General features: G+C 40.4%; 47 protein-coding genes, 4 tRNA genes and 2 pseudogenes (2 of these 53 cut by a window edge). 19 read left to right on the top strand and 34 right to left on the bottom strand.

The features are described 5' to 3' along the window. Positions 1-746: the start of a DUF6174 domain-containing protein gene (locus ABJK37_RS07155; protein WP_348351532.1), read on the bottom strand. The gene continues 868 nt to the left of window position 1, outside the view; the window shows 746 of its 1,614 coding nt (coding positions 1-746); its start codon is at positions 744-746; its stop codon lies beyond the left edge, outside the window. A gap of 329 nt (positions 747-1,075) precedes the next feature. Then, positions 1,076-3,232: a catalase/peroxidase HPI gene (gene katG, locus ABJK37_RS07150; RefSeq protein WP_348351606.1), complete on the bottom strand. Its 2,157-nt coding sequence runs from the start codon at positions 3,230-3,232 to the stop codon at positions 1,076-1,078. A 334-nt stretch (positions 3,233-3,566) separates the two neighbouring features. On the opposite strand from katG, the gene ABJK37_RS07145 reads away from it, so the two are divergent. Continuing rightward, positions 3,567-4,340 (top strand): transporter substrate-binding domain-containing protein, encoded by a 774-nt coding sequence (locus ABJK37_RS07145; RefSeq protein ID WP_348351530.1) that lies wholly within the window; start codon positions 3,567-3,569, stop codon positions 4,338-4,340. Between the two features lie 27 nt (positions 4,341-4,367). Here the strand turns inward: ABJK37_RS07145 and ABJK37_RS07140 are convergent, their stop codons facing one another. Continuing rightward, entirely contained in the window at positions 4,368-4,598 is a 231-nt protein-coding gene (locus tag ABJK37_RS07140) for an HD domain-containing phosphohydrolase (protein WP_348351528.1), read from the bottom strand. A gap of 215 nt (positions 4,599-4,813) precedes the next feature. On the opposite strand from ABJK37_RS07140, the gene ABJK37_RS07135 reads away from it, so the two are divergent. The 3 genes from ABJK37_RS07135 (at position 4,814) to ABJK37_RS07125 (ending at position 7,580) form a co-directional block, all read left to right on the top strand. Next, positions 4,814-6,367: an esterase-like activity of phytase family protein gene (locus ABJK37_RS07135; protein WP_348351526.1), complete on the top strand. Its 1,554-nt coding sequence runs from the start codon at positions 4,814-4,816 to the stop codon at positions 6,365-6,367. 645 nt (positions 6,368-7,012) lie between these two features. Then, positions 7,013-7,276: a hypothetical protein gene (locus ABJK37_RS07130; protein ID WP_348351524.1), complete on the top strand. Its 264-nt coding sequence runs from the start codon at positions 7,013-7,015 to the stop codon at positions 7,274-7,276. Then, on the top strand, positions 7,260-7,580 hold the full coding sequence (locus tag ABJK37_RS07125; protein WP_348351522.1) for a hypothetical protein: 321 nt from the start codon (positions 7,260-7,262) through the stop codon (positions 7,578-7,580). Before ABJK37_RS07130 ends, ABJK37_RS07125 begins: the two co-directional genes overlap by 17 nt. Before the next feature lie 302 nt (positions 7,581-7,882). On the opposite strand, the gene ABJK37_RS07120 is transcribed toward ABJK37_RS07125, so the two are convergent. Continuing rightward, a complete protein-coding gene (locus ABJK37_RS07120; RefSeq protein WP_348351520.1) occupies positions 7,883-9,796 on the bottom strand; it encodes a tetratricopeptide repeat protein in 1,914 nt (637 codons plus the stop codon). Between the two features lie 276 nt (positions 9,797-10,072). Here ABJK37_RS07120 and ABJK37_RS07115 point away from each other — a divergent pair. Further along, a pseudogene (locus ABJK37_RS07115) lies at positions 10,073-11,270 on the top strand (IS3 family transposase). Between the two features lie 585 nt (positions 11,271-11,855). Here the strand turns inward: ABJK37_RS07115 and dsr1 are convergent. The 3 genes from dsr1 to ABJK37_RS07100 all read right to left on the bottom strand — a co-directional run bounded on the left by dsr1 (position 11,856) and on the right by ABJK37_RS07100 (position 16,810). Continuing rightward, on the bottom strand, positions 11,856-15,683 hold the full coding sequence (gene dsr1, locus ABJK37_RS07110) for an anti-phage defense-associated sirtuin Dsr1 (RefSeq protein ID WP_348351518.1): 3,828 nt from the start codon (positions 15,681-15,683) through the stop codon (positions 11,856-11,858). 52 nt (positions 15,684-15,735) lie between these two features. Beyond that, positions 15,736-16,233 carry a hypothetical protein gene (locus tag ABJK37_RS07105; RefSeq protein ID WP_348351516.1) on the bottom strand — a complete coding sequence of 166 codons (498 nt, stop codon included), beginning with the start codon at positions 16,231-16,233 and terminating at the stop codon, positions 15,736-15,738. 268 nt (positions 16,234-16,501) lie between these two features. After that, on the bottom strand, positions 16,502-16,810 hold the full coding sequence (locus ABJK37_RS07100) for a hypothetical protein (protein WP_348351514.1): 309 nt from the start codon (positions 16,808-16,810) through the stop codon (positions 16,502-16,504). A 209-nt stretch (positions 16,811-17,019) separates the two neighbouring features. Between ABJK37_RS07100 and ABJK37_RS07095 the strand changes: the two genes are divergently transcribed. After that, positions 17,020-17,193, top strand: coding sequence for a hypothetical protein (locus tag ABJK37_RS07095; protein WP_348351512.1), 174 nt, complete (start codon positions 17,020-17,022; stop codon positions 17,191-17,193). Between the two features lie 16 nt (positions 17,194-17,209). Then, the gene (locus ABJK37_RS07090; RefSeq protein ID WP_348351510.1) at positions 17,210-17,380 is read left to right on the top strand and encodes a hypothetical protein; all 171 of its coding nucleotides are present in this window, start codon (positions 17,210-17,212) and stop codon (positions 17,378-17,380) included. 162 nt (positions 17,381-17,542) lie between these two features. Here ABJK37_RS07090 and ABJK37_RS07085 read toward each other — a convergent pair whose 3' ends face one another. From ABJK37_RS07085 to pbp4b, 19 genes and pseudogenes are all read right to left on the bottom strand, one after another. Beyond that, a complete protein-coding gene (locus tag ABJK37_RS07085) occupies positions 17,543-18,184 on the bottom strand; it encodes a hypothetical protein (protein ID WP_348351508.1) in 642 nt (213 codons plus the stop codon). 116 nt (positions 18,185-18,300) lie between these two features. Further along, the gene (locus ABJK37_RS07080) at positions 18,301-18,708 is read right to left on the bottom strand and encodes a GIY-YIG nuclease family protein (RefSeq protein WP_348351506.1); all 408 of its coding nucleotides are present in this window, start codon (positions 18,706-18,708) and stop codon (positions 18,301-18,303) included. Between the two features lie 157 nt (positions 18,709-18,865). After that, positions 18,866-19,207 (bottom strand): hypothetical protein, encoded by a 342-nt coding sequence (locus tag ABJK37_RS07075; RefSeq protein ID WP_348351504.1) that lies wholly within the window; start codon positions 19,205-19,207, stop codon positions 18,866-18,868. A 993-nt stretch (positions 19,208-20,200) separates the two neighbouring features. Beyond that, positions 20,201-22,654, bottom strand: coding sequence for a phage/plasmid primase, P4 family (locus ABJK37_RS07070; RefSeq protein ID WP_348351502.1), 2,454 nt, complete (start codon positions 22,652-22,654; stop codon positions 20,201-20,203). A 73-nt stretch (positions 22,655-22,727) separates the two neighbouring features. Next, complete coding sequence (locus ABJK37_RS07065; protein ID WP_348351500.1) at positions 22,728-23,027, bottom strand: hypothetical protein; 300 nt, start codon at positions 23,025-23,027, stop codon at positions 22,728-22,730. Positions 23,028-23,036: 9 nt separating this feature from the next. Further along, positions 23,037-23,249, bottom strand: a complete 213-nt coding sequence (locus tag ABJK37_RS07060) for an AlpA family phage regulatory protein (RefSeq protein WP_348351498.1) — start codon at positions 23,247-23,249, stop codon at positions 23,037-23,039. A 111-nt stretch (positions 23,250-23,360) separates the two neighbouring features. Continuing rightward, the gene (locus tag ABJK37_RS07055) at positions 23,361-24,314 is read right to left on the bottom strand and encodes a hypothetical protein (protein WP_348351496.1); all 954 of its coding nucleotides are present in this window, start codon (positions 24,312-24,314) and stop codon (positions 23,361-23,363) included. Beyond that, a complete protein-coding gene (locus ABJK37_RS07050) occupies positions 24,314-25,579 on the bottom strand; it encodes an integrase arm-type DNA-binding domain-containing protein (RefSeq protein ID WP_348351495.1) in 1,266 nt (421 codons plus the stop codon). Before ABJK37_RS07050 ends, ABJK37_RS07055 begins: the two co-directional genes overlap by 1 nt. A gap of 160 nt (positions 25,580-25,739) precedes the next feature. After that, a tRNA-Leu gene (locus tag ABJK37_RS07045) sits at positions 25,740-25,826 on the bottom strand. Positions 25,827-25,872: 46 nt separating this feature from the next. Continuing rightward, positions 25,873-25,946, bottom strand: a tRNA-Cys gene (locus tag ABJK37_RS07040). 68 nt (positions 25,947-26,014) lie between these two features. Further along, positions 26,015-26,089, bottom strand: a tRNA-Gly gene (locus ABJK37_RS07035). Between the two features lie 204 nt (positions 26,090-26,293). Further along, on the bottom strand, positions 26,294-26,857 hold the full coding sequence (gene pgsA / locus ABJK37_RS07030) for a CDP-diacylglycerol--glycerol-3-phosphate 3-phosphatidyltransferase (protein WP_348351493.1): 564 nt from the start codon (positions 26,855-26,857) through the stop codon (positions 26,294-26,296). Between the two features lie 79 nt (positions 26,858-26,936). Continuing rightward, complete coding sequence (uvrC, locus tag ABJK37_RS07025; protein ID WP_348351491.1) at positions 26,937-28,769, bottom strand: excinuclease ABC subunit UvrC; 1,833 nt, start codon at positions 28,767-28,769, stop codon at positions 26,937-26,939. Between the two features lie 13 nt (positions 28,770-28,782). Continuing rightward, positions 28,783-29,427, bottom strand: coding sequence for a UvrY/SirA/GacA family response regulator transcription factor (uvrY, locus tag ABJK37_RS07020; RefSeq protein WP_348351489.1), 645 nt, complete (start codon positions 29,425-29,427; stop codon positions 28,783-28,785). A 553-nt stretch (positions 29,428-29,980) separates the two neighbouring features. Next, positions 29,981-31,204: a DUF1343 domain-containing protein gene (locus ABJK37_RS07015; RefSeq protein ID WP_348351487.1), complete on the bottom strand. Its 1,224-nt coding sequence runs from the start codon at positions 31,202-31,204 to the stop codon at positions 29,981-29,983. Between the two features lie 44 nt (positions 31,205-31,248). Beyond that, entirely contained in the window at positions 31,249-32,193 is a 945-nt protein-coding gene (gene murQ / locus ABJK37_RS07010; protein WP_348351604.1) for an N-acetylmuramic acid 6-phosphate etherase, read from the bottom strand. Positions 32,194-32,307: 114 nt separating this feature from the next. Next, a pseudogene (locus tag ABJK37_RS07005) lies at positions 32,308-33,093 on the bottom strand (BadF/BadG/BcrA/BcrD ATPase family protein); the annotation flags it as partial. Next, a complete protein-coding gene (locus ABJK37_RS07000) occupies positions 33,093-34,679 on the bottom strand; it encodes a sodium:solute symporter (RefSeq protein ID WP_348351485.1) in 1,587 nt (528 codons plus the stop codon). The gene ABJK37_RS07000 and the pseudogene ABJK37_RS07005, both read right to left, overlap by 1 nt. Before the next feature lie 215 nt (positions 34,680-34,894). Beyond that, positions 34,895-37,342, bottom strand: coding sequence for a penicillin binding protein PBP4B (gene pbp4b / locus ABJK37_RS06995; protein ID WP_348351483.1), 2,448 nt, complete (start codon positions 37,340-37,342; stop codon positions 34,895-34,897). Positions 37,343-37,757: 415 nt separating this feature from the next. Between pbp4b and ABJK37_RS06990 the strand changes: the two genes are divergently transcribed. After that, positions 37,758-40,772, top strand: coding sequence for a TonB-dependent receptor (locus ABJK37_RS06990; protein WP_348351481.1), 3,015 nt, complete (start codon positions 37,758-37,760; stop codon positions 40,770-40,772). Between the two features lie 111 nt (positions 40,773-40,883). Here ABJK37_RS06990 and ABJK37_RS06985 read toward each other — a convergent pair whose 3' ends face one another. Then, the gene (locus ABJK37_RS06985) at positions 40,884-41,933 is read right to left on the bottom strand and encodes an LD-carboxypeptidase (protein ID WP_348351479.1); all 1,050 of its coding nucleotides are present in this window, start codon (positions 41,931-41,933) and stop codon (positions 40,884-40,886) included. A gap of 182 nt (positions 41,934-42,115) precedes the next feature. Between ABJK37_RS06985 and ABJK37_RS06980 the strand changes: the two genes are divergently transcribed. The 3 genes from ABJK37_RS06980 (at position 42,116) to ABJK37_RS06970 (ending at position 46,150) form a co-directional block, all read left to right on the top strand. After that, a complete protein-coding gene (locus tag ABJK37_RS06980; RefSeq protein WP_348351477.1) occupies positions 42,116-43,981 on the top strand; it encodes a glycoside hydrolase family 3 N-terminal domain-containing protein in 1,866 nt (621 codons plus the stop codon). A 9-nt stretch (positions 43,982-43,990) separates the two neighbouring features. Further along, the gene (locus tag ABJK37_RS06975; RefSeq protein WP_348351475.1) at positions 43,991-45,190 is read left to right on the top strand and encodes a DUF5009 domain-containing protein; all 1,200 of its coding nucleotides are present in this window, start codon (positions 43,991-43,993) and stop codon (positions 45,188-45,190) included. 108 nt (positions 45,191-45,298) lie between these two features. Next, positions 45,299-46,150 (top strand): MurR/RpiR family transcriptional regulator, encoded by an 852-nt coding sequence (locus tag ABJK37_RS06970; protein ID WP_348351473.1) that lies wholly within the window; start codon positions 45,299-45,301, stop codon positions 46,148-46,150. On the opposite strand, the gene ABJK37_RS06965 is transcribed toward ABJK37_RS06970, so the two are convergent. The 6 genes from ABJK37_RS06965 to ABJK37_RS06940 form a co-directional block, all read right to left on the bottom strand. Continuing rightward, positions 46,147-46,917, bottom strand: coding sequence for a hypothetical protein (locus tag ABJK37_RS06965; RefSeq protein ID WP_348351472.1), 771 nt, complete (start codon positions 46,915-46,917; stop codon positions 46,147-46,149). The genes ABJK37_RS06970 and ABJK37_RS06965 overlap by 4 nt on opposite strands. Next, a complete protein-coding gene (locus ABJK37_RS06960; RefSeq protein ID WP_348351470.1) occupies positions 46,914-48,023 on the bottom strand; it encodes a dipeptide epimerase in 1,110 nt (369 codons plus the stop codon). Before ABJK37_RS06960 ends, ABJK37_RS06965 begins: the two co-directional genes overlap by 4 nt. A gap of 14 nt (positions 48,024-48,037) precedes the next feature. Further along, a complete protein-coding gene (locus tag ABJK37_RS06955) occupies positions 48,038-49,429 on the bottom strand; it encodes an SH3 domain-containing protein (RefSeq protein ID WP_348351468.1) in 1,392 nt (463 codons plus the stop codon). A gap of 82 nt (positions 49,430-49,511) precedes the next feature. Continuing rightward, complete coding sequence (locus ABJK37_RS06950) at positions 49,512-50,882, bottom strand: hypothetical protein (RefSeq protein WP_348351466.1); 1,371 nt, start codon at positions 50,880-50,882, stop codon at positions 49,512-49,514. Further along, positions 50,857-51,543 carry a M15 family metallopeptidase gene (locus ABJK37_RS06945; RefSeq protein ID WP_348351464.1) on the bottom strand — a complete coding sequence of 229 codons (687 nt, stop codon included), beginning with the start codon at positions 51,541-51,543 and terminating at the stop codon, positions 50,857-50,859. Before ABJK37_RS06945 ends, ABJK37_RS06950 begins: the two co-directional genes overlap by 26 nt. Before the next feature lie 388 nt (positions 51,544-51,931). Beyond that, positions 51,932-52,023: transfer RNA gene (locus ABJK37_RS06940), tRNA-Ser, on the bottom strand. 270 nt (positions 52,024-52,293) lie between these two features. On the opposite strand from ABJK37_RS06940, the gene ABJK37_RS06935 reads away from it, so the two are divergent. The 8 genes from ABJK37_RS06935 to ABJK37_RS06900 all read left to right on the top strand — a co-directional run bounded on the left by ABJK37_RS06935 (position 52,294) and on the right by ABJK37_RS06900 (position 56,292). Beyond that, a complete protein-coding gene (locus ABJK37_RS06935) occupies positions 52,294-52,962 on the top strand; it encodes a Bax inhibitor-1/YccA family protein (RefSeq protein ID WP_348351462.1) in 669 nt (222 codons plus the stop codon). Positions 52,963-53,046: 84 nt separating this feature from the next. Beyond that, a complete protein-coding gene (tusD, locus tag ABJK37_RS06930; RefSeq protein WP_348351460.1) occupies positions 53,047-53,436 on the top strand; it encodes a sulfurtransferase complex subunit TusD in 390 nt (129 codons plus the stop codon). Beyond that, positions 53,430-53,798: a sulfurtransferase complex subunit TusC gene (gene tusC, locus ABJK37_RS06925; RefSeq protein ID WP_348351602.1), complete on the top strand. Its 369-nt coding sequence runs from the start codon at positions 53,430-53,432 to the stop codon at positions 53,796-53,798. The genes tusD and tusC overlap by 7 nt, the downstream gene beginning before the upstream one ends. Further along, positions 53,798-54,082, top strand: coding sequence for a sulfurtransferase complex subunit TusB (gene tusB / locus ABJK37_RS06920; protein ID WP_348351458.1), 285 nt, complete (start codon positions 53,798-53,800; stop codon positions 54,080-54,082). The genes tusC and tusB overlap by 1 nt, the downstream gene beginning before the upstream one ends. Positions 54,083-54,087: 5 nt before the next feature. Continuing rightward, positions 54,088-54,426, top strand: coding sequence for a TusE/DsrC/DsvC family sulfur relay protein (locus ABJK37_RS06915; RefSeq protein WP_348351456.1), 339 nt, complete (start codon positions 54,088-54,090; stop codon positions 54,424-54,426). A 263-nt stretch (positions 54,427-54,689) separates the two neighbouring features. After that, a complete protein-coding gene (locus ABJK37_RS06910; protein ID WP_348351454.1) occupies positions 54,690-55,508 on the top strand; it encodes a DUF2971 domain-containing protein in 819 nt (272 codons plus the stop codon). A 222-nt stretch (positions 55,509-55,730) separates the two neighbouring features. After that, entirely contained in the window at positions 55,731-56,090 is a 360-nt protein-coding gene (locus ABJK37_RS06905; RefSeq protein WP_348351453.1) for a BrnT family toxin, read from the top strand. Continuing rightward, positions 56,083-56,292 (top strand): BrnA antitoxin family protein, encoded by a 210-nt coding sequence (locus tag ABJK37_RS06900; RefSeq protein WP_348351451.1) that lies wholly within the window; start codon positions 56,083-56,085, stop codon positions 56,290-56,292. Before ABJK37_RS06905 ends, ABJK37_RS06900 begins: the two co-directional genes overlap by 8 nt. Positions 56,293-56,719: 427 nt before the next feature. Here the strand turns inward: ABJK37_RS06900 and serS are convergent, their stop codons facing one another. After that, positions 56,720-57,671 carry the 3' portion of a serine--tRNA ligase gene (serS, locus tag ABJK37_RS06895; RefSeq protein ID WP_348351449.1) on the bottom strand. The gene runs 338 nt beyond the window's last position, so only the last 952 of its 1,290 coding nucleotides appear in the window; its start codon lies off the right edge, out of view — the gene reads right to left on this strand; its stop codon occupies positions 56,720-56,722.

The raw sequence follows: 57,671 nt of genomic DNA, 5'->3' as shown, positions 1-57,671 counted from the left end.
GTAGCAAAGTAACTTTGCTCTTGTTGCATAATATCTTCTGGCTCATTACAGGCCATCTCTGTACTAACAATATTAGAAATAGAGATATTGCTACTCTTTTCATCTAGCACCAAATCAGCGCTGTAGTTATTGCAGCCGCCTAAACCACTTACTTGCATATTTTGCATATCAACCGAAAGTGTAATATTTGAACCATCGATAATGGGCCGTGGACCAGCAATAGTCGTGAAGGACTCTACCATCCACGTGACCTTTTCCAATGCCAAGAGAGAATCCTTAACTTCAAAATCTGAAAAGGTGATATGTAAACCACCATCAACAGCGAGCTGTTCAAGATCTATTTTCGCGGATTCAGGATAACCAAACTCTTCATTGTAAGTAACATCAATCGACACCTCGTCTGCAATCGCCTTTTCAATTAACGCAAATAAGTCATCGACGGTTTGAATTTCTTGCTGGACTTCGTTTGAAACAGCATCCTTTGAAGCTACGTAAAATGCAGATAACACTACATCATCTGATACGCTGATTTCGATTTGTGATGACACCTCAGCTGAGCATTCACAAAAGCGTTGACTTTCAATGGTATAGAATTGCCCAGACTGGCTTTCCCACTTCGCCTTAGCACTTTGTAATAATTCCTGATCAGTTTCTGAAATACTGGTCACTTGTGCAACTTCTACCTTATCGCTAGAACCATTACACCCAGCAAGATTGGCAACAACGGCTAACACAATAGGGATCAAAATGAATTTCCTAAAAGACACCTTTGTATTAACTGAAAATCTAAAATGGAATATTTTTGCGAAATCAAATAAAAAAGTCATAGGGATTTGGTTTTGTTTTTAATTAGATGAGTAATATAGCCTAGCCTAAGCTATTTTTCTGTAATCATTTGTAATCCTAATGTTAAATTAGGGCTTATCAATCTGTATTAATAGATGACCAATAATACCAGTTGCGATTACAATTTTACGTCTTCTTAAAAAATACAAAGCGCCTCAATTGAAGCGCTTTTTAGTATTTAGCCGGTTTGTTCCCAAGCTAAGGTTTGAATCATTGAGTACTAAGGTATTTAGTCAGCAAGGTCAAAACGGTCGGCGTTCATCACTTTGTTCCAAGCTGATACGAAATCCTCAAGGAACTTTTCAGTCGAGTCACTACTGGCATACACTTCAGCTATTGAGCGCAAAATAGAATTTGAACCAAATAGTAAATCAACATCAGTTGCACTCCACTTAGCCGCTCCGGTCTTGCGATCATTGCCCTGATACGCATTTTTACCGGCTTTGCTCCATTTAGTGTTCATATCTAACAGATTGACAAAAAAATCATTGGTTAGGGTTTCAGGTTTGTCTGTAAACACTCCGTTGCTTATTCCGTTAGCATTAGCGTTTAATACTCTTAATCCGCCTATAAGAACCGTCATTTCGGGGGCTGTTAGGTTGAGTAATTGAGCACGATCAACCAACAAATCCCCTGGTTCGAAGTTTGTATTGCTTGCAATATAATTTCTAAATCCATCAGCAATTGGTTCGAGTACCGCGATAGAGTCAATATCTGTTTGCTCTTGAAGCGCATCGGTTCGTCCCGCTGAAAATGGAACCCTAATAATACTACCTGCGTCTTTCGCGGCTTTTTCAATTGCTGCTGCCCCGGCGAGCACAATAAGGTCTGCAAGTGACACTTTTTTACTACTAGAGCCGCTATTGAACTCAGCTTGGACGTTTTTAAGTGAAGTCAATACTAAAGCAAGTTGTGGTGGGTTATTGACGGCCCAATCTTTTTGCGGCGCCAAAGCAATGCGCGCACCGTTAGCTCCGCCACGCATATCACTGCCACGGAAAGTCGCAGCAGATGACCAAGCGGTGTTGACTAACTGATAAACAGACAATCCAGTTTCCAAAATTTTGGTTTTAAGCACAGCCACATCACTATCATCAATCAACTCGTGATCAACCGGTGGGATGGGATCTTGCCAAATCAAAGGCTCACTAGGCACTAACTTACCTAAACTACGAGAGAATGGCCCCATATCACGATGAGTTAACTTGTACCAAGCGCGAGAAAATGCCTCTGCAAATTCCTGTGGATTTTTATGAAAACGGCGAGAAATTTTTCCGTACTCAGGATCCATACGTAACGCCAAATCGCTGGTAAACATAATAGGCAAATGTTTTTTACTTTTATCGTGAGCATCTGGCACATTGGCTGCCGAAGGATCGGTTGGTATCCACTGTATCGCACCAGCAGGACTTTTAACCATATCCCAATCGTAGCCAAATAATATATCAAAGTAACTGTTATCCCATTGAGTAGGTGTGTTAGTCCAAGCACCTTCCAGACCGCTAGAAATAGTGTCGACACCGATACCGCTTTTATGGCTGCTAGTCCAACCAAAACCTTGCTCTTCGAGACTTGCACCTTCAGGTTCGGCTCCAACTAAGCCTGCATCACCTGCTCCGTGGGCTTTACCAAATGTGTGTCCACCTGCAATTAGCGCAACGGTTTCTTCGTCGTCCATAGCCATCCGAGCGAAGGTTTCACGAATATCTCGAGCCGAGCCTAAAACACTAGGTTCGCCATTTGGTCCTTCTGGATTAACATAAATCAAGCCCATCTGCACCGCAGCTAAGTTACCCTCTAACTCTCGGTCGTCTTTGTATCGTTCATCATTTAACCACTCCCCTTCAGGGCCCCAGTAAATATCTTCTTCAGGCTCCCAAATTTCAGTGCGGCCACCTGCAAACCCAAAAGTTTTTAGCCCCATGGATTCTAACGCTACGTTGCCGGTCAAAATGATCAAATCTGCCCAAGATAGTTTTCGGCCATATTTTTGCTTAATGGGCCATAGTAATCGCCGGGCCTTATCTAGATTAACATTGTCGGGCCAGCTATTGATTGGTGCAAAACGTTGATTACCTGTACCGGCCCCACCTCGCCCATCTCCTGTACGGTACGTTCCCGCACTGTGCCATGCCATTCGAATAAAAAACGGCCCGTAATGCCCATAGTCCGCTGGCCACCAATCTTGTGAGTCTGTCATTAATGCCTTTAGGTCATCAATAACCGCATCTAAATCTAGCTTTTTAAATTCTTGCGCATAATTGAATCCCCGCTCCATAGGACTGGATTCAGCAGTATTTTGATGTAGGACTTTGAGGTTCACTTGATTAGGCCACCAATGTTCATTCTTTAACGATTCAGATTTGTTTTTGCCGCCATGACCCATTACTGGGCATTTATCTATAGCACTCATGTTACGAAACTCCTGGTGATGTTATGTGCACGTCTTATTTCGACATACCTGCTTAAGTACCATTAAATGTAGCACCAAGAAACGACCTCGCTCTAATGAAGCTTATTGATTGGATTAATAGTTAAGATCTATTGATAGAGGTTTCGGGTGTCTTTTTGATCCTATTCTACCGCGCAAAACTATTACTTTAATTCAACTACTGCTAATGTAAGCAATACCTTCTGCAACTTTCACTAAATAACAACCAAGTTGTAAGGTTTGCCAAGAAAAAGAACAGATACATGAATATTTAGTAAAGGGAGTTAAAATGATATTTAGGTCGTTAATGTTGATGATTTTTTTCGCCACAACCTTTCCCCAAAGCCTAATGGCTAAAGACTTTGTTGCCCATTGCCGTAACTATCCGCCTGATTTATATTTTCAAAAAAATCAATGTTTAGGAGCAGTGCCCGACTTAGTGAATGATATTTTTGAAGAGCTTGGGCACAACATTTTTTGGGTAAAAGCTCCGTGGTTACGATCTTTAAAAGACGCAAAGGAAGGCAGAGTTGATATTCTAGTACGTCACTCCATGACACCTGAACGAGCGTCATTTTTATTACCAATCAAATATGAAGACCGAACTCGGCAGCTCTTATTTTTTAAGTCCCCCGCTCTACAATCTGACATCACTTCATATGAAGATTTACAAAAGGTAGTGGTAGGCGCGATACACGGCGTCTTTTACTCACCTCAATTTTCGGCTATGGATACAAGGAGAGTAATTTTCGTAGAGGAAACAGAACAATTGGTATCTATGCTTGCACTAAACCGTATTGACATAGCCGTAACGTCAGAATCCCATAATAGAGAGTCGTTTGATAGGCAGTTCGAAAAAAGCGACTTTACTGAAACTTTTTACAATCCTCACTACATCAGTATTCCTAAAAGCTCTCCAGCGATGGAATACTATGATGAGGTAGCCGACCTAATGGCAAAGTACCGTGAACTCAACAAAATAGAGCCGTATTTTGAAAAGCATAACTTAAAGCTGCAAAAATCAATTCCTGAGAATACGCATCACACATTGCGCGATAAGTAATGTTACGCAATCGATACGTTTTTATAGCTAGTCTATCTTGGTCAATAATTCGTTAGGTATGGCTGACTTACCTATATCATGGATTTGGCCAGCAATGCGGATCCCCTCAACATCAAAAGCACTCAACCCCAACTGTTGCTCAATCATACGGGCGATGACAGCAACATTATTTTGGTGATGGGCAGTATAATCATCGTTAACAGCCAAAATTGAAGAAATACTATTAATTAGTTGATACAAAAAAACGTCACGTTTCATACTATTTTCCCTAACTTTGTTTTTTTGCTAACTGAATAAAATCGATAAAAAAGCTTAAGTTACAATAGTCCGCATATCAAACTATTTGGACTCTCATGGTTTAAATTAGAACTGGCACTAGCCTATCCGCAATTAAAACCGTCATAAATACGTAATCGTTCTGTTACATACCATCACTAACATTTTGTGGTTTTAAATAAACACGAGAAAATAACATGTACAAAACAGGAATAATTTCGTTAAGCGTATTGCTACTTTTTACGGCTTGTTCTGGGGATGATGGCACTAATGGCGAAAATGGCAGCAATGGCCTTAATAGCTTAGTCAACCATCAAACCCTTGCGTTTGGCAGTAGCGACTGTTCATTTGGCGGACTCATGATTACATCTGGATTAGACGCCGACGCTGATGGCACTTTGGCCGATAACGAAATTGAAAACACAACCTACGATTGCGAAGCCAATACAGTTGGCACAGCAGGTTCTCGTTTACCTTATTCAGTTTTACGTAGTGATATAGAAGACGGTGCCAAGCCAGGTGCAAACTTTGAAATCCGCAATGGTGGTTACGGTTCAGATATGGTTAAACACCCTAGCAACGCCAACCAGTTTTATGCCTTAACCGACCGAGGCCCAAATGCCAGCTATACTGGCGACCTAGGCAAAGGTAAGGTTTTTCCTGTCGCTGACTATACCCCACGCATTGGCCTACTCGAAATTCAAGACAATGGCGATGTCAAAATTATTGAAGAAATTTTACTAAAGCGTCCAGACGGCACTTTAATCACTGGGTTACCTAATAGCTCGGCTTTAGGTGGAACAGGTGAAACGCCCTATTCGGTATTAGACGACGGCACAATTGAAGTATTGCGTGAAGACATGACGCAGGCATACGATGCAATCAACAACCCTATTTTACTTGATGATTATGGATTAGACGGCGAAGGCTTAGTCGCCTTATCAGACGGCACGTTTTGGGTCAGTGATGAATACGGGCCTCACATGGTTCACTTCGATATAGATGGAACTGAAATAGATCGTATCAACGCCTTTGCAAATGACGATCGCGTCACCTTTAACCTACCCGCTGAATTTACGAATCGCCGTGCCAACCGAGGCATGGAAGGTTTGGCAATTACGCCTGACGAAAAAACCCTTGTAGGTATTATGCAATCAACAATGTATAACCCAAGCAGTGCCGTTAAAGCGTTAGACATAGTACGTATCGTTACTGTAGATACAGAAACAGGCAGTGTTTCACAATACCTATACAAGCAAGAAAAAGCCCAAAACTCTCAATCCGGCATTTTTGCTCTAAGTGCCACTGAATTTGTGCTCATTGAACGTGATGGCGCTTTTTATGCGTCTAATACGGATGCGATGAAACACCTCTATAAAATTGACATTAGTGCCGCTACCGATATTGAAACCATCGCAGATACGGGTGCCTGGATCCAAGACGCAGACTTAGGTTTAACCAAAGACGGGCAAACCCTAGAAGAAGTAGTACTAAACGAAGGTTGGGATGGCTTAACTAACATCACACCCGTTACTAAAACATTAGTGAGTGATTTAGTGTCTGAAGTGCAATATCCTCACGACAAGTTAGAAGGCATGTGGCTGATTAACGAATCAACCATAGGTGTTATTAACGACGACGACTTTGCGACTTGGGCATCTGGTGGAGTGTTAGAGCAGAAATACTTGGATGCGGGTCAAACCGTAATTGATGCCAATACGCTCTACATTATTGAAAACCTAGACCTTTAGAGCACAAAACCTTAGATCAACCTATAGCGATATATTACCGGCTAGCCGCAATGTGTCGCTATGGTGTTGATTGAGCTGAGTCATTGACATATTTAGACACTAAGAAGATATTCATTATTTTGACGTTGACGCCTTGGTATACAAACTATCCCCATACCCCCTAGCGTCATCGCCATCTTTCCAAATCATTGCACAATCTTGAGGTAGATATACTTTCTATAGAATCAGGAGGTTGCAACAAGAACAGTACAATGGGAAAACGTGTATCCAATTTATTGTTAGCTTTGGCGATTTGCTATCCCACCAACTAATGATTGGGGTAAATAGACTGCGAATGATGATAAGCGAAGCGAGTAGCTTTGGAGTTAACGAAAACACCTAAAGAAGCTTTAAAAATATTTGAAGTATTAATGTGAACTAGAAAAATTTACATATTGCTTTCTCGATTTAATTCAATCAAGAAATGGTGCCAGGGCCGGACTCTACTATTAATATAAAGCCATATATTTCAATACGTTAAAAACACAATAACTAAAAATACCCCCAACGATACCCCCTAGTGAATTTCTCTCACCTTTACGACAAAACAAAAACAGGTATCGTTAAAGTCTCACAAACATAAGAAAAACGTATGGAAACATTTTCATGAATAAGATTATTTTTACTTTTTTTACCATTTTAATACTTAATGGCTGTGCCGCTACTTCTGATATAGGTGTTAAACCTAAACGTATATCGTCATCTATCAAAGCTAGTCAGTTCAATGAATACGCTTCAAAATATTTAGAGCGGCCAACTTGGGTTAGCTATGCTGAATATCAAACCATACCTAATAGATTATGCATTCAGTTTGAAGCTTATAATGCCCTAAAATCATCTAGATTGTTTTTTTATGCAAGATCGAGTTGAATCATATATAGCGCTAATTGATAGGTACTCTGACTGGGAAGCAAAAGCAACCAGTCGTGGTGATATATTGGAACAAAAGGAATTGGGATTCGTTGACGGCGTTGCCGGTGTAAAACTCAAGTTTTCATTTTACAGTGGAAGCTCAACTAATCACTATTTAATAATCGAAGAAGGCCTATTAGGCTCTTACAATTTCGCAATGGTATTTGATAAATCTAATATTCAGGAATTGAAAACATTATTTGAAGATTTTGTCGGAGGAAAAATCAAAGACCTTATATGTAGTAGCTCATATCTGATCTGACATTCTTGCTGAGAAGTTTCGATTTAACCTGACTGGCAGCAATGAGAGATCAGGAGACTGTCAGCTACTTTTACACCTATTTCAGCTATGAGCGAAAAGCAGATAATGATTAGCTCACCAGTTACGGGCCGCTAAAGACAATAACCGGACGCAAAGAACTTTGATTTAATCCTCTCACTATCTACCAGAAGCGATGGTTGTTTTACAACCAACTTATCCTTATAATTATGCGATAAAAAATAACGCTTTTCCTCGTCTATCCTCTGGTAACTACTTCTTTCATATCCACTTAAAAATTAAAATTATAGATCGAAAAAGTCATCGAAATTACCGTCATCAACGTCTTTTGTGTTTATATAAGTTCTAATTTTTTCTCGAACAAACTTTTGATCCATCGTCAGAGTGGATTGTTCTGCTCGTACTAACCATTTTAAGTGATCTACTAATCCATTCACCTCTGAAACCATTCCAAGATCTGCATAGCACAATAGTAAGTTCCAAGCGGAAATACATGAATCAGAGTCTTTCTCACCACTAGCTTTTATCCTAACTTTTAAATTTTCATAATGAAGATTTAATGCTCTTTCCATATAACCTAAATGCCTAAGTGCTTCGGCTAAATTATTTTTGGTTCTAACTACATGAAGGTGAGTCTCGGATAAATACTGTAGCTGTTGTCGCAATACCTCTTGTGTTTCTAAAAGAGCTTCTGTAGGTCTTTTAAGTGCAATTAGTAGTTCGGCTCTATTGTTTTTCGCTATTAGTATTTTAGACCTATATCCTCTGGTTTCTCCCATCATCTTGTATTGATCAATGGCTATATCAATAAGTCGTTTCGCCTCAGCAAAATCATTCAGTCGTCTATATACATGCGATAGATTTGTAAGAGTGTCTATACCGTCTAATTCCAAACTTCCATCTTTGTTTTGTAGATACAATAGCTTTTCAAGTAGAACTAGCGAGACTTCAAATTCACTTTTGTTTAGATAATAGATTGCTTTATTAAAGAGGACTTTTCTGTCTGCACCGAAACCCGTTTCGTATAGGACGTTCATCCCTTCATCAAGTGCTTTTGAGTTTACATTTTCAGTATCAGAACTAAAGGCTTTGATTGGGAAACCGCTGACAGATGTTATTGCATTAAGACCTATTAATGATTCAAGTCTATCTGATACTGCTTCGGGCCCAGAACACTCTAAAACTATTGAGCCATCTGATATTTCCTCAACTTGAATAGACCTGTCATCCAAATTTATTTTAAAAAGTTCTTCAAGTATTTTTGGTATTTGGCCAGTATCTTCGCTATAGCTTGCTTCTAGTGTTAATTTGAATTTTACTCGTTTGGGTGAGTATTTGGAGAACTTAAAAAGGTTTTGATCAGCTAATGCGCACAGGAAAGAGTACGAGTTTTGCATTGCAATTTTCCTTATTGAACCGTCCCCAAGTTCATCAAGCTCTTTTTTTCTTTCGTCACAAAAATCCGATACTCCTCTGATGATTAAGTTCGAAGGTACATTTTCAAAAACCGATTGCATTACGCCATACGATTCCATCTCAGTAACCAGATATTTTCTGTCGAGCTTTTTTAAATATTTTACAAACTTATCAGAAGCTATTACTGATGGTCCTGATGCGATATGACCCACATGAACTTTTGTGTTCGTAACTTCAATACCTCTTGTTTTTAAAAATACTCTATTTGACTCTGTACATTGCTTTTCCCAACGAGATTTTGATTCAGCTTGCCAGGATTCCATTGCAAGTGTGTGCGCTAGTTTAAAGTTCTTTGCATGTTTCTGTATTGCTTTTGATGTAGGAAAAGCTTCTTTACTCACCGACAGGCTAATATCACCACGTTTATTTTCTACAATTTTTGAATCTTGATGGTAGCCGTCTATCTGGGACCCAATCACTACGTCACAAATATTCACATCATTCGATAAGCCACCACTTATACCTATATTCACAAGGGTTTCCGGCTTAAATTTAGATATTAGCCTCTCACAACTTATTGCTGCTTTTTCTGGACCCATACCGCCAATAAGGACTGCTATGCATTGATATGAGCGACTACCCAATCCCATTTCAAATTCATAGTAATATTCTTCTTTTTCCTCATCCCAATGCGGTTTATATCCTAAGTTCGGTAGAATCTCTTCTAGTTCTTCTTCTAGAGCAACTACAAGAGCAATATCACACTGCAGTTTTCCATCCATGTTAATTCCCTTTTAATAAGTGCTGGTGTGAGCATTGCTGACTATCTTTAAAATCAATAGTAGAAAGAATGCGGAAAAAAAAACTCTGTTAAATCTTAACATCACCTTTTTTAAATCAATATATTTAACATTACAAGCACAAACTTTTTTCTTATGATATAAAAACTGACATAAAATTTTATAGTAATCATTTAGATTGAGTTTGTAGTGGCACACTTAATTTGGTCACCTAACTTTAGGTGTTGTGCTTAAAGCATAGCAAAATTAGGTGAAAAAATAAGCCAAAAGAAGAAAGGCAGATTCAGCCCCGAATTTAAATTAGAAACCGCGCAGTTGGTCGTCGATCAAGGATACACCCAAAAAGAAGCATCAGAAGCGATGAATGTTGGCTTTAGTACAGTCGGCCTTTGGGTCAAACAGCTTCGGCAAGAACGGCAGGGTAACCCTGGTAAGCATTCCCCAATGACACCAGAGCAAATTGAGATCAGAGAGCTGAAGAAGAAGTTAGAACGTGCCGAGCTAGAAAAGAACATATTAAAAAAGGCTACCGCTCTGTTAATGTCGGACTCCGTGAAACACTCTCGTTGATCGAGAAGCTGACTCAGAGCGATAAAGGCCGTTATTCGGTCAAAGTGGTGTTTGAGGTATTGGATGTCCACCGCAGCATCTATAGATATTGGCGACAGCGTGATAAACGCTTATCACCAGAAGCCGCCAGGCTACACAGATTGGTAAAAGAAGCCTATCGCTTGAGTGGTGGTTCCGCTGGGGCAAGAACGATTGCAGATATCGTGACGAACGATGAGTCTCATACAGTGAGCTTATCGCGATATCGAGCGACAAAGCTAATGAAGAAATTGGATTTAGTCAGTAGTCAGCTTTCACAGCATAGTTACAAGAAGGCAACACAAGTGCACGTAACCATTCCTAATTTATTAGATTGGCAATTCGCCGTAACGGCACCTAATCGGGTCTGGTGCGGCGATGTAAGTTATATATGGACAGGTAAAAGATGGACGTATCTGGCTGTAGTGATTGACTTGTTTGCACGCAAACCTATTGGTTGGCGATGAGTCATTCACCCAATAGTAATCTGACATGTTAGGCATTAGCAATGGCGTTTGAAAGCCGAGGAAAGCCTAAAGATGTTATGTTTCATAGCGACCAAGGGTGTCATTACACAAGCCGCCAATTTAGACAACTTATCTAGTGTTACCGCATAACACAAAGCATGAGTCGACGAGGAAATTGTTGGGATAACAGTCCTATGGAGCGATTATTTAGAAGCCTGAAAACAGAATAGATACCGACAACTGGTTACAAAAGTTTTATAGAAGCCAAACGTGGAATTAATGATTACATTATTGGCAACTACAGCGAAATTAGGCCTCATTCATACAATGGTGGACTGACTCCGAACGAGTCAGAAAAGAGGTGTTGGAATTACTATAAACCCGTGGCCAAAAACAGTTGATCACTACATTACACATTAAAAAAAGATACTTAAATAAAATATGTCATAGTAGTTATGTATTTACTATGCATGCAATGTAATCACAAAATCAAAACAAGCTTGAATCTTTTAAGTCGGTTGACCTACAGGCCTATTGCGTATCTCTTTTGCTTGTTTTTACTTGTACTCAGAAGAATAACACAGCGTAGGAAGAGTCGAAATTTGTTTGATTTAAGAACGCTTTCGCCCATGGAGGTAGTGACCTCCGCCACTATGAAGATTCTTCTTAGGTCGCAGCATTCGCTGCGATGACGGTGCTGTGTCGCTAACGTCCGGTAAACGTACTCAACTGCCGTTCAAACTTAACACTCAAATTTCCGCTTTTGGCACAAAGCTCTCATTCGGCTTCGAGCGAGAAAGGGACACACACAAAATTATCTGATGGTGTTGAATTAGGTCATTTTCGACCCAAATCGGACGAAAGAACTTAACGTGTTGAACTGTAATCTTGGTGACAAATGATACGTTTCAACGTACCTGAAACCACAGATCTCATCACGAATAATTTTACTTTGTTCTGACCCGATAGTTTTCTTATAACTATTATCACCTCCGGTGCATCCGGAAGTAATCGCGTAATATCTGGTATTGGGTATCTTTCGCAAGTTGTGGGGCGGCTTGCTCGATCTCGTCCAAACATTGAACTAACTTCTCCGACGGCCATTGCTGTTCAGCAATTAGTACACTTAGAAAATGCAAGGTATCTTTGGGAAATCTACTGCATAACCCGGACCCTTTTAGAAGATGAACTATATAGTGAGGCTGTTCTAATGGCTGCAGCCAGTCAAACACTGCATCCAATGCCACAGGGAATTCACCTCGAGCAGCAATCACCAAACGCGCTAGGGATGCGGAAATTTTTGGGGTGATGAATTCGCGTGACTTAGGCCAAATTTCTTGCCAGAAAGGTTTAACACGGTTTTTCCAATAATCCTCACGTTGCTCACCGGCCCCTTCTAACGCTTGCGATAAAGCTTGTGCGCACTTTTCAAGCCCCTCTGGTGGCAACGAACTAATTGCAGTGCGGAATTCATCTACGGTGTACCCCTCAGTTGGGCCTAATGCAACGTATGTTAGGAAGGTAGCGAGTTGCTGGCGATACTCCTGAAGATCTGCGTAGTGATTTACGCTGTCGAGTAGCTGCCGTTTCATTGCAGTCAATAATGGTTGATACAAGCGAGGCGACCATAGGAACCCTTCCCAAACGGCCTTTGCCTCAGTGAGATTGTCCCAACTGAAAAGCGGTAGCAAATATTGCTCTGTCCAGTTCCGATCTGCGCGGAATAGAGCAATTAATCTCGATCCAAGAATAACACGGCCATGACGGAATCGGCCAATCCGCACATTACAAAGAGAAGTGAAGATAGATTTGATTTCTGTAGGAAGCAAATCGTTGTCATTCGGTTTTTTCTTAAACCACATATTGATGAGGGCTTGAGTAACATGTCCAACTGAATGATTGATGGCCTCCATGACAGGTTGTTCGCTCTGTTGGCCGTTATGCTTTATCTCTGTGCCAGTATTAATGTCTAACGCCAATACATGAGAGCATAGATTCAGTAGAATATCTTCATGTTGATCTATACCCTTCGATGCCTTTTCCAACCACCAAGAAACACTTTGAGTGATTTTTAGCATTACGGCATTAGGCATAGTCTGTATTAATGGCGCAGCATTTCGCCAAGCTTCTGATATCATGTCATCTTCAGCCCAAACCTGAAGGGCTTCTCGCCAGCGCTTAGTTGGCCACTCCCCTCTTTGAGCCAAATCATTTAACGCGCCAAAACTTTCAACAAAACAGGTGCGGCAAACATCACGCCACGTATCTTCATAGAATGTTTGTGTTTCGGATGCTGGTTTAGTAAGCCATTTCACCAACTCCTTTCGATTGCGCGGGGCAATATCTATATCTTTGTTGTCCTCGTAATCAGGATCACCTGTACCACTCATCCATTGCGAGAACTCATCTCTCTCGTTTTCCGCCAATTGAAACTGAGGGAATGTACTGGATAATTCCGCTAACCGCTTTTCTGCAAGTTCGCCAAGAACAATGCCAGATGAATTGAGTTTAGCAAGATGCAGCCAGATGGAGCGAGCTATCAAGTCCTGCCATTGATTAGAATCTAAATCATCTCGGTACATGTCCCGAGGCGGACCAGATAATATGGCTGCCTCCAGGCGTTCCTGGATTGTTCCATTCAACATCTGTCCCTTCAAAACGAAAAGTCGATAAACTTCTCGCCCAGTTTCAGTAGACCATAGCCACCAAGAACGCTCGGACAAAAGCCATTTCACCCATTGACTAGGTTTTATGTAGTTATCCTGGCTAGCTGCAAACAATGCCAGACGCTTGAAAGTTGGATACGGAAGATTGAACCAAGCTTGTGCGATATGTGTACCACGCCGATTGTCGATAGCATACAGTGCTAGCCAAGAATCACGGAGCAATTCAATCAAGCTTACCCAATCATGGTATCCACGGTTCTGCCAGTGATGGGAAATAGATGGTAAATCCCAGTACGACCTGTCGCTTTTATCATGGGCTTCTCCAATCTCTCTCAATAAATCCAGCGCATCACGCAATAGTTGCTGAAAATCATCCAACAAGAGAGGTAGAATTGATGTCCACTCAGGATCTGCCATGTCTTGCAATGTTGAATACACCTGGTCAGCGGCCAAAACAAGTTCCCAGTTTACTAATTGCCCAATACGTGAGGGTTTATCATCTCTACTCGAGTCATCATAATCCCAGCGAAACGGTTTTTTCAATACCACTTTGGGGTTTAGTAACTCGCGCAGTCCCAGCCGCAGAGTGGTAGTAAATCCCTCTCGCTTTAACCGTCTTTGCCAATCATAGAGGTCGAAATTTTGCCATGGCGATTTAACTCGGTTACTCAGTAAAAGCCTCCAAAGCGTTTTCATCAATGGACTAGGAATAGCCATTGGGGCTTGTGCTCGTATTTCGTCAAGCTCGGAAGTGTTACCCTCTTGCTCCAATGTGTAAAAACGATCTAATTCTCTCTCAATTAGCGCCACCCAGCGATGGTGTAACTGCCCACCGCGCTCCCCAATCCATACGATAAGTTTTGGGTCATTTAGGTGTCGCGTAAGCCAGCGAGCCAATTGAAACATGACCTCATCCCATTGGCTATCGGTAGCGCCACCAGAAATCAACTGCATCAGAGGCGCACGATCATAAGGAGCAGGACGGCGAACTAGACTAAAGCGTAGTTTGGCGTCAGCTTCATCATGCGGAGGCACACCAAATCGCTCCAAATCGTGGCGTTCGAAACACTCAAGGGCAAATGAGTCTAACAGCCAATCTAATGAGGGCACTGGATTGAAGTCTGCAAAGCGTTTTGCGGGCAATCCATATTTATCTGACAAAGCCCACAACATTCGGCCGACAAAATCGTCCTGCTGGGTACTTGCCTGAGGCTTAGTTAGGGCATGTTTGACGACAATTGCCTCTTTACCTTGTACTCCATCGTGATAAGTTTCAGCCCAAGCCTCTAGGGTTTTGTGTAAAGCAGAATGGTTGTCAGTGCCAGCAGGCACTTCATAGAGAATTGGCCTAACGCCTTTAGCTTCCCATTTAATCGTCTTTCGCTGTTCCTGACCAGACTCGCATTCGCCCATTGCCCATGCTTGCGGCGTCACTTCGCCGAGCATACGATCTGCCGCCAATGCATCCATCATATAGCGAAGAACCGGGTCATTAATGCTGTAGCCTATGAAGCAGACTACATAGTTGCGAAACAACTCACTAACAAAGCGTGCCGCCCAGCGTTCTGTGAGATAGGCCAAACCAAAATCACCGCTGGTGACAACCAAGCGGTTCAGCGAGGTTTCGTCTTCCTTCACAGGTAGCAGGCCATGTAAATGCACAAGTCCGTTCCAGCGACTATTCTTGGGAATCGGTAACATCGGGGCTGCATAGGATTGGAACATCTGCCCTGTACGTTTTGCCGCTACATGAAAGGTGCGATCGAAGTTGGTTGTTACCATTCGCAACACGCCATCTCGACTACTAGCAAGGCGCAATAATGCTGTTTGCGTATCAGTGGCACCTTTTCGACGGAGCTTTGGTTTAAGAATTTTGGATAATGCTCGGCGAACTGTTAACCGTTGACCTGGTATACGACGCTCTAGTAGATCAAGCGTCGCGTCAAACTGACCTCGGTCAAACGCTTCTTGTTCAATGTCAGAAAATGAAGTCCCGCATTCGCGATAGACTTGTTCTACCAAGCCTTTAAAGCCAGGAAGTCCCGCAGGGTAAGAGATTCCGGCTCCACAGAAAAACACTACTCGGCCTTCCTCATGCGCTTGCACGAGTGTATCGGGAATATCTGGGCCATTGGTTATGAATTGCATTCCTTCTGTTCCCTACCTACCAATCTGATTAAGCATGAAAAGTAGCTGTAACCTAAACAACATTTAGCCGTATTTTAGTCTTTTCATTTTCAGTGTGTTCATTTTTGAGAACGGCTACAAATATGCTGATTTGATGGCCTAGGTCTATACAACCGGCCGATCCAGGGCTATCACCACCATGGATAAACATGTTGTAACGTCCTGTACTCTCGCGCTGAGCTAAACTTTGTCTTATTGGGATTCTAAATTCCCCCCAAGCAGACATATGCAACATTACTCCATTCCATACGCAGCCAAACACCTTTCCCTTAAGTGCTAGCGCTAGCATCACTGTTGGTTTAGAAAAACCTCTAGGTGTCCAATCGTCCCCAAAGGACATTTTATGAATCTCAGAACTGTATATCCAATAAGTCCCTTTAGGTATTGGTTCAGAACTCTGATTACCAGATACCGCCTTAAACACTTCACTTTTACCACCAAATTTCTTTACATTATCTAATTTTAGAGATGATCCATTAAAAGTAATGGAAAGGTGTGAATTGGACTCCATGAGATTCCTCCAGATTAGGATATATTCTTAACGACCAAATAGCATGCCCGTCTTTAGTGCCGAATTAGTTATTCTACGAACGTCCTACATAGGTTTGAACTAATGAGGTGAACGTCCTCTATGGAAAGATCACCGATTATTTAACTTACCGCTATTAAACGTTAACTGCTAACGATTGGCAAGGGACAGACCGCAAGGTTTGGTCTGCAGAAAGCAGGGAGAGAATGGTTTTACAAGACTTTTTATAGACTAGACAATTTAAAATTATCTAATCCAAAAGAGAAACAACGTTCCCTTCTTTGAATTTATAATTATCCACCACACCAAAGCCAAGATTGATGGGCTTTTCGTCTTGAATAACTAAATACACGCCGTTTATTTCAACGTGGCCCAATAACCAATCATGTTGTTTGCCTTCAACCCATTTACAAGCTAAACCATCACCAGACGTGTATGCCTCGACATGTGTGATAACACACCCTTTTAAAGGCTTTGATTCGCTTAACTGTTTGAAACCAAGAAAAGGCATAGCATGAATATTGTCACCTTCTATCGTTGATACAGTAGCCCCACACATTGCCTTAGAGCCTCCAAGAATATTGGGAGATAGAATGAATCGCTTATAATTATAAACTCGACGGATCGCTGGCAAAAACACTCACAATACAACTGTACATTTATACAGTCATATTAATCTAATATCTTGGATTTTGCAGCTAAAAAGATTTGGTAAATTTAGAACAAGTGAACTACTTTTAGAGTTCAATCTATTCAAGGATGATGATCATGTCACAGTACATTCCACCCATCGCATTAGTAAAAACATGGCTTCAGTTAATTAATTTCAGCGTAGAAAAAGAAGTTAGAGCACATTCCAAAAGAATGATTAATAGAAACTTCGGCAGTGTTGATTTAGCCATTACTTACATTGAGCAAAACCAACAACAAAAAACCGGTTAGTAAATTAGTTATAGCTATGAATAAGCAAGAACCGCCTAAAGTATTAGTTGAAACTTGGTTGCAACTACTCACGCAAAATGAAGATATAGAATTAAAAGAGCATGGTAAAAACATGTTGACTGGAGCGTTCGAGAATATGCAAAACGTTACTAACTATGTGAAGAAGCATCACATAAAAATTGGATAAGGTATGGGCTGGTTAAAAGACTAGGATCTTGCCAAACAGTACCTTGGACCCAGTATAATTTCACGCTGTCATGTAAGGTATTATGAGAAAGTCTTAGCTTTAGTAGACTACCGCCAGCTAAGGGGCGAAGTTCGCAGCACTTTGTCCGACTTGAGCGCTTTGTTATGCGCGGCCTATATACGGAGATATGTCGATGACATTTACTGAACCCTTATAGAGATTGTAATAATCTCGTGTGATCTTGATACCGGAGCCATATTTATCTAATATCTTTTTTTGAATCACTGGTTGTTTGGATAGTACGCTAGATAAGGCTCTACCCCCATTTAAGAACTTCAGAGGATAATGAGTGCCGACAACATAAAGGTTCTTAGACTTATCCGTATCGTACTCCGCAAGTTCAAAAAAGTCTTTAAATATTCCGTTCTGTCTTATCGACTCCGCGCCACCTTTCCAATCGATAAACTTAAACTCGGCTACTTGTAGGTTCGTTTCTAGATCAAACTTACGACCAGTATTACCAGCACCTAAAGATACACTCTGTACAATTTCCTCAGGTTTCAAAATATCCTTAAGAGCATGCAATATTCCAGAGGCATGAATAATTACATTGATCTCTCCTGCTACCTTTTTTACAGCGAGTGCCGAATCTATGAAGCTATCCGTAATATTATTTTCGGCACAGTAATTTAACGACTTATCAGAATTAGCCCCTACTATTCCTTCTTCCAAGATTGATAGGCTCTCTGTAAGCGAGGCCCCTTGAAATTTACTTATGGCTTTAATTGCACTATCAATGCTCATAACTATCCTTGCACAAAACGCCTCATTAAGAAGCCAAAAAATTGTTGGATATAATGTTGAGAAACAAAAACGGCCAACTGTTTTTTTCCTTCAAAAATGACTTGTTATGTGTAATTTCATCCAAGTTTAGATTGCTCTATTATTAATTCTAACTCTGCAATTCTTTGCTCTAGCTCAAGTATTTTTTTGTTTCTTGGTGGTGTTATAGTTTCATAAACCTCTAAAACTCCGTTTAAGCTTATATTAAAAGTCTCAATTCCTGTTTTTCGGTCTCCAGGACGTAAGTTATCAACTTTTCCTCTCCAAAGTCCTTGCTCTTTTAGGCGGGATTTAATCATACGCTCTGTTTCACGGGCACATCGATCATCATCAAGCTCAATAGTATGAACAATTTTCCAATCAGAAAAACCGCAATAACCTATTTTCATCATGACATCTAGTCGTTCATTGACATCATCGGCTTTACCAATTTTAACAACATTTCCTTCAGACTCAGGCTTAAAAACATAAACAAATGCGGACATAATAAACTCCTGCTCCGGAATTACACATAACGCGGCCAGAATCTGCAGCTTTGTAGTTGATTTTTTATGGCAGGCTTTTTCGCCACAAAATAAGCAACGGAAAAACTGTCATGTTACTGGCCTTGTTAGCCACAAGCAGACCTATCTAACAAGCCAATTATTCGTCAGACATTCTTTCCCATTGTCGCTGATGGTCACTTTGTTCATTTCGACAATCTTCACACATCAAGCAATCACTATCGAAATTTTGATCATACGCATCAAGAAGCTCGCGTCCATCGAGCACAACTTTACACTCATTGAAATGACCGCCAGGGTCTGTTAACCCAGAACAACGTACAAACAAAAATGAGGAAAGAACTCCTTTTTGCTTATCAGACAATGTATCGTAACCCTTATCCACTGCTAACTTGGCTATACCCTCGGCAATATCTATCTCGGCATTATCAAAAACACCCTTTTCTAACTCAGCTTTTAAAATCTGTTCTTCTATTCTCATACTCCCCCCTATACCTATTTTTGATATTAATTACGTTTACCTTTCAACTTACTATGTCTTAAAACTGCCTAACAGTTCTTATGTAGAAGTCTCAGTAACGCCCCAATGCCTACACATATTTAATTGCATTAATCTGCCACACAAACAATGAGTTAGAAAGGTTTTTGTGTGCATCTACTACCGTGCAACTCAGATATTTCTGAGAAGTCTCAGTAATATCCTCAAGTTACCTGATGTATTACTTAAACAAATATTTGTTTAGTTTAATGGGGTCTATGTGGTTTAAAGGATTGAATATGGCTGCACAGTGTATGCCGATTATTGACACACTGTTTTGAAGTTCGTCAAAACAAACAATATTAGGGTTTAGCAAAACAAGAGCTTTGTGCATCTTATTCGCATTAGTTGATTGGCAAAATTGACATATTGTGACAGCGATTCTACAACCAAGTTTTCATAAATAGAGTAAACCCGAGCCGGTTAACACCCTTAAATATCAGTTACTAAAAGTAAGTAACCTAACTTTTTCACTCTACATTTGATGTTTGATTAAATAGGTATGTAGTAAAAGTAGTGTTTTAAAAAAACAATATATTTCTAAAGTAAACACTAAGCCTATTCTCCTATAGAAAACATAGACTTAAAATTATTACTACTTACACTACTATTATCTCCCAGCTCTTAGGTTAAGTCTGAACCAATACTTTTAATTTTCGTAAAGTAATTTGGTCTATGATTAAATATATACAATAATTTATAAATGAAACTCCATGTCAAAATTTTCGTATATAAAGAGAGCACCAGCCGCGCAGTACCCTCAAGTCTACAATGCTAAAAGTAAGAACCTACCTTTTTCAGTCTACAGTTTGTTGTTTGATTAAATAGGTACGTAGTAAAAGTAGTGTTTTAAAAAAACAATATATTTCTAAAGTAAACACTAAGCCTATGATCCTATTGAGAACATAGACTTAAAATTATTACTACTTATACTACTCAAGAAAATAGTGGGTTACTAAGGCTAACGGCAGAATATGGAGGTTCAAAAGGTCTTACGTATAGTGTTTTGTATACTGCGTTACCGTTATAGGGCGTAGCAACATGACCAAGCTCTTCCATGAAGCCAACAAAAACCTGATTAGAATAAGATCTTCTATTATTTGATTTGCACCAATTGACATAATACCTGTAAGCGAGCGACTTTCGTACGGGCATTATATTTTTCTGTTTTGTGGATCTATTGAGCAATTCGCAATCATCATCATTAAGCCAAGTTTTTACACTATTGCTATCATTTCGCCATTTCTCCATACATGTTTTATGTTCATCGGAAAAATATATCGAATTTCCAGATATGAGATAGCAGGCAATTCCTTCAAAGGCAAAAGCAAGGATGCTAGGCAATTCAGTTGCAATAATTCGACTGACTAAATTAGGGTCTTGTTCACTTTGAGGCGTAGAGTGTATAAAATTGATAATAAACCAACGTCGAAAAAACGCATCAGACTGGTCTTTAGTGCATGGGAAAAAGTTACTATTAAACCAATTTCCTGCTTCTGGTTTCACAGAAAATGGTTGACCATAAGGGTTTCTTGCGTTGATCGTATCCCCACCAATAATCGACTTAAAGTCTGCACTCGGTAAGGGTTTATCTTTATCCATCTCTGGCACTATATTTAGTAATTTACCTGCTAAGGATGCTTTACAGTAATCCTTATCCATATCAAACGGACTTACATGTGTTATGTAATCATTGGGGATCAATGATTGAAAGATTTTTAGAAACGTTGATTTTCCAGACCCTCCAACACCAAAAAGTAAACACGCAATTTGATGGTCATTTTGGAGACCGAGCAAAGCCAATCCAAGCATGATTTTTAATGAGAATATTTGCTGCTGATAACTTACACCAAATGCTCTCTCAAGCAACCCGATGAATTCAGATGCAGATGATTTCTTATCAGGATTAAAATCTAACTTAAACCGTGCTCTATGTTCTGGTGATTTTTGCAAATTAATTAGCTGATTCTCCCTAATACAATGAAAACCAGAAGGCGTTTGAATACCTTTAGGTGCAGAATTAAAGAAACCGTTCACTTCAAGATTTTGGTAAACCATTTTAGCTATAGCTATATAATCACTGCGACGAGAGCATAGAGGTTCACTATCAAATCTTCTGCCTATTTTGTCAGCTAATGTATCGAGTGGTGAGGATTGCCATATACCTGAATCTTCATTGTATTGCCAAATCATCCCAAATTCCCCAATGGGCTTAACCCCTATAAACTCACTAATGACTTTGTCAGCTAATTGGCTATGTGTGAGGGGAGTCTTTTTTCTAGCATTTTTTACGGCGGAGCGTATGTCAGCCATTGGAACTTTAGTTTCAGATTTTAATGCTTCGTAGTGTCTATTCGCTGTTAGTGTATCGCAATTCGAAATGTGCAAAATTGCTTGATCAAATGCAACACTGTCGTCTCGATTATGTTTGAGAGCATTTAATGCCAGTTCAAAACTTGATAACTTCAGAACATAGCTACAATCTGCATGATCTATGAAAACAAGCTCAGCCTCATCGCAATGTGCAAAATGGCGAACAGTGCCAAAGGTTATCCCACCAGCATCCTTGATCGTTGAAACCTTATAGCAGATTTCTTCCCGCCCCTTATACGTATCACCTTTAGAACTCCATTCGTCTATTAGATTAATTGACTCTTGAGTCTGGCCAAACTTTGAAACAACTCCAAATATGACTTTCATCCAATCCTCGTAAGGAAGGTTCGGGTCAACAAATTCAAGTAAGGCCTTTGCCTTTTCAACTTCTAACTTATCACCACTCCACTTTTCCGCATGTTGGGTAGTTGTATTTGCCGATGTCGGAGGAGGCTCTTGGTTATGGCAGTACACTGCATCAACAAAGTTTTGATCGACATACCCTAAATCATCAATGCTGTTGATCGTACAATGTTTAATTGTGTAAGCAATTTCTCCATTTCTCTGACTTGGTGGCAACATAACGATAGATTTTCCGGTTTTTATATCTATTTTGTTGGGGTATTTCTTTCCGTCAAAACCACGCGTAGCCCCATTAATACCATCAGATATTCTAAAATAATGATGCTCACCATTTCGAGTAAGAACGACTAAATTAGGCGACACTTGATAATCCGATTCTAATTGATATAAGGCACTTATAGATTCAGGTGTATCAGCATCAAGGACAAAAAGTCCGTTATCGGTAATGGTTGCGATAGCAGTCGCTTTTGGAAATTTCTTCAACCAATCTAAAGAATGTAGAGGAGTTAGCTCATGGCGGAAATCTTTAAACTTGACTAAAGGTTTCTTTTTACCATTTGATATGCACGCTGGGATAATTGGAAACCCTGCATCTAACCAAAGTTTGGCGGCTTCGATTATATTTCCGTTTGTGTTTATTAAATTATTTAACATTATATATTTCTCAAAACCTCAACTCTCCTAGAGTCAAAATAGTATTAATTCCAGGAGAATTTGAGGTTTAATTCTAAATTTTTGAAGGGCGAGGTGACGGCTTTTTTAGAAAAAAGTCATGTAATTCAGGAATCGGAAGTATGAAATCAACTTTTCCAAATTCTTCATAGAGATAGATGACTTGTTCCACTTCAATTATATTGACCTTATTATCACCTAGACTTGCCAAAATTTGAGATATGCCAAGTGAATCATATTCACTAAACTTACAAACATCCCCATAAAGAACAAGGCTTATAGGTTCATTGTCAAAAATAACACGATGATGGTTAGGTAAGACTTTTTTTAACTGAATCATAGAATTTAATATCATGGCATCCCCCTACGCAATTTCTGAAAGATTGATTCGAGTCTCAACCCATCTATCAATGTCAGATACGTTCCAAGCTACTGAACGTTCTGAAATTGATATAGATTGTGGGAAATCACCCTGTTCCATGAGTCTGTATAGGGATGAAGAAGTAAGTCCTGTAATTGATAGGACTTCAGGTTTACGGATTAATCGGTTTTGTTGTGGATCTAGAATGTGTCTCATTTAATATTCCTCAAAGGTTATTGGCAACTGTTTGCTGCCCAAGGAATATATGACGTAGGTGCTTTTTTAAGAATGACGTCTGTGATTAACTTTTTTTTTAAATGTCCTTGACTAAAAAAATTGTTTTTTGAACCGATTAAAATCACTTTTAGCATCCGTCCAAGATCTAGTGTCACCAGTAGAAAATTTAGTTTTTTCAGCATTAAACATCCAATCATGAAAATCCTCGACACAAATTGGGATACGACCGAAAACAGCCTCACAATGAGAAAACAGTCTACGTTCGAAAATCAGATGTTCTTTATAACTATCAAAAGCTTTCGATGTAGCATCATATGCCATATTTAGTCGATAACTAGCATCATGCTTAGCGCGATTAACAACTTGATCATACTTGCTAAAGGGCGTATCACATAGAAACTCTTCGTCTTTAGCTTCACAACTATTTCCAGATTCACGATAATCCTCGCTTAAAGCAGTTATATAACCATTTAATAATTCAGATAAAGACGGTTGAAATTTTGCTATTACAGTTGAGTAAAAGTCTCTTTCACACTCGTTTTGCTCACAATAAAGTTTATATTTATCACTCATATTTTCTTGGCCTTTTCTGAATTGGGTCAACTCTGAAATTCGACGTTGTCCAATATCTGGACTTGTACTGACCATAGAAACTAACTCTGCCAAATTTGGATCATATAAACCTTTTTTTAAAGCACCCAAAAATTTCTTTGCCGCTTTAACCTGATATTCTTTGAGTTTTCTCTTCTCATTATCTTGAAGGTCTGCTTGCGGCCATTTCGCTATAGCAATTTTAAGGAACTCAAGTAGATGTGAATACTCTGAGCTCTTAACGAGATTCGGATTACAACCCTCCTCTACAAAGGACAACATAATGTTTACAAACTCGCTATCGTTCAAAACGTCTGCGAAATCATTGAAAAGAAGTCTATTCTTCTCTACGCTGTTAGAAATATTTCTGGTATACAACGAATATATTTCATCTTTAAGTGCATTTGGGAACTTAGAAGCTGCACCACAGAATAATGAATTTTTATCTTTCATTAACTCACCGCTCTAAACTTAGCTGGCACAATATCCCCATGTTCAACAGAATGCAGGTAATCTCCCCACCACTGCATCATTTTCCTTCGTTCGTCTAAGAACTCTGCCTTGTGTATATATGCCGCCCTAACCTTATTAGCTTCCTCATGTGCGAGCTGGCGTTCAATCGCATCTGCATTCCATAGACCTGATTCATTTAATGAGCTACTAGCCGTCGTCCTAAAGCCATGAGTAGTCACCTCTGTTTTTGTGTCATAGCCCATTCGTTGTAGTGCTCTATTGATTGTCACATCGCTCATACATTGCATAGTATTGTGATCACCTGGGAACAAATACAATGAGTGCCCTGACAATGTTTTAAGTTCTTTAAGTAACGCTAAGGAGTGAGAACAAAGAGGAACCACGTGAGGTTTTTTCATTTTCATGCGCTCCCCTGGTATATGCCAGAGACAATTATCAAAATCCAACTCTGACCATTCGGCTTTTCTCATTTCGGTATTTCGCACAAATGTCAGCAGCATAAATCGAATTGCCAATACTGTTATTTTTCTCGCCCTAGTTGAGTAGTTATTAAGCCTTTTATAAAATTGAGGGAGCTGGGCTGAATTAAGAGCTGGGTGGTGCTTAGCTTTGTGCACAGCAAGTACACCATTCATATCTGCCGCTGGATTGAATTGCGCTAGTTCTGTTTGCACCGCATACCTGAAAATTCTATTGAGATCCTGCTTAACACGACTCGCAACTTCAGGCTTATTTTGACTTTCAATATATCGAAGAATGGCGACTATATCTTTGGGGGTAATTTCATCTACCAAACGATTTTCTAATGCAGGATATATGTTTTTATGAATACGGGCTTCTAGCCTAATAAAGTGAGTGGGGCTCCATTTAGCCTCATTTATTTTAAGCCACTCTTCAGCTACGTTTTTAAATAACTTTTTATTAAGCAGTAATTCTTCAGACTTTTGTTCTTTTTCCAATTTTCTTGGGTGAATGCCCTGCTCTATTTGTTTTTTAGCAACATCCGTTTTCTCTCTGGCTTCCTTAAGCGACACTTCTGGGTAAACACCAAAAGACAATACATCCTCAATTCGCTTGTCTTCACCCTTGGGGATATATCGAAACTTTAACCGCCATAGTTTTGAGCCATTGGGCTTAACTAGCAAGAAAAGACCACGACCGTCTGGAAGGCGGTATTGTTTGTCTTTAGGCTTTGCAGCTTTAACAAGTCTGTCATTTAGTTTGTTTGTTTCATTCCGTGCCATTGGGGGTATCCAAGTCGACCAAACCAGCAATACCCCCTAAAATACCCCCTGCGCATTGGGATATCAAGGAACGTATGGAATGTGACGGAATCGCAAAAGCACCTTAAAGCCATATGAAATAAGGAGTTTGGGATATAATGGAACGTATGAAATAAATAAATGGTGCCCAGGGCCGGACTTGAACCGGCACGTCCTTACGAACGAGGGATTTTAAATCCCTTGTGTCTACCAATTTCACCACCCGGGCATCGAGAGGTACTTGTATTACTACAAGCTGGTATTGCTAACGTACATGGAGGCGGAACCCGGAGTCGAACCGAGATACACGGATTTGCAATCCGCTGCATAGCCATTCTGCCATTCCGCCATTCCGCTATATACGTGTTGTAAAATAATTATCTCTATTTTACACAAATTCTTCAATAAAAAAGAACTTGGAGCGGGAAACGAGATTCGAACTCGCGACCCCAACCTTGGCAAGGTTGTGCTCTACCACTGAGCTATTCCCGCACTTTTTACATCTTTAAGTTATTGCTAACTTGTTTCATATTTAAGTTGTCTTGCTAGTGTTTCGCCTGACTCCCTAAAACTGAGGCTGCATTCTACATTCAAAGTATTATGTGTCAACAATAAAAATTAGGTTTTTGAACTGACTGATTGAATTTTGACATAAACGCGCTAATTTTAATCAAAACCACAATAATTAACGTCGAACTACGCATTTTTTTGGTCGTCCCAAGCCGCTTTGGTGTAAACCAGCATTGACCAAAAAGACAGCACTGCCGCAAAATATAATAAAATATATCCCAAAGACACCCAATAAATTCTGATCCCCATAAAATATTCCATTTCTGACAACAAACCAATTAACGCTAACATTTGCGCCATGGTTTTCGCTTTACCCGCAAATGACACTTTAACAAGATCTTGTTTGCCTTGTTGACCCATCCATTCTCGAAGGGCGGAAATATAAATTTCCCGCGACATCAATAATATGGCAGGAACGGTTATCCAAATATCGTCATAACTATGGGTAATAAGTAACAATGCAGCGGCGACAATTAACTTGTCGGCTACTGGGTCCAAAAACGCGCCAAATGCAGTGGTTTGGTTCAACTTTCTAGCAAGGTAGCCGTCAAACCAATCGGTTATTGCAGCAAACCAGAAAACAAATGCTCCCGCTTGATGTGCCCATTTCCATTCTAAAAAATAGACAACGACAAATACGGGTATAAGCAACACTCTGACAATGGTAATGATATTAGGAATAGTCCACATTTAATCTTTGTATTTCCTGTAATCGGTTGAGGTTCTAAATCGAGACTATTAACCCACATGCTGCGGATTATTTCAAAGCTCAATTGTGAATATGATCGTAAATAGTCTCAGCTAACTCTTCGCTAATCCCTGGCACATTGGCAATTTCACCTTTACTTGCTTGCAATACACCATGTAATCCTCCCATATACTTCAGAAGACTCTGTCTTCGTTTTGCCCCAACTCCGGGAATAGACTGCAACTTAGAGGTGTTTTTCTCTTTTTTACGCCTTTGCCTGTGCCCTGCTATCGCAAATCGGTGCGCCTCATCACGAATATGTTGTATTAAATGTAGCGCTGCGCAGTCTGCTGCCATGGGAATAGTGGCTCGACTGCCTGCCATAATAAGGGTTTCTAAACCGGCCTTGCGACTAGTACCTTTAGCAACACCTATCAAAGTTGGCTTTTTTGCCTGTTTCCAATCATCGAAATAAGTCTCGGCTTGGGTGAGTTGCCCTTTACCACCGTCAATAAATAGAATATCTGGGATTTTACTAGGATCTTTCACATCTCGATAACGTCGCTCAAGTGCTTGCGCCATAGCAGCGTAGTCGTCCCCTGGGGTAATTCCCTCAATATTGTAGCGTCGGTAATCGGTTTTATAAGGCCCTTCCCTATTGAACACCACACATGATGCCACAGTTTGTTGTCCAGACGTGTGGCTGATATCAAAACACTCCATACGTTGTATAGGCTGGTCAAATTCCAAAATTTGTTCTAATTCGATATAGCGTGCAAATACCGACTTTTGGTGACTCTGTTTTGATTCTAAAGCGGTTTCAGCATTAGTGTTAGCTAGGTCAAGATAACGACGTTTTTCGTCGCGTACACCTTTATAAAATTGAATTTTACGACCCGCTTCTTTTGTTAACAATGCCTCAATAGCAGATTGTTCATCTAATTCACATGGGATCACTATTTGCTGTGGAATGATTTTATTGCCAGCAAGATAGAACTGTAAGATAAAAGATTGAAACACTTCTACATCACTTGACTCTGCGGGGACTTTGGGATGAAAACTTTTGCTTCCAAGTAGCTTATTGTCGCGTATAAACATGCCTTGAATACTGGCGATGCCATTGCGATACGCAAAACCAAACACGTCCATTTCTTGTTGATTACCACTGACCCACTGTTGCTCTTGCACCTTATTCAATGCACCAATTTGGTCACGGTAACGCGCCGCAGCTTCAAACCTAAGTTCGCTACTGGCTTGTTCCATTTTCGTGACCAAAGAGTCAATCACCTGTTTATTTTTGCCTTTTAAAAATAAACGCGCATATTGCACTTGTTGTGAATATTCCTCATCACTGACTAACCCCTCAACACAAGGTCCTGCACAGCGTTGTAATTGATATTGCAAACAAGGTCGAGTACGTGCTCGGTAATAGCTGTCTTCACATTGACGAATAGGAAACAAGCGCTGCATAGTGCTTAAACTCTCACGCACTGCCCAAGCACTGGGATAAGGCCCAAAGTACTCGCCTTTGAGTTTTTTGGGGCCACGGTGATTACTCAATCGAGGATGAACATGATCAGACAGAAATATAAACGGATAAGACTTATCATCCCTTAGTAATACGTTGTAACGGGGTTTGTATTTCTTTATGTAGTTGTTTTCAAGAATAAACGCTTCAGCTTCACTGTGAACTACAGTGACATCCATATTGCGGATTTGTTTGACCAGAGATCGTGTTTTAATACTGTCGAGGTTACTACGAAAATAACTCGCCACTCGTTTTTTAAGATTTTTGGCTTTGCCTACATAAATCACATCTTCGTTGTGATTATACATGCGGTAAACACCTGGCTGATTCGTCAGGTTTTTAAGAAAGGCTTGGTGATCAAATAATTCGTCTGAACTAATACTCATTACCGTAGGTTATTTACAAATGATCTGACGAAATTAGTTTGTTTCTTAACGCTAGATGGGTCAGTTCTACGTCAGTACTCACCTTGAGTTTTTCAAACATTCGATATCGATACGTATTCACGGTTTTAGCGCTGATATTCAGAGATACAGCAATATCTGGCACTTTGGCGCCTTTAGTTAACATTAAGGTAATTTCAAGCTCACGCTCTGACAATTGATCAAAAGGATTACTATCGTTTAAATTAAGCTGCCCTAAAGCAATCTGTTGAGCGATATCAGGGGACACATACTTTTGACCCGCTGCCACTTTATAGATGGCTTTGATCATTTCTTGTGGATCAGAGTCTTTAGTCAAATAACCGAACGCCCCCATTTGCATCACTTTCGCAGGAATAGGGTTTTCTTTGTGTACCGATAACACTATGACTCGGGTATTTTCAGAAAATCGTAGAATTTGTTTAGTGGCTTCCAAGCCCCCAATACCGGGCATGCTCATATCCATCAACACTATGTCTGGTGCATTATTGCGACAAAACTTAACCGCATCTTCACCATTAGTGGCCTCGCCCACAACATTAAAGTTATCTACGTCTTCTAAAATACGGCGAATACCGGTTCTGACTAATTCATGGTCATCAACTAATAACAATTTAATCAAGGTAAGATCTCTTTAATTCTAACGGTAAAAATGTGTACTGAGTCTATTCCAACCTTGGATCGTGTCAGCCAATCCTTGCCCAATATTATACGCATAACACGGTTTAATCTGGCATCGAATCACCCATCTATTTTGACAGTTAGCAATTGCCAAAGGTTTAGTGGGCTTGCCTCCACAACGACAGCTAACTGGCATCTCAGTGACGGTTTTTTCAATATCAGATTGTTTGGTTTTTCCTTTGAGCAGGAGCATATTTATATGTGAACAATACTATCTATAAACCAGAGCATAAAGGATTACATCGCAAAACCATACTGAAACTAGTGATATCTATCTTTGTTAGGCTAACTTTTAACCAGACAGACACTTAAAGAAATATAACCGAAGAGCAGTTTGAAAGGAGTTTTTGCGGATCTTATCTATTTTTAGCCGCAATTTAGACGAAAATAATCCCACATCAGCCATTATTCACAATAGTAGCTGTAAATCTATTGCGACCACAAACAGTCGCACTGTATTTGTTTATACGTTGAAGAAATTAGTTCGCCAAATATTACTTATATAACAAATACGGCGCCCTTTGCTGCTTAAAAGAGACTAAGTCTGCTTGCCAAGAATATTGAATGGTTTGCAGTGACTGACCTGCTAGCATGGCTTTTCTAAGCTTATCTGTACCACTTAACTTGTCCATAAATGACGCACGTTCAAAAAACGTTGTGTCTTGCTGTTTAAACGCCTGAAACCATTGATAAAAGACATTTAAATCAAAACCATGAATACTGGCAGTTCTAAGGTCTTGGCCAGTAACCTTAACACCTTGTAGTTTCGGATTGTTTGTTACACCACTAATAGGAATAGGCGTAAACTGAAAATGTCCAATATTGACGTTATCATGACCCACTACTTGAAATGGGAACGGTGTTCCCCTACCGATGCTTACAGGTGTCGCCTCAAATAAACACAGAGACGGGTACAGAGCGATGGCTTGGGCGTTAGGCAAGTTAGGGCTAGGTGCAATCGGTAATGTGTAGCTGTCTTTTCTTTCATAGTCATTCACCGGCACAACTGTTAATTCTAAGGCATAGTTAAAGTCGGGGCGTGTTGAATGGATACTCAACCAGCCTTCACCGAGGATCATCAGCGCTAATTCTCCCACCGTCATACCGTGACTAAGAGGAATGGGATGCATGCCTACAAATGAACGAAACGCTTCTTCAAGAATAGGACCATCGACATAGGCGATATTAGGATTGGGGCGATCTAGTACTAAAAATTCCACCGTGTTTTCTGAAGCAGCCTGCATCATATAATGCATCGAACTTATATAAGTATAAAAACGCACTCCCACATCTTGAATATCAAAAATAACCACATCGAGTTGCGACATGATTTCGTCTGTTGGTTTTTTATTTTTACCATAAATTGATACGATTTTAATTCCCGTCACCGGATCAACACTTGATTTCACAATCTCACCGGCACCGTGATTTCCACGAAAACCATGTTCTGGTGCAAAAATAGTTGTTACGTTGAAATTGTGCTTTCGTAAAAAATCAACAATATGCACCTGTCCAATAGTTGAGGTCTGATTAACCACCACACCAATTCGTTTACCCTTTAGCTGCGGGAAATATGCAGCAGTTTGGGCCGCTCCCACTTGAGATGCATCAATGGCTTTGGCGATAACATCGGTGCTTTGGGTTAAACACCAGAGTGTAATAACCAATAGAGCGGACTTAAGGGTGATAATTTTGGATGCTACACACTGTTGATTCATGTTCATACTCGTTTTTGAATATAGGTAAATTTATCGCAATCATTCTAGGTATTTAACGCTGCCACAGAACGACGCAGAAAACCGTCATTTTGTTGCAATATTTTTCGTCCTAGATGCGGATCAACACCCGTTAAAATATGCAAGATAGATAGCTTTACCATAAAATTAGTTTTCTTCAACGCTTGTTCGGCGGTATAGGCGTCAACCTGTGTTGCTTGCATCACTATACGAATTGCTCGCATATGTAATTTCTTATTACTAGCACTGACATCAACCATCAAATTTTCATAACTTTTACCTGAGCGGATCATACTGGCGGTAGTGATCATATTTAACACTAACTTTTGTGCAGTACCGGATTTCATTCGAGTAGAGCCTGTTAAAACCTCTGGGCCTACTACGGGGCAAATAGCAATGTCGGCATGTTTGTCTATCTCAGAACCTGGGTTACAACTCAAACTTACGGTTTTCGCCCCTAAGCTTTTGGCGTAGTCCAATGAACCAATCACATAGGGGGTGCGGCCACTTGCGGCAATACCCACTAATACATCTTTGGCTGAAAATTGAATGTGCTTAAGATCATCAATGCCCATTTGAGGATCATCTTCTGCTCCTTCAACCGCTTTAAAAATCGCTTTATTGCCACCTGCGATTAGCCCAACTACCTGTTCTGAAGGAATACTAAAGGTTGGTGGACATTCAACCGCATCTAAGATCCCTAACCGTCCACTGGTGCCAGCACCGATATAGACAAGCCGGCCACCAACCTTAAACGCTTCCACAACCACTTCAACGGCTTCACTAATGGGCTCAATACAATTTTCTATCGCTAAAGGGACTTTTCGGTCCTCATTATTAATTTGCCTAAGGATTTGTTTGCTGTCCATCAAATCAATATCCATGGTATCTGGATTACGCCCCTCAGATACCATACTATCCAATTGATTTAACAGAGAATAATCACTTTCTTTTGTAAATTGATTCGACAATCCGCTTTGCTCGTTGTCTGTTTTTGACTGTACTTTATCAATATTCTTTTTTGCCAATATGCAAGCGCCGTCTAGGGCAGTACCTGACGATAAAACACAATACTTGGCAATATCAGGCGACAAATACTTAAGTGTAGGCTGCGCTAAACCACCCAACAATACAACGGGAGATAATGAGTCTTTTCTCGTGCTTAAAATTAGCGATTCACATGCTTGGGCGTGTTTGTTGATAACATGCCTAGCCGCGTCACAGCTATCAGCCAAATTGAACACTATTGGGCACATTTCAGCAAACATTTTAGGAGACGCTTTACGCAACCAATTGGCTACATCCTCTGGTGTTTTACCTATATGCAATAACACCTGCTGCGATAACAGGCTGGTGGGTTTACCGTCATTATCATAATCATCTAATAGGCTTTGTACCGCTGAGAAACCTAATTGCGCCCCCCCACCGTGATCGCCAATAGGGAACCCCCAACCGCCATAATAAAACTCATTATAGTCGGCATCTAAACGCGCCCCTACCGACCCTGTACCAAGGGCGACAACAGAAACCGGAGCGGCGTGATTCGCTCCATATAAAGAAGTTTTCGCATCATTGCAAACGGTTAATGCCCCGAACGAGATTGGAATAACATGCTGTAGCTTTTCGGCTTGATGTTCAACGCCTCCGCCTGCCACTCCAATAACCACAGACACCTGTTCAGCCTTGCAGTCAAAAGCCGTCATCAGTTGCAACAAAATTGAGATAATGGTCTCGCTAGCAGACTCAAAGTCGTTGGTTAACGAAGACGGTCCACCTTTTACTTCAAACTGTTCGCCGTTTTGCAAATTTTCAATACGACCATAAGTTTTAGTACCGCCACCATCGACACCTATAATATATTGACAAGACATTATATGATCACCTTAGAGAGTTGCTGTTCATTTGATTTATTCTTCCCTGAAATACACACTAAAAATGAAATAAAGGTTCCAATACATAACTGCCAAGTAAAACCCAAATCAAAATGATGCTGTGCAGGCAAAACTGACTGAATAATATAAGGTTGAAAAATTAATGGGACACAAAAACCACATATTAATGCCCACAAAACCGTTTGTTGGTTGCCTCGTTTAGTGAATATAGCTGCTGCAAATACTCCCAACAGTCCACTATAAGAAAACACCATTACGCTTAAAGCAAACGCTAGCAAAGGCGTATCACTAAATTGTTGCCAAAAATAACAAAGAATGGCCATTGCCCCCAAGACGAATGCAACTGTAGCCATGGCAACTTGCCCTGCCCGCACAAAATGTTTGTCTGAATGGCGTTTTTTTCGTTTTAAAGTCCACGGGCGATAAATATCCTGCACTAATACTGAAGCCATTGAATTCAATCCTGAATTTAATGTTGAAAGCGCAGCGGCAATAACACCAATAGTCACAAAACCCCGGACTCCGGCTGGCATCTCATTAAGAACGTAGTACATAAAAATCGTAACTTTTTCACCCGAAAAAGTCTGATTAACCGCCCCAGCCTCACCGCCCAACATCAAATCAGGGCGCTGGTAAAACACATAAAGCAATAGACCAATGGCGATAAACAACAACATCACGGGGATCACTAACACCACTGACAACAACAAAGAGCGCCCACCTTCTTTGGCATTCTTACAGGTTAAAACGCGCTGGGTCATATCTTGGTCTAGACCAAAAGCGGCAATATTTAATAATACAAATCCAGTCAGTGCTGACCACATGTTAAATACACCCGCCGAACTAAAATCAAGGTCCCAATTAAATATGGTCAACTTAGACTTTTCATCCACACCTGGGTTATCTAGAACCGCCCAAATTTCCCCGAAATCAGCAGGAATTGAAACCAATAAGAAATAAATCACTAAAAATGCAGCGGTGACATAAACCACACATTGGATCACATCACTGTAAATAACGGTCCTGATGCCACCAATAACTGAATACCCAAGTCCTACAGCCACTAATATAGCGGTAGCGGAAATAACACTAGCAGCGGCAATATCACCGAACAAAATCATTGAAACTGCAATTGCAGCCATATACAGACGCGCACCACTGGCAAATATTCTGCCAAATAAATATAAACATCCAGCCTGTTTTTTGGCTGATTCACCAAATTGACTTTCTAGCAATTCATAAACAGTTGACACTTTGTTTTCATAAAATCGAGGGATAAAATAACGCATCACCAAAATAGCGGCGATAAATGCCCCAACATTGGTTGCCAAATAAGACAGGTCAGAGCGATAGCCTTGGTCTGGGCCGCCTAAAAAGGTAGCAGCGGATTGCGATGTAGCCAACACAGAAATAGCGACCAACCAAACTGGCATTTGGTTACCGCCTAAAAAGTAATCTTGCGTATTGGCAGACTTCTGACGATTGAAATACCAACCGGTAATCAAAAGTAACCCTACGTAACTTGCAAATACAATCCAATCAGCCAGAGCAAACTGTGCTCCCATAAACACTCGCCTTATTTAAAATTATTCTTAACAATGATGTCCAATGCCAAAATTTGCACCCCAATTAGAATATACAATTCACAAAAAGATGCAAATTAATAATAATTTATTTAATGAATAACTCTCGTTTACATCAATAAATATCAGGTTTTAGATGCTTAGTTATCCTCAAAATCAACCATCGATCCAAAGATAAAAAGCGCTTATTCCACTACTTATTTATTTAATACGGCTTCGTAAACCAAAGAAACCACACTGCCATATTTGCCCGTTTCGAATTTTTTACCCGAAAATTCATAATGTTTATCATCGCCCTCAATTTGAGAATGACGGGCATTAGTCAGCAGAATAATGGCTAGATCATGTTGCGGGTCAATTACCGTGACCGTGCCTGTCCAACCTGTATGCCCATACGCAGAAGGGCTTGCGTAAGGCCCAAAATGCCATTTTAGATTTCCGTTACTAGCGCGTCTCCAGCCTAAACCAAAGGTCCCATCCCCTTCATCGGGTTTGACAAAGAGATCTAATACTCCTTGTTTAACCACTTGTTTTTCACCGTATCCACCACGGTTTAACAATAATTGCGTCAAGACGCCTATTTCTTTAGCAGTAGAAAAAAGCCCAGCGTGCCCAGCAACGCCTCCTAAGGAATAAAAAGCCTTTTCATCATGTACTTCACCTTGTAGCACGTAAGTACGAATATTGTCATGCTCGACGCGCTTTCCGCGACTGGTTCCATGAATTTCAGTGGCAGCAAATTGTTGCTTACTAAAGCCTTTTTGCAGAGGATTAAACACAGTATGAGTTATACCAAGAGGTCGATAAATTTGCTGTTCAACATAGGTATCCAGCGATGTACCAGTAATGCGTTCAACTAACATTCCCAACAACATATAATCGGTGTCGCTATACATACGTTTAGCATTTCGTGCCGCAGTAAAAGGCACTTTGGTCAATAACAATCGTTTAGTACGTTCGGTATTTTGTGAGTAAAAGTTAGGGCCTAGATTATTGTCTTTGGTAAAAAAACGGACTTGCGGCGCATAGCCAGCGGTATGTGTCAGTAAGTCTTCTACCAAGCGTGTTTCACGGCCTTGTCCTCGGTATTCTGGTAAATAAAAACCAACCGGCTTAGTCACATCCAGTTTTTGTTCACTCATTAACTTCATTAAGGCTAAGTTAGTGGCAAACATCTTAGTGTTTGAAGCTAAATCAAATATTGTATCTGTGGTCATTGGCACAGCTTGTGTCAATAACGCTCCGCCATCGGCATATTTCCGGGCTACGCCATAGGCGCTATGTTTAAGAATTTTTCCATCCTTAATCACCATTAAAACCGCACCTGGAAAGCCTTGTTTAATATCTTCATTAATCAGCTCATCTACCTCAGAAAACCGCGTGGTATTTTTGGCGCTTGCATCTATCAATCTAGGGTAAGGGATCTTAATGTTAAGACTGCCATCTTCAGGCAAGATATTTTCAACTCTTAGGGTATTTTCACCGTTTCGAGTGCGACGTGACAAACTATATTGATAGCGTTGATAAGGTTTAAAGGGTTGCGTTATATTAAGTTTTTGACCATTGACAAAAATATCAGCTGACTCTGCATCAACATTATCAATGATGATCTCCCCCCTGCCCTTGTACGCTTTAAATAAGGCTCGGTCGTTGACCCACTGACGACTACTGCGGTCCACTTCTGGAAATACTTTATCTATCTGGCCATGACTCAAATTCACCACTGTATCAGGTTTAACAATTTTTTCTTTTTGGTACCGCGCCATTAACCCCTGCAGTTTATTTGGGAAATATTTGTCTACTAAAGCAAATAGCGCCGCAGCTGTTTTACTGTCGGGCTGACCGGTAACTGTCCATGGTAAAAAATGCATTTGAAATGCAGAAACAGTATCCAAAGTAGATTGATCAAGCTGCCCTGTTTCAGTAATACCATATCCGTATACACGCAGTGCTCGCTGCACCAGCGTCAAACTTGGTGGAGCGTCATTGAACATCTGCCAATAATGGTTAATCGTGTCGTTATCGTACCAAGCACCAATTCCAGCTTTATAGAGTTGATACCAGGGAAAACGCGGGCCGGGATCATTTTTTCGACTCGGTGCAATATCTGAATGCCCAACTATGCCAGTCGGACTAATATCAGGGTTACGCTCAAGAATCTGCTTGGATAATTCAATCAACAATTCAATTTGTTTAGGGTCATAATCGGGGAACAAACACAGCCTGTTCACACCATGTTCAGTCTTAGAAGTATTGCTAGTGGTTTTTGCTCGCTTACAAGTAGGGACGTTGACTATTTCAATGCCAATAGATTGATCATTGAGCTCTTCACGTCCTTGCCAAAAACTGCTTCCGGCATGCCACGCTCTTTCGTTCTCATCAACCAACTGCAAAATTTTTAATTTATCGTCAGGGTAAGACGTATCAAAACGTTCGGGAATTAAATAATGAGAGCTCAAGCCACCTTCATCGACCAAGGCGGTAACTGATTTTTCGTAATCGATGGCAGTGAAATGCATGACTAGGAATTTTACACGATGACTATAGTTGTGAGATTGCATTTGTTCAATCGGAAGCAAACTACAACTTAGCAATGAAGTCCCAAGACCAACATGTACCAATATTTTTTTCCAATGCCATTGCATAAACTCACCTTGATAATAATTAACAGTTTTGGTTTGTATTCTTGAATAATTTAACTTTGATTAAACTACCATTAACGAATAACTATCTTCTATACTCGTAACAAAATTAAATGAACCTAACGCAAATGATTCAAGGGTAAAACTCAAAAAATTTAGCGCCAATCGGACCAAAGCAAACAAAAACGGGGACTGTACGTTACTGTAATATTTGGAATTTTATAACACTACTACTAAAAAAGGTAAATTATTACAAAATATTGGAATAAAAAGAAAATTTTATTCTTGACGTGATAACCCATAATTTGGTAAACATTAGGTGTTCTGCTCGAAGTCATCAGTCTTACAAGAATGTTTGTACCAGAACTCTTAGTAGCAATGTCACTTATTATCAATAAATAAAAACAGGTGAGAATACATGTCAACACAACACAAAAATTTCATAAAACGGCACCTTCATCAGGCTGTCAGTAAAACACTAAGGACTCCGGTTGCTTCTATCTCAGCTCTGTTACTAACAGGGGCATTAATGAGTTCACCGGTTATGGCGCAACAAGCTGGTAGCATCAAAGGTCAAGTAAGCACTGAAGTAGCAGGAGTTTCTGTTGAAGGTGTAACAGTTACCGCCACCAGTAGTGTTATGCCGAAACCTCGTACCGCTATCACTAAAGCAAATGGTAGTTATACACTGCCAGCTTTGTTACCAGGTAAATACACAATAACCTTTACCTCGGCCGACGGTACAGTGCGCGAAACAACCACTGAAGTTTTCTTAGAACAAACCTCTAACGTGAGTATTACGCTAAACGATACTCCTGTAGATAATACTGAAGTCATTTATATCACTTCGTCTAAAATTATTCGTGAAGGTAATGCCTCTTTAACTAATTCGTTAGGCAAAGACGTCATTGAGAAAATACCTACCGGTCAAAACTATCGTGATTTATTAGCGGTTATCCCGGGTGTACAATATTCAGAATATGGCACGTTGGGACCATCAGCTGGTGGTTCGGGTCGTGATAACACTTACGGATTTGATGGAGTAGATTTATCATTGCCCATGTTTGGTAACTTGGCATCTGAGCCTTCTACCCATGATATCGGCAGTGTGACCATAGACCGAGGCGGTGCTAAAGCCACTAAATTCAACCGTGCTGGTGGTTTGGCTATTAACACCTTGTCTAAGTCTGGTACTAATGAGTTTCACGCCAACGTAAAATATCAAATACAGCCTAAAAGCCTTTATGCTGATAAAGACAATACCACTGGCGAAAGTTACGAAACCGATAAAACGTGGATCACCACAAGTATCAGTGGGCCCTTGATTAAAGATGAGCTATTTTTCTATGGGTCTTATTATCGCCCTGAAACAGAAACACCCAATAAAGAAAATGGCCGAGGGCCAGTCAAAGATTACAGCAGTGTGCGTGACGAATATTACGGAAAACTTACATGGGCTCCTACCGATGAACTATTACTTAACGCAAGTTTACGTACTTCTGAAAGAGTTGATAAAGGTGCATCTGTTGGTGCGTATGATGCTGATTCAACATCCTTAGGTAGTGTAACTGACCAAGATATCTTTACCTTTGATGGTTCTTACCTTATCAGCGACGAAACTGTTTTGAGCTTTCAATACAACACCTTTGAATATGATTCAGCTGGCGCGCCTGATAATTTAGTACCCGACGTGAGCCCACGTATTGGTGATTCTTTAGATTTAACACGACTTGATACATTAGGTTTATTTAATGTTCCTAAGTTCGATGAAGATAATCCAGATTATGACAACGCGGCGGCATTGCCACTTATCCAACAATATGGATATATAGGTGATGATGGCGAATTAGTAGCCGGTGGTTCAGTAGGCGTTGGCTCTACCATTAACAACCAAGACTGGAGTCGTACTAGTTTTGAAATTAAACTAGATCACGAAATGGAAATTGGTGACAGTTACCACAACATTCATGTTGGTGTGCAATGGAAAGAAGGTGAAGAAGTATTGTCACGTCTTTCTAATGGTTGGGGTAGCATCAGTTTTATTGGTGGAGAAACACCTGACAACTATGACGGTACCGTACCAGTTTATTATCAAGCAACCGTTCAACAAATGAGTTTAGAAACTGACTCAGGTAGTGTAGTGCCGCCTATCGTTTCTTCCTCTGAAAGCATTAACATTGAATTCAACGATGAAATTACTCATGGTGATTTTGTTTATAACTTAGGGGTCATGTTTAGTAACGATACTTTGTACGGACAAGGCTTAAAAGCTAACTCCAACAATGTCTCTGGTTACGAATTAGCGCCGGGTCATAAGTATGAAATGTATGAACTGGACTTTTTGGACATGATCCAACCTCGTTTAGGCTTCACTTGGAATTATGAAGAAGGCAGTACGGTTTTTGCAAACTTTGCAAGTTATAATCCAGAAGCGTCTTCACTGGCACGTGCGGCATCATGGGCGCGTAATACTCAGAAAACCATGCAAGTGTTTTTTGATCAAGACGGTAATTATCTGAGTGATTCGCCAGCTTCAGGCTCTTCGGGTAAGTTCTTCCAGGATGACTTAAAAGCAAGACGTACCGATGAAATCACTATTGGTTTAACCAAATCCATTTCTAACGAGTTATTGCTACGAACTCACGTAAGACAACGTAAAGCGTTTCATGCTTGGGAAGATGTGCCAAATAACCTTCGTTTGTTAGGTGATTACGAAAGTCCGTTTGGTGGTGTGCCTGACAAAGCCGCTGCAAATGGTTTATATATTGAAGATCTAGACGCTTATCGCGCTGAAGTAGGTGGCTCTTCTTATGTCATCGCTGAATTGGATGGTTCTGAAAACACTTATTATGAGTGGAGCATTGAAGGCGAATATGTGGGTGACAATACCTATCTAAATGTCTCTTATGTATGGAGCCATTACTACGGTAATTACGACCAAGATATCACTAGTACTAATTCTGACGGCAACCTGTTTATCGGCTCATCTAACTTAGGTGACGGTGCCGGTCGTATGTTGTGGGATGGTAAGTACGGTACGCTAAATGGTGATAAACCCCACGTGTTAAAAGCCTTGGGTTACTATACAACTGATTGGAATGCTGACATCGGCTTTAACTTTGTTTTCCAATCGGGTGATGTTTGGGAAGCATGGGATGGCTCTGTTTATGGCTACTCTAGCGATACTATTCGTTATGCTGAACATGCTGGTAGCCGCCGTGAATCTAGTCATTGGCAGGTTGATTTAAATTACGCACAAAGTTTTCAGCTAACGGATGATTTAAAATTAAATTTCAATGCTGAAATTTACAATGTCTTCGATAATCAAACGGGATATAACTACAACCCTATTGTTGGTAGCGATAACTTTGGTGAAGCACGTAGCCTAATCAATCCTCGAAGAGTGCAATTGTCGGTCAGTATTGATTACTAATGCTGATTTAGTCATTCAGCTATCAAATTGATAGCAATAAAAAATCCTCACAATTGTGAGGATTTTTTTTTGTAATAATAAAAGTGAAATGTGTCAGCCTAGATCACAGGATCACATACTTACTGGTGATTCTAACAATCTTAGGCTACCTAGATCAGCATTCAATTCAACCTTAACACCTACAGGTAAAATATTATTATCTCGCACATGACCAAACTGCCCCCCCATGAAGGCAGGAATACCTAATGGCTTAAAATAGTGCTCTAAAATTTGTAACAGCGTAAACCCCCCATAACCCTTTTCAGGATCACAGTCAGTACATTGCCCAAAGGCAACACCAGACAGTTCTTGAAGTTTTCCGGCCAACTGCAGGGTAGATAAATAACGGTCTATTCGATAAATAGATTCACCAACATCTTCCAAGAACAGTATTTTCCCCTGCATATCTGGCAAATAGGGAGTACCGACCATACTTGTTAATACCGTTAAATTGCCACCAATCAAGCGACCTTCAACGCTACCAGAGTTGATGACTTGAATACGGTTTCTGCGCTGGGTGAGAGCTTTGTCATCTCTCTTTTCGGGGTTTTTAATCGTAAACTTGCCTCCTTCAAAAATCATTTGACGCATTTGCTGCGCTTGATCTTGCCCCCAATAAGACACCCCAACAGGCCCATGAAAAGAAACCAATCCAGTACGTTGAAATAGACTATTTAGCAGTGTCGTAATATCGCTATAACCAAACAAAATTTTCGGATTTTGAGCAATTAAGTCGAAATCAAGAAAGGGCAAAATGCGATTACATCCCCACCCACCCCTTATTGCAAACAGGCCTTTGATGTTAGGATCGGCAAAAGCATTATTTATGTCAGCCGCCCTATCGGCGTCTTTGCCAGCAAAGTAACCATCTCGATCCAGCACATGCTTACCCACTTGCACTTTTAATCCCATGGCTTGAAAAGACTCCACTGCAATATCCAATTCTACTTTTTGATCTAAAGCACCAGCAGGCGCAACCAACACAATAGTGTCACCCGGTTTAAGTCGTTTCGGAAAAACAACCCCGTTTTCGTTACTGTTAAGGTCTTTTGCTGCTAAAAGTGATGATTGACTGAGTAACACGCCTAAACTCGAGGCTTTAACAAAGGTTCTGCGATCCATTTCTGGCTCCTACTATGTATTAAGATGTCTGGTTGCGAATAGTATAAATGACAACCAGCTCAGTAATAAATAATTCTTATTATTTTTTAAATTAGTAATAATCTAACTATCATTTTATATTGCAGTTAGGTACATTATTGCTATTAACTAACAGACATTAACTTTGTACTTAAGGATCTTAGATGGGGAATTTTTCACGAAAACATTGCTGGATATTGGGGCTTGTTTTCCTCACTGCTTCTTGTGCAACAGTTAAACCGCTTGATCCCAAGCTACAACAGTTAGTTGCGCAAAAATTAATGATTGATATTCGCTATTTTTGCGACGAAATAGCGGAAGGAAAACACTGCACTAACGCCGTGACTAAGCTACCAAAAGAATTATCAAACGTCATCGCAGATACTGGTGTCGGCGGCGTCATTTTATTTGCCGAAAATCTGCAAGATATCCCGCAGATGGTGGCATTGAATAAAGATCTTCAACAAGCCGCCACAGCAAAAGGTCATCCTAAGTTGTTGATTGCAGTCGATCAAGAAGGTGGCCGTGTGATGCGCTTGCCAAAACATCTAGGCACAGGTTTCAGTGGCAATATGGCCATTGGTTCCACAGCTGATAAACACGGCACATTTTTCGCAACACAATCTGGGGCGATAATTGGCAAAGAGCTGGCTGCGTTAGGCATAAACGTTAATTTTGCGCCAACGGTTGACGTCAACGTTAATCCAGAAAATCCGGTGATCAATGTGCGTTCATTTGGTGAATCGGCGCAACAAGTGGCTGAGTTAGGATTAGCGCAAGTAAACGCGATGCAAGCTCAAGGCGTAATAGCGGCAATGAAGCACTTCCCCGGACACGGTGATACCAGTGTTGATAGCCATACCGGACTTCCGCGTGTTGATCATGACATAGAAACCATTACCCAAGTTGACCTTAAACCCTTCCAACACGCTATTGACAATGGTGCGCCTGGAATGATCATGACCGCACATATTCAATATCCACAATTGGATGCCACTGAATTTAAAGCCAAAGACGGCAGTAGCACTATATTACCAGCCACTATGTCACGAAAAATACTCACTGAGCAGTTACGTCAAAAAATGGGGTTTAAAGGGGTGATTGTTACCGACGCTTTAAATATGGCTGGCATAGCGCACTATTTTGATCAAACTGAAGCAGTTATCCAAACGTTTAGCGCGGGTGCGGATATCGCGTTAATGCCTATGCCTATTAGATCTCCTAAAGATTTTAAAAAATTAAAACGTCTAATACGCGATGTGAGTTACGCCATACAATCAGGGCGTTTAAAGCAACGAGAAATGTCACAATCTGTGGCACGAATACAACAGTTGCGTAATGATTTTGATATTCAAAAGCTGATCCCTGATGATGTCAGTCAAGCCAGTGAGGTGGCCGCCAATATCTTAGGTAATAAAGCGCACCGTGATATTGAACAACAATTAGCGGACGCTGCGGTGGTCAGTATTAAAAATGACGGTGTGTTCCCGTTATCGGATAAAGTTAAGAACATTCATATGAATATGCCCGATAAAGCGAAATGTATGGCGCTTACCTTGGCGTTAAAAAATCGCCGCGCTGATTTATCGATTAGCTGCACCAGTATGGCAAGTGCCACAGACTTAAATCAAATCAATAACAGCAGTAACGCCGACTTAGTGATCTCTGCTGATATCTCGCCACGGCAAAGTATGGTTGAACTTGGGGGGATGGATGACATCACCCGTTGGCAACAACGCCCTTCCCAAGCAACTCAATCACAGATGTTACTGTCGTTAACTCAACAAGCCAAAGTCTTAAATAAAAAAACGTTGTTTATTAGTTTACGCACCCCTTATAACGTATCCGAATATGCCCCGTTTTCTGACGCTATTTTGGCGACCTTTGCCTATAACCTGCACCCTAACAGCTATGTTGACGATTATGGTAGATATATCACCGAATACGGCGGTGCGTCGTTTAATGCGATAGCCGATATCCTCACAGGAAAGTTACAGCCAACGGGTAAACTTCCGGTGACTATCCACTAAGGAATAAATATGCGCGCTATTGTACAACACTGTGAAAGTATTATTAGTCAGCTGCCCAAGCACCGTTTATTAGCAATCGATGCATTGCGGGGCATTACTATTACAGCGATGATTTTAGTCAATAATCCTGGTAGTTGGTCGCATATTTATAGCCCCTTAAAACACGCAAATTGGCATGGATGGACCATAACCGATCTGATCTTTCCGTTTTTTGTATTTATTGTCGGTATTTCAATTCATATCTCAACAACTCGTCAACTGACTAGTAGCACAGCAAAGTCGCAGATAATTAAACATGCTGCCGTTAGAATGATAAAACTGATCCTTTTAGGATGGTTTTTGGCGCTGTTTTACTACAATTTTACCCAGCCAGATTACAATTGGTTTGAGCAACGATTAAGCGCAATGCGGTTTATGGGGGTATTACAACGGATAGGTTTGGTTTATTTTGTCTGTGTAATAGTGGCCTTGTATTGCAATACCCTAGCCCGTGTATTGGGTTTTGTAGGAATTTTAATTGCCTATTGGCTAGCCTTAATATTTATCCCCTACTCTGATTCAAGCGGCACCGTCTACACTGGCCTGCTAGAATACGGTAATAGCCTAAGTGCATGGCTAGATGACGCTGTTTTTCCAAATAAACATTTATATTATGGCCAAGCCACTCCATTTGCTTTCGATCCTGAAGGGCTGCTGAGCACCCTACCCGCAATCGCTACTTGTCTATCGGGAATAGTGGTAGGTCAATGGTTAATGTTGACCACAAAAGCCACACAATTTAAATCCAAGGTATTAGTCGCTATTGGATTGTTGTTTGTAGTCTTAGGTGAAGTGTCAGGGCTTTATTTCCCTATCAACAAGGCTCTTTGGACGTCTAGTTACGTATTACTTTCGAGCGGTTATGCCTGTGTCGCACTAGGAATACTCTTGTGGATCATTGACGTACGAGAAAATAAAAATTGGACTGCCCCCTTTATCGTTTTTGGTGCAAATAGTATCGCGTTTTTTATGTTTGCCGGAATAGTTGCGCGAATATTAATCATGATACCGGTGGCTGAAACCAGTTTAAAAGGTTGGCTCTACCAAACCCTATATCAACCGTTATTAGGCAACATAAATGGGTCTCTTGGATTTGCTATTAGCTTTTTGGTTATTTCCTATTTAGTGATGTTATGGATGTATCGTAAGAGTATTTTTTGGAAAGTGTAAATAAATTGCCATAAATGCACAAAGTTACTGGAAACAAATTGATATTTAATGCTATAAAGTTTCGAATAATTTATTACAAATATAATAATAATTACGTTTAGGGACAAGATGTCAACATTTACAAAAATCAAAGCCATTCGCGGCTCACTTTCACGCAGTGAAACTAAGTTAGCCGACTTTACGTTAAACTCACCGAATGCGATCCGTGATTTATCCTCAAGCGAACTCGCAAGAGTCGCGAGTATTAGTCAATCCAGTGTGGTGAAATTTACGCAAAAATTGGGATACAAGGGTTATCCAGCCTTTAAGTTAGCGGTAATTGATGCCTTAAATGATAAAGGTGGCGAACCACTTTTACATGGAAAAATCACCTTAAGTGATAGCCTATCTGAAATTGCTGAAAAGTTACTGATTAGTAAAATGGCAGTTCTCACAGAAACTAAGAACTTAAATGAAGCGGAAGCCTTCGAAAATGCAGTTAAACTGCTTAAATCGGCCAAGCGAATTTTAATTTCTGGTTTAGGCGGTTCGGCATTAGTAGGCAAAGACTTTTCCTATAAGCTTCAAAAGTTGGGCATGTCGGCAATTGCTGAACCCGATGGTCATGCCCAATTAGCCTATGTGGCAACCTTTGGTAAAGATGATCTTGTATTTGCTATCAGTGAATCAGGTAAAACGCGCGAAGTCGAACAAGTGGTGCTGCAAGCCAAGAAAAGTGGCAGCCAGGTTATCAGTGTGACTAAGTACGGCGATACCCCTGTTTCTGACCAAGCAGACGTAAAATTATATTCTGTAGCAGAAGATGAATCTCACCGTTTGTCATCTATTTTGGCGCGAACTGCACAAGAGTTTGTAATTGATATTTTGTTTATTGCGATAACCCAGTCATCTCGACAAGGCCGTAAGTTACTTGAAAAAACCAACGAAGCGGTAAGTGGTTATCGCAATCAAGACGCCTAAGGTAACTTAGGCAGTCCCCAAGATTTTTGTTTTGCTAGATACTCATTTTTTGGTAAAGCAACATAGCGCGGTTGTTGACTTTGATCGAGCCAACTCAACAATGAATCTATTTGGTTTTCTTGCATTGAGGTACATCCCGCAGTGGGACTTTCTGGGCCTCGCCATAAATGTACAAAAATGCAGCTGCCAGCCCCAGATATGTTATCAGGGTTGTGGTTGATCACTAATCCCTTTTTATATAAATCGTCGTTACTAAACAGGTCACGACGCATGGCTTCGCTAGAACCTTTTGTTGCAGACTCGCCTACCACTTTTTGATCGACTATTTGGTTATACAAAGGAGATGCGTTGACATCAATGCAATAGCTACTCGATTGCATTTGTGAATAGGGCATATTAGTCGCCACCTCAGGTAAATAGCCAAAGGCGGTGCCAAAGTGAAATATGCCTGCTGGCGCTTTACCATCACCTTCTTTTTTGTGATATCCGTTTTGTTTAGGGTGCAGGCCAATCCCCCAAGCCAACCCCGTTCTACCTAGATTGACAGGAACCGTTTCACCAATAGTTTGCCACTCACCTTGGTGCTTTTCAAAACGATAGAGCTGCGCCATCTTCGCATTCCAATCATCAGAAATGACCATAACAACTTGCTTCACTTGTGGATCAGCTAAAAACTCCCCTTGTTCAGACATATTGTTACCTTCTGCGCTTACCTTGGCCACAGCCAACAACATCATGGCTATTAAAATTACAGTACGCTTAATCATTCCCACACTCCGTTCACTAAAGGTTGCAACTGTGCAATGGATTCGATGCCTAAACCAGCACCTTGCCCTAAAGAGATGGTTGCACCATTAAAATTTACACCACCTTGCACTGGATCAAACTGACCCAATGCCGGTCCATCAAGATCAATTTTGTTGATAATATTTGCCTTCGCACTGGCTAAATGTGCTGCTGCAGCGACCCCAATACTGCCTTCAAGCATACAGCCAATCATACATTCAACATTATATACACTGGCAATGTCTGCAATTTTAATGGCATGACTCAAACCAGCAGTTTTCATCAGCTTAATATTAATAATATCAGCGGCCCCTGTTTGAATTAGCTCAATGACTTGTTTCGGTGAAAAAGCACTTTCATCTGCCATTACCGGTGTTGAGACATGTTGAGTGACGTATCGCATACCCGCAATATCATTGGCATGCACAGGTTGTTCAATCAACTCTAATTGCACCCCTGATTGCTCTAATTGCCCAAGAGCAAAGACGGTTTGCTTTGCAGTCCAACCTTGATTAACATCTAATCGCAGCTGCGCTTGGTGTCCCACGGCCTGATAAATGGCTTTAACACGCTCAATATCCATATGAATATCTTTACCAATCTTAATTTTTAGTATGTCAAAACCTTGATGAATCGCTAACTGGCAATCTTTAAGCATTTTATCAATGTCATCCACACTGATGGTGACGTCAGTTTGAAGTTGTGAACTGCCGCCTCCTAGGGCTTTGTATAAAGGTTTATCTAACCACTTTGACCATAAATCGTATATCGCAATTTCTACTGCTGCTTTGGCGCTATGGTTGTTAACCATGGCGCCGTGGACACGCTGCAATATTTGATTAAGCGCTTCAATCTCCATGCCCACAATTTGCGGCTCGATGTCGTGATTGATGGCATAAATAATAGAACCATGAGTATCACCGGTGATCACCGGTGTAGAAGGGGCCGCTCCATATCCGATTTGCCCACACTCGGTTTCAATGATCACCACTACATCTTCGATATTATTCACAGTGCGCATCGCCGTTTTAAAGGGAGTGATAAGTGGTACCACTAGCTTAGCGAAACGAATTTGACTAATTTTCATTGATGACCTCAGAGTTAGTTGCCTGGATTAAGACGAACACGCTTAATGTTATAAACACGATCTAAATAACTGGTTTTCGCTGAAAGCTGCAACGGTAATAAAGGCGTTACCGACACACCATTTAAGGTGCCCTTGTAAAACTTACCTTGGGCGTCATTGTAGCCTAGCCCCTTAACATCATGAATAACATAAGGTTTACCACCTTCCTCACCTATATACATCATGACGTGACCTGGGATATAAATTAAATCGCCTACTTGCATTTGATTGACTCTTGGCATTTTAGTTGAACCAGATTGCCCCTTACTAAACCGCGTATTGATACCGTACTTACCTGCGCCTTGCTGACCAGAATTACGCGGCATTATTAAACCAAATGTTTTAAATATCTCACCAATAAAGCCTGTACAATCCCGGGCATTGTAATCATGCCCCCAACCATAACGCTCTCCTAAAAATTTAAATCCTTGGGCAATGATATTTTCGTTAGTCATGGGTAAATAACCTTCATGTATATCATGATGCCGTGCAATCAACGCCTGACTAAAACTCAAACTTCCATCATCTTCTCTGACGGGCAAAGAAACCACATAGGATGCATATGGGTTTTGCCCATGAATTTGATTGACCGTTTTTGATAGCGAAACTAAAGGTAAACGTAATCCCATATCTAACTGCACTTCGGAAATTTTTGGCTGGTTGGGTACGTAATTGGTGGTGACTTTACTTCCGGTGACGACCACAAAAGACTCTGCGTCACGAAACCCAAGGATTTGCTCTTGGTTTCCGATAGCGACCGCTTTTTTCGGGATCCACGCTAAATAGTGATAATGTTGCGCCAAGTACCATTGTTTATCAGCACTTTCGTGCAACACAGCTAAGGCATCACCTGGAAAAACACCGGTTTCTTGAAAGCGATCCAAATCAGTATCCATTTGCTGATTAAACACGCGATCATAAGTAGGAAACGCGCGCATGACCGCCCTCGAAACCACCATGGCGTACTTAACATCATTGACTAATTTCAACCCATTTTTATTGAGGTTCGCGGTATATTTGTCGAAATCTTCTGCGCCTAGTTTAGTGCCGTCAGCATAAAATCGAGCGCTGCTGGGAACCTTACTTGTGGCTTCAATCTTCTTAAGCAGCGCTTTTTGACTGAATTGTTTTGGAGTACTCAGTGGGTCGACAATATGAGTGTTAGTTTCTACAAGCTGCTTATTGAACTGAGCAATTTCACTTGGCTGCATTAACACTTTTTTAGGGGTTTTAAGTTTATTTAACCAGTGGGCAGGTGACATATGAGCATACTCAACTCCTATCACGTCAGAACGCCATGTCGCTGATTCTTCAGCACACACGAACAAGCTGCTCAGCGCCATCAGACTCACAAATATATACCTCATTAAATTTTCCTCTAGTATTCATTCTTTAATCATTCCAAACACACCCTTTGACATTGGCTTTTTAGTCGCAACCACTGTGCAACTAAATGTCATTTTGATGCGGTTTTGAGTTAAGTAACTGTGCTAATGCCTGATCCAATAACAATTGCATTTTTAGGCCCGCGTAATGCACGCTTTTTTCAGTATTACCAGGATAGGAAGTTTGAGCTGAAATAGTAAATTCGCGACCTCCCTGATAATCTGGCAAACAAACATGAGCCAAAACAACGTTTTCACCCGTTCCGCGCGTTTCGCTGGGACCCCAACCAATTTTTTGCCAAATTCGCCACCTTTCATTAGTCGCCTCATCGAGCACTAATTTACTGTTGTGGACCGCCTCATGTGTAATATTTTTTGCGACTGCATCAAGCAACATGCGACTTATGCCTTGTAACATGCCGCCCACTTGGTAACGATTGTCACTATGACCGGAACCATAAAATAATACTTCTACATCTTTGGCGGTTAAGTTAGGCATCCGAGTTTGTGCTACGCGCTCATGGCTTGCGAGTCGTTTTAACCATTCGGCTTGAGATAAGGTTGTCATGGGTTTGTTGCCGGTTAATCCACAAGAGGCACAGCGATAACTTTGATAACCGGAGTCATCAGTGCTTTTGGGGATTGCTGGCACCTGTATTTTTTTATTTGCGTCTAGGTCACGCCAAAAAGGTTCTGAAGGTGAAAAAGCTTTGGTTCCGTAAGCTCCTCGAAAACGAATATCGTTGTTGTTAAGCTTTAACCATTTTTCATGAAAAAGAGCAGTTGCTTCATCTCGACCAATTACATTCAAAAAATAAGTAGCAATGGCATTAGAATCACCATCGGCTTTTCCAAAAGACTCATAGCTATGAATACTGGTAATCAAATCGGCTAAATGCACATCACCAGCCAAACTATTTGCGCCGACGCCCAATGTACGCATTTTTGATATCGCTGCTGTAAATGCCTGAATTTTTGACGAACTCCAAGGCTCATATAATTCGTCATAACTGTCGGCATTGGCGAGATATCGAAAACCTAAATCAGCGTTTTGCTTTTTCGCAAAATCAATAGCTAAGACTCTTCCTAAAGATTTCGGCGCCTCAAAATACTGCCAATCAGACGCCACTCTTTGTTGCCAATGGTTACGGTTATAGTCTACTTGCTGCGCGGTCTTATACTCAGCGCCACTCATCCCCTTGCCTAGGGCACAACTAATGTATGGATCATTCAAATCTGCCGGCATAGCAGGCTCTGCACTCATAACATTGGTGTAAAACGTCTGCACCGCTGCTTTATGCAAGGTGGTTTCGATTTCAGATGCGGTACCTACATTTAGTTGCAGTCCGAATAATACGGCCGTAAACCTTAGACTTAGCGTTCGCATTTTATGCACGCGGTTTGGGTTGTCAATTGAAGGCGTATGGCTGAACATCGAAGTTCCAATAGTCTGTCTGTGGATCTGATTTATGAGTAAAATGCCACCATTCCATCGGATAATCACTGAAGCCATTTTCTAGCATGATCCGTTTTAACACTAGGCGGTTTTCTAATTGGGTTGCGGTAATTAAATCTGAAAGAGTGTTAGAGATCGAGTCAAAGAAATCAAAAGGCGCCCCCATATCCATCTCGGTGTATTCACCAGACTCATTCAACACTTCAATTGTTAAATCCACAGTAAAGCCACGACTATGACCCGATCGCTCTGCGATATAGCCGCCCTTCAGCGCTAATTTCTCTAAGTTGGGGTAATAATCTTGTTTGGTTGTTTGATCATTTTTATCATCCACCCATCTCATAAAATGGTCTACGGCCTTTTCTGGACGATAACAGTCAAAAATTTTAAGGCGCATTTTGTCTTTGAGTAATTGGTTATTCACAACGGCTAAGGCTTTAGCCGCTTGACGCTCGATAATACATAACGGCGCTTTGTATCCCGTTACAGGCAAGCCTACAAAGTTGTTGTTGGTTGCGTAACGAATATCATAATTCGCAGTGGGTAAGTAATCATTTAACACCACGAACTGCTCTGGAAGCTTACTTTTACTATAAGCAGATACCGAAACCAGCAATAATAAAGGAATTAATTTAATCATAGTTTCATCCAAACATTTACCCGTTAAAAATAGACTCGACATAAAATATATAATTCCATAAAAAGCGAATATTTGGAATTGTATATTACAATATCAGAGAAACAACCTAAATACTCGCCACAGTTATCACAATAAACCATAAACGGCTGGCAGTTTTTGTTAATAAGCTGAAAAAGCTGTATTGATGACATCAAAAAATAAGTGTGCTTCGAGTCGAAAAACTCGTTCGTGTGGTTTAGGCAAACTTAAGTCCACAAATTCTGCCATATAGAAAGGTTTAAATAATCTGGACAATAACGGCAATAACATGGTGTTTGCTGCCATTTAATGAATGACAACAAATCAGCAGGCAATAAAAAACCCGCAGCAAGTGCGGGTTTCTTGTATATGGCGGATAGCGAGGGATTCGAACCCCCGGTAGGTTTGACCCTACGTCTGATTTCAAGTCAGGTGCATTAAACCGAGCTCTGCCAGCTATCCGAATTGTTCTACAATTTTGAGTGGCTAAGCTAAGCTTGTTTGCCTCCCCGAATTGAGGATGCGAATATTAGTGACGTTTTAAAGGCTTGTAAAGCCCTAATTTAACAAATTGTTCTGTTTGATTATTGTTTGAACGTATTGCGCGTATTTACATCAAGTTACGTATTAGAATAACAATTAAATACGGTATTACTTGAAAAAGTGAACCAAACACCATACAAAGACACTATAAATAAACAATTAGTTTTAACTTATCTTTTGGAGATGACAATGGAACAAAGAACTATCTATAGTAGTGCGGGTCAAGAGTCTGCATTACAAACCAATAAAGTACTTAGAAATACGTACATGTTGTTGGCGATGACATTAACGTTCAGTGCAATTTGTGCCGGTATTGCCATGTCAATTGGACTGGGCCAAGGCGCAGCTATGATGATGAGTATTGGTGCCTTAGTGATGATATTTTTCCTCAATAAAGCAGCACAAAGCTCAATGGGTATTGTATTTGTATTTGTGTTTACTGGTTTGTTGGGTGCTTCGTTAGGTCCAATGTTAAACTACTACGCCGGTTTTGCAGGTGGTGCGAGTTTAATTATGCAAGCCTTTGGCACTACTGCATTAGTATTTTTTGGTTTATCGGGTTACGTTTTAACCACTAAGAAAGACTTCTCATTTATGGGTGGTTTTTTATTAGTGGGTTTGATTGTGGCTGTAGTGGCTTCAATTGCTAACATCTTTTTAGGTATTCCAGCACTGAGCTTAGCGGTAAGTGCTGCCATAGTATTCATTATGTCAGGCTTTATCTTGTATGATACTAGCCGCATTATTAACGGTGGCGAAACTAACTATATTCGCGCTACAGTTTCTATGTACTTGAATATCTATAACTTATTCACCTCTATCTTACACCTACTTGGTGCTTTTGGTGGAGATGATTAATTCACTTATGAATTGAGTTTTGATGCGCCTCAGCTTTGCTGGGGCGTTTTTTTATCAATCACTTTTATGATACATTGCCGCACTATGTCATCTTTTACGTTATTAGTTACATCAGCTCCTTTTTCACAACAAAACGCCTATAGCGCCTATCGTTTTGCTCATGCCGCTGTGCAATCAAAACATAAAGTTAACGGAATATTTTTTTATCAAAGCGGTACCATCAATGGGTCAAATTTACAGGTTACCCCTTCAGATGAGTTTGACTTGTTTAACGCTTGGCAAACACTGTCACAGCAGCATAACGTGCCTTTAATGGTCTGTGTCAGCGCAGCAACTAAAAGAGGCATCACGTCAGCAGAGGATGCCCAAGATTCTGATACCCCACATTTTAGTTTAAGTGCCCCTTTTGAATCTGTAGGCTTAGGAGACTTAGCCATTTTAATTAACAGCAGCGACCGGTTGATTCAATTTTGAGCCAGAGTACAAAGATAGCCATCATCAACAAATCAGCACCCTATGGCTCATCAAATGGCCAAGAGAGCTTAGATATGGCGTTAGCCATGAGTAACTTTGCTCAAGACGTGAGTTTATTTTTTATTGAAGACGGAGTGTTGCAGTTGTTAGATACGCAACAACCTGCGGTAATTAACGCTAAGGCATATCACAAAACCTTTAAAGCACTAGAGTTTTACGATATCGAAAACATTTACGTGTGCAAACAAAGCTTGGCACAACGCGGAATCGATAGCTCTCAATTGTGTATTGCTGCAACATTGATTGAAACTACCGAGTTATCTGGTCTTTTAGCTTCACAACAACAAGTGATGTGTTTTTAATGATCCTCCATAAAATAGCCTCAAGCCCTTTTAGTCATCGAGCATTGCATCAATGTCTACAAAGAATGCAAGCGACTGATGGTCTACTACTTACCCAAGACGCCGTTTATAGTTTGATGGATAGAGAGTTAGGTACAAAATTACTACAACTAAAATCAGTATTTGTACTGAAAGAAGATGCCGAAGCCCGCGGTATTGGAATAGAGCCTAGCAAAATTCAACTAATTAACTACGAACAGTTTGTTGAACTCAGTTTGAAATATGAAAAAGTAATAAGCTGGTAAAAACAATGGAATATCACTTCGAATTTTCTGGCAAAAACATTGCCACCGACAAAGCCGGATATTTGTTAAATGTGGAAGATTGGCAAACAGACATGGCCCCTACTCTGGCTCAAACAGAAAATATTCAGCTAACCGATAACCACTGGGAGGTCGTTAACTTTGTGCGCCAGTTTTACCTTGAGTTCAACACCAGCCCAGCGATGCGCGCCCTAGTCAAAGCCATGGCCAATGAATTTGGCCCAGAAAAAGGTAATAGTCGTTATTTGTTTAAGTTGTTTCCAAAAGGACCTGCTAAACAGGCGACAAAAATTGCAGGGTTGCCTAAGCCGGCTAAATGTTTGTAGGGTTTGGATTTGGGAATGATTTTATAGCAAAAACAGAAGGTTATGGATTAAATTGACTCTGACCCTGTTAATTTAATGAGCGAAAAGTCACGAAGGAAGTGGATTATTAGCGTTTTTTAGTAGTAGTTGCGCCACTATTAACATCAATCTTCTAAGACATTGCTAAATACATAGCGATATCAAAGGGTAGCTAACAAAATGATTGAGACGGATTTATCAGAAAAGCGCTTATTAAAACCGTTGGCAGTCAAGAATAATTCAATATGATTTTATATAAATACGTATCTTTTGAAGTTGCAAAGTTAATAATAGAAACTTCAACAATAGGCTTTTCTTGTTTAGAAGATCTTAATGATCCCTTTGAAGGAACTTCACTTCGTTTTGAAGATAATGAAGTTACATCTGGTAATGTTATATTTAGTGCCGTTAGAAACCGAATGAGTCAGAAATTTGGTTTACTTTCTCTTACCCGAACCCCTCTTAATTCAACTATGTGGTCGCATTATGGTGATGACCATCGAGGTGTAGTTATAGGTATCGATGTTAATATTGCGGAGTTAAACTGTACAAAGAAAAATTTGGTACCTGCAAACTATGGTGATGTTATTTATACAACAACTAAGCCTAATAATGCTTTACCTCAGATTACAGCTAAACGGTTAATGGAAATTGGTAATGAGGTTGAAGCTTTTACTGAGCAAGATTATGAACTTTTTAAAAGAACATTTTTGTACAAGTCTTTACCTTGGAACTACGAGGAAGAAGTTAGGGTTGTAAAAAATGTTAAACTTCCCCCTAGTACCTCCAGATATACAGAATGCAAATTTAATAATCAATCAGGTAAATGGAATAGTATCCAATATCAGGGACGGCCAATTTATTGTTTAAACATCCCTAAAGAGTCTATTAAAGAAATTTATCTTGGTTGCGCAACATATAATAATGTATCAAGGCTTGGTGTTTGCAAAGAACAGTATTTACAACTCAAAAGTGAGTGGAAAAACAGGGGGATTACAATATTTAATGTACGGCAAGTCCCTGGTAAATGGCAACTTGAGAGCTTTGTCCACAAAGACAGCTAACAAGAGACTATTTGATCGAACCTCCATTTTTGATTGTGATGACTGACTGTCATTATGAGTCGTCATTTTAAATGCCTACATTGCGTCAACAAAATAAACAAGACACCCATTTTTAAAAAAACAAATAAACAAGACACCCATTTTTAAAAAAGCAAAACTACTTTGAAGCTCGGAAGTATTTGATTAAGTTATTATCTTGGGTCTCTATGTAAGCTCTAATAAATGTTTCGAATCATTATCCTTCACGAGATTGATTTTAACTTACAATATAACTACACTTTAATTATGGACGATTTTAATTTTCAATGGGATATAGAGAAAGCTGCTTCTAATGCTAAGAAGCATGGTGTTAGTTTTGATGAAGCTAAGAGTGTGTTTTCTGATGTTTTGGCGCGGTTAATACCTGATCCTGACAGCTCACATGGAGAAGAGCGATTTATTATTTTAGGTCAAAGTACAGCTAGTCGCTTACTGATTGTTTGTCATTGTTATCGCGATGAAGGTGATATTATCCGCATAATTTCGGCACGTAAGGCAGATAAACGAGAGCGTAAAATCTATAAGGATTTCCATAATGCGTGAACACTATGACTTTACAGATTCGATAGAGAATCCCTATGTAAAGAAAACCAAAAAACAAATTACAATTCGATTAGATAAAGACGTAATTGGCTATTTTAAGAAGCTATCGGAAAAGAACGGTATTCCGTATCAAAATCTCATTAATCTATATTTGAAAGACTGCGCAGATTCGCAAAAAGAGCCAAGGATAGATTGGCAGTAAAGGATACTCAGGTAGCCGGAGGTCTCTAACCTCCAGCCACACAGCACCCTGAATGCGACTCCATACATGGCGTTTCACTCAGGAAAGTGAAGGGAAAATAAACAAGTCACCCATTGTAACTTTCACCTTGAATCTTGTGGCAGCGAAGCTGATAAAACTCTTTATCGGCAACGCCGATGCTTTTGATTTACCCTCGACTCAAGGCTCGCCAATTATTAGGTGAATTGAGTAGGGCAATTTGTAAGGATGCTATGTGAAAAATGCCATGCGGACGCCGCGCGGGATGACAGTATGCGAAGCATATGCCTTAAGCTTAAAACCTAAATTAAACTGCGGGATCAACCTCTATAAACCCCACTCTTTAATCCCAATACAAAAAAGGTGAGCCCGAAGCTCACCCTTTCCAATCCAAATAAAATCTAACCCTTTAGCCAATCTTCTCCAACCCACCCATATAAGGCTGCAACACTGTAGGCACAGACACCGAACCATCAGCTTGTTGATAGTTCTCTAAAATAGCCACCAAAGTACGACCCACGGCCAACCCAGAGCCATTTAGTGTATGCAATAACTCAGGTTTGCTGCCATGTTCACCGCGAAAACGAGCTTGCATTCTACGGGCTTGGAAATCCAACATATTAGAGCATGATGAAATTTCACGATAGGTGTTTTGCGCTGGCAACCATACTTCAAGGTCGTAGGTTTTACATGCGCCAAAGCCCATATCTCCAGTACATAACAACATTTTACGATAAGGTAACTCTAATAATTGCAGGACTTTTTCAGCATGCCCCGTCAATTCTTCTAAGGCGTCAAATGATGTTGAAGGTTCTACAATCTGCACCATTTCGACTTTTTCAAATTGATGTTGGCGAATTAATCCCCGGGTATCACGGCCATAAGAGCCGGCTTCACTACGAAAGCACGGAGTGAAAGCGGTCATTTTTATCGGCAATTCTTGTATTGCATAAATCTCATCGCGGGCAATATTGGCTAAAGGCACTTCTGAGGTGGGAATAAGTGACAACCCCTGCCCTTCTTCAGTAGCAGGTTGAGTATGAAACGCATCACCCATAAATTTTGGAAATTGCCCTGTTCCTGTCATGCTTTCGACATTAACTAACAATGGTACATTGGTTTCTTCATAACCGTGCTCTTGGGTGTGTAAATCCAACATAAACTGCGCAATCGCACGATTTAATCTAGCGACTTGACCGCGCATGACTACAAAACGTGAGCCAGCTAGTTTTACCCCTGCATCAAAATCGACACCTTTACTAAGGTTTTCACCCACATCTACGTGATCTTTAATTTCAAAATCAAATTCACGTGGTGTGCCCCAGCGGCTAATTTCAAGGTTTCCTGCTTCATCTTCGCCT

It is taken from the genome of Paraglaciecola sp. (assembly GCF_039964565.1).
GTDB lineage: Bacteria > Pseudomonadota > Gammaproteobacteria > Enterobacterales > Alteromonadaceae > Paraglaciecola.
This window is presented reverse-complemented; position numbering and strand designations above follow the sequence as displayed.

What these genes read in the sequence shown, in the direction of transcription:
- ABJK37_RS06915 (WP_348351456.1), top strand. Translation starts at nt 54,088, where the DNA reads ATGGAATATCACTTCGAATTTTCTGGCAAAAACATTGCCACCGACAAA.
- ABJK37_RS07100 (WP_348351514.1), bottom strand. Translation starts at nt 16,810, where the DNA reads ATGTGTGGGGCTACTGTATCAACGATAGAAGGTGACAATATTCATGCT.
- ABJK37_RS07015 (WP_348351487.1), bottom strand. Translation starts at nt 31,204, where the DNA reads ATGAATCAACAGTGTGTAGCATCCAAAATTATCACCCTTAAGTCCGCT.
- pbp4b (WP_348351483.1), bottom strand. Translation starts at nt 37,342, where the DNA reads ATGCAATGGCATTGGAAAAAAATATTGGTACATGTTGGTCTTGGGACT.
- ABJK37_RS07135 (WP_348351526.1), top strand. Translation starts at nt 4,814, where the DNA reads ATGTACAAAACAGGAATAATTTCGTTAAGCGTATTGCTACTTTTTACG.
- ABJK37_RS06990 (WP_348351481.1), top strand. Translation starts at nt 37,758, where the DNA reads ATGTCAACACAACACAAAAATTTCATAAAACGGCACCTTCATCAGGCT.
- ABJK37_RS07075 (WP_348351504.1), bottom strand. Translation starts at nt 19,207, where the DNA reads ATGAGAATAGAAGAACAGATTTTAAAAGCTGAGTTAGAAAAGGGTGTT.
- ABJK37_RS07070 (WP_348351502.1), bottom strand. Translation starts at nt 22,654, where the DNA reads ATGTTAAATAATTTAATAAACACAAACGGAAATATAATCGAAGCCGCC.
- ABJK37_RS06975 (WP_348351475.1), top strand. Translation starts at nt 43,991, where the DNA reads ATGCGCGCTATTGTACAACACTGTGAAAGTATTATTAGTCAGCTGCCC.
- tusD (WP_348351460.1), top strand. Translation starts at nt 53,047, where the DNA reads ATGTCATCTTTTACGTTATTAGTTACATCAGCTCCTTTTTCACAACAA.
- ABJK37_RS07145 (WP_348351530.1), top strand. Translation starts at nt 3,567, where the DNA reads ATGATATTTAGGTCGTTAATGTTGATGATTTTTTTCGCCACAACCTTT.
- ABJK37_RS07080 (WP_348351506.1), bottom strand. Translation starts at nt 18,708, where the DNA reads ATGTCCGCATTTGTTTATGTTTTTAAGCCTGAGTCTGAAGGAAATGTT.
- ABJK37_RS06900 (WP_348351451.1), top strand. Translation starts at nt 56,083, where the DNA reads ATGCGTGAACACTATGACTTTACAGATTCGATAGAGAATCCCTATGTA.
- tusB (WP_348351458.1), top strand. Translation starts at nt 53,798, where the DNA reads ATGATCCTCCATAAAATAGCCTCAAGCCCTTTTAGTCATCGAGCATTG.
- ABJK37_RS06980 (WP_348351477.1), top strand. Translation starts at nt 42,116, where the DNA reads ATGGGGAATTTTTCACGAAAACATTGCTGGATATTGGGGCTTGTTTTC.
- ABJK37_RS07140 (WP_348351528.1), bottom strand. Translation starts at nt 4,598, where the DNA reads ATGAAACGTGACGTTTTTTTGTATCAACTAATTAATAGTATTTCTTCA.
- ABJK37_RS06985 (WP_348351479.1), bottom strand. Translation starts at nt 41,933, where the DNA reads ATGGATCGCAGAACCTTTGTTAAAGCCTCGAGTTTAGGCGTGTTACTC.
- ABJK37_RS07105 (WP_348351516.1), bottom strand. Translation starts at nt 16,233, where the DNA reads ATGGAGTCCAATTCACACCTTTCCATTACTTTTAATGGATCATCTCTA.
- ABJK37_RS06970 (WP_348351473.1), top strand. Translation starts at nt 45,299, where the DNA reads ATGTCAACATTTACAAAAATCAAAGCCATTCGCGGCTCACTTTCACGC.
- dsr1 (WP_348351518.1), bottom strand. Translation starts at nt 15,683, where the DNA reads ATGCAATTCATAACCAATGGCCCAGATATTCCCGATACACTCGTGCAA.
- ABJK37_RS07120 (WP_348351520.1), bottom strand. Translation starts at nt 9,796, where the DNA reads ATGGATGGAAAACTGCAGTGTGATATTGCTCTTGTAGTTGCTCTAGAA.
- ABJK37_RS06950 (WP_348351466.1), bottom strand. Translation starts at nt 50,882, where the DNA reads ATGTTCAGCCATACGCCTTCAATTGACAACCCAAACCGCGTGCATAAA.
- katG (WP_348351606.1), bottom strand. Translation starts at nt 3,232, where the DNA reads ATGGGTCATGGCGGCAAAAACAAATCTGAATCGTTAAAGAATGAACAT.
- ABJK37_RS06960 (WP_348351470.1), bottom strand. Translation starts at nt 48,023, where the DNA reads ATGAAAATTAGTCAAATTCGTTTCGCTAAGCTAGTGGTACCACTTATC.
- uvrC (WP_348351491.1), bottom strand. Translation starts at nt 28,769, where the DNA reads ATGAGTATTAGTTCAGACGAATTATTTGATCACCAAGCCTTTCTTAAA.
- ABJK37_RS07055 (WP_348351496.1), bottom strand. Translation starts at nt 24,314, where the DNA reads ATGAAAGATAAAAATTCATTATTCTGTGGTGCAGCTTCTAAGTTCCCA.
- ABJK37_RS07065 (WP_348351500.1), bottom strand. Translation starts at nt 23,027, where the DNA reads ATGATATTAAATTCTATGATTCAGTTAAAAAAAGTCTTACCTAACCAT.
- ABJK37_RS06965 (WP_348351472.1), bottom strand. Translation starts at nt 46,917, where the DNA reads ATGATTAAGCGTACTGTAATTTTAATAGCCATGATGTTGTTGGCTGTG.
- ABJK37_RS07050 (WP_348351495.1), bottom strand. Translation starts at nt 25,579, where the DNA reads ATGGCACGGAATGAAACAAACAAACTAAATGACAGACTTGTTAAAGCT.
- ABJK37_RS06945 (WP_348351464.1), bottom strand. Translation starts at nt 51,543, where the DNA reads ATGATTAAATTAATTCCTTTATTATTGCTGGTTTCGGTATCTGCTTAT.
- ABJK37_RS06905 (WP_348351453.1), top strand. Translation starts at nt 55,731, where the DNA reads ATGTTTCGAATCATTATCCTTCACGAGATTGATTTTAACTTACAATAT.
- ABJK37_RS06910 (WP_348351454.1), top strand. Translation starts at nt 54,690, where the DNA reads ATGATTTTATATAAATACGTATCTTTTGAAGTTGCAAAGTTAATAATA.
- ABJK37_RS07060 (WP_348351498.1), bottom strand. Translation starts at nt 23,249, where the DNA reads ATGAGACACATTCTAGATCCACAACAAAACCGATTAATCCGTAAACCT.
- ABJK37_RS07095 (WP_348351512.1), top strand. Translation starts at nt 17,020, where the DNA reads ATGTCACAGTACATTCCACCCATCGCATTAGTAAAAACATGGCTTCAG.
- ABJK37_RS06935 (WP_348351462.1), top strand. Translation starts at nt 52,294, where the DNA reads ATGGAACAAAGAACTATCTATAGTAGTGCGGGTCAAGAGTCTGCATTA.
- ABJK37_RS07085 (WP_348351508.1), bottom strand. Translation starts at nt 18,184, where the DNA reads ATGAGCATTGATAGTGCAATTAAAGCCATAAGTAAATTTCAAGGGGCC.
- ABJK37_RS06955 (WP_348351468.1), bottom strand. Translation starts at nt 49,429, where the DNA reads ATGAGGTATATATTTGTGAGTCTGATGGCGCTGAGCAGCTTGTTCGTG.
- ABJK37_RS07000 (WP_348351485.1), bottom strand. Translation starts at nt 34,679, where the DNA reads ATGGGAGCACAGTTTGCTCTGGCTGATTGGATTGTATTTGCAAGTTAC.
- pgsA (WP_348351493.1), bottom strand. Translation starts at nt 26,857, where the DNA reads ATGTGGACTATTCCTAATATCATTACCATTGTCAGAGTGTTGCTTATA.
- ABJK37_RS07090 (WP_348351510.1), top strand. Translation starts at nt 17,210, where the DNA reads ATGAATAAGCAAGAACCGCCTAAAGTATTAGTTGAAACTTGGTTGCAA.
- ABJK37_RS07125 (WP_348351522.1), top strand. Translation starts at nt 7,260, where the DNA reads ATGCAAGATCGAGTTGAATCATATATAGCGCTAATTGATAGGTACTCT.
- ABJK37_RS07130 (WP_348351524.1), top strand. Translation starts at nt 7,013, where the DNA reads ATGAATAAGATTATTTTTACTTTTTTTACCATTTTAATACTTAATGGC.